The sequence below is a fragment of the Kitasatospora sp. NPDC058115 genome, from assembly GCF_042884635.1.
Classification (GTDB): domain Bacteria; phylum Actinomycetota; class Actinomycetes; order Streptomycetales; family Streptomycetaceae; genus Kitasatospora.
Map to the genome: position 1 here is coordinate 1 of NZ_JBHVTL010000008.1, position 55,792 is coordinate 55,792.

A 55,792-nucleotide genomic window follows, 5' to 3' on the forward strand; every position below is an offset into this window, starting at 1 on the left:
GCGCTCACCCGTGCCGGACCGGTCCGGCACGGGTGAGCGCAGGTGGGCACGGGTGCGGGAAGGCGTGCGGAGGCTACTCCGGCAGGCGGTTGAGCCAGGTGATCGGCGTGACCGCGATCGCCGTCTCCGGCGAGCCGTCCCACTCCACCGGAAGCCCGGCCGCCGCCAGCGCCGCGGCGACCTCCCGCCCGACCTCGGCCGTCCGCCGCACGGCCGCTTCCGTCGGCTCGTCCGCCACCTGGAACCCGCCGTACCGCAGCATCAACGCACCGCCCTCGGCGGCCCGTTCGGTGTCCTGCTGGTGGAAGAACACGAAACCGCGCGAGTCCGGGGCGGCCTCGCCCCCGATCTCGGCGTAGCCGCAGTTCGCGCAGCAGGTGAAGTCCATCGCGGCGACGATGCCCAGCTCCTCCAGGGCGTCGAAGGCGGCCTCCAGCCGGTCGACGTCGGTCGTCTCCGGCCAGGCGGCCTGCTCCTGCAGACGCTCCCGCCACAGCGGAGCGACGATCCGCTCCGCCTCCTCCAGCGTCAGTCCCTGGTCGTCGAGGTCCTCGACCAGGGACTCCGCTATCTCGTCCGGCTCCTGGAAGCCGCACCGGATCAGCTCACGGGCCCGCTCCTCGGCGTCCCGCAGTACCTCGGCGGCAAGGGTGCTGTGCACGGTGTCCTGGTCCATGTCCGCATCCAAGCACCCACCACTGACAGTCCGGCCCGCAACCGCAACCGCAGCCGCAGCCGCAGCCGACCGTGCGTCCGCCCGGCGCCCGCCCCGCAGGGTCCCGCCCCGACGGCGGCGGGTCACGCCGGGGCGAGCCGGAACTCCAGGTTGCCGAACCGCACCTGGTCGCCCGGCCGGACCCGCACCCCGCCGACGATCCGGTAGCCGTTCACATGGGTGCCGTTGGTCGACCCGAGGTCGTACAGCACCCAGCCGTCGCCCTCCCGGCGCAGCTCGGCGTGCTGCCGGGAGACGGACGCGTCGTTCAGCCGCAGTCCCGACCCGGGGATCCGGCCTATCGTCAACTGTCCGGCCCCGGCCTGCGGGAGGCTCAGGCCGGGCAGCCGCTCGGCCCGCCAGGCCGCGCCCAGCCGCACCCCGAACGACGAGACCCGGCCGACCGCGCGCAGCACGAAGCGCCCCACCGGGTTCCCGGCCGGAAGGTCCGCCATCACCGCGTTCAGTTCGGCGCGGCTGCCCGCGTGGAGCACGAGGTCCAGCCGCCCGAGAAAGGTGTCGTGCGACAGCCGGCCGTTCCCCGCGCCCTCCCGCAGCACCCCGAGCGCCTGTTCCCGCTCGGCCTCGGACGGCCGGACCACCCGGGTCCGGTTCTCACGCGACATCATGGACCGATTCTCGGCCGCTCCCCGCCGGGCTGTCCAGGTTCCGCGGGCCGCCGTCGCAGCGCGAAGCCGGCGCCCACCGCCGGCCGCCCGGCGTCCGCCCGTGCCGCCCCCGGTGTGCCGAACGCCGTGGAGTCGAACCGGAACCGCTCCAGCTGCTCGGTCCGCTCCACGGCCGGCCGCCACGGTCCGGCTCCGCCGGGCGGCGGCACCGCGAGGTGGACGACCGCCGAGGCGGGCCCGTCCGGGTCGTGGCCGTGACCGGCGAAGCGGACCGGCAGCAGCCGCACCGACGCCCGCACCCGGCCGGCCGGGTGCCTCGCCCACGTACCGGTGCGGCCGGGCGGGCTCCGTGCGGCGGGCTGCTCCGCGAACCAGCCCGCCCAGGGGCCACCGCCGCGTGCCGCCCAGCGCTCGATCAGGGCGCGCCCGCCCGCCCCGCCCGGACCGATCCGGGGTGCCGCGCCCCCGGATGTCCGGCACCGCGCGTTGCACGAGGACCGCCGTCGGCCGCTGCGCTCCGCCGAACCGGCCGGACCGGGCGCTCAGGGGGGGCGCAGGTGCCGGTCCTGGAGGGCCAACGAGGCACGGGCCGCCCGCAACAGCCCCGTCCGCGTCCACCCGCCGTTCCAGCGGCCCCGGCCCGTCCGCTCCTGGCCTGTCCGCTCCCGCCTCGAACTCGGCCGCCGACACCTCGTCCAGTGTCAGGACGATCCTCGGCGCCGGCCGGGCCCTCCTCGGACGGCCCGCACCTGTGCGGGACCTCGCCGTCCAGGGCCGCGCACAGCCGCGTGCCGGACCGTTTCACATCCAGCCGCAGCGGGCGGCAACGGGATGGGTCATAGCCGTCCACGGCCGTCCCCGTCAGCGGCCCCGCCGTATCCCTCGGCCGGTCCGGGTGCCCGGCCATCCGCCGCAGTCCGGCCCGTGCGGCCGGCTCGCAGCGCACGATCGTCGCGCGGTCGAAGGTCCGGTCGTCGGCCACCGCCTCCGCGACCCGGGCGAACGCACGGCCGAGCAGGGCCGCGCAGGCGTGCAGCGCGGACCGGGCCAACGGGGCCTCCGGGCCTCCGAGGGGAGTCCGGTTCCGGGGACGGCCGGTTCCCGGGAGGTCAGGCCTTCCGCGCGGCGGCCAGGATCTTGGCCGTGGTGTGCAGGAACCGCGAGGTCACCGAGCCCCGGTAGGACTTCCCGAAGAGCGCACCGCTGGTGACCCACTTGCCGTCCTTGAGGTGCACCACGACGTACGCGGTACCGGGGTCGGCGCCGATCACCTCGTAGTCGCCCTTCGGCGAGGTGTACGGGACCGGGAAGTCGGCGGGCAGCGGCTCGGAGAGGAAGTTCACCGTGAGCCGCACGTCCGGGGTGACCTCGACGCCAGCGAAGGGCTCGGCGTCCAGCACCGCCTGGACCTCGTCCGCGGTGCGCAGCAGCACCGGCACCGGGTAGCCCAGCTGCTCATCCAGATGGCGCTCGATCCGCCCGGTCAGCGCCGCCCGGCCCGCCGCGTCGGTGGCCGCGGCGGTGAAGAAGACGTTGCCGCTCTGGATGTAGGAGCCGACGCGCTCCAGACCGAGCTCGCCGAACAGCGCCCGCAGGCGCTCCATCTTCACCGTCCGGCCGCCGACGTTCACGGCCCGCAGGAAGGCGATGTAGGTGATGCTGGTGGTCATCGAACCAGTGTGGCACCGGGCACCGACACCGGACAGCGGTCGTCGGTGCCCGGTGCCACACTGGCACCATGACCTCCTGGCAGGATTTCGAGCACGAGGCACCGGACCTGGCCCCCGCCGTGCGGGCCCGCTTCGAGGCCAACAGGCACCACGTCCTGGCGACGCTCCGCAAGGACGGCTCGCCCCGGGTGAGCGGCATCGAGGTGGAGTTCCTCGGGGCCGACCTGATGCTCGGGTCGATGGACGGCGCGGTCAAGGCGCAGGACCTCCGCCGCGACCCCCGCTTCGCGCTGCACAGCAACCCGAGCGACGAGACGCTGGCCGACGGCGACGCCAAGGTGTCCGGCCGGGCCGTCGAGCTCACCGACGCGGCGGACCGCGCCGCCTACGAGGCCGAGCTGCCCGAGCCGCCGCCCGGCCCGTACCAGGCCTTCCGGCTGGAGCTGGAACAGGTCGTGCTGACCACCGTCGAGGGCGACACGGTGCGGATCAGCTCCTGGCACCCGGGCGAGCCGGTGCGGCACTTCGAACGCCGCTGACGCGGACGCCGCCGGGGCCGGCCCCTCCACGGGTCCGGGACCCCGGCGGTCCGGGGCCTACGGCAGGACGGACTTGAGCGCCTCGGGGGTGCGGGCGACCACCGCGTGCCCGTCGTCCGCGGTGATGATCGGGCGCTGGAGCAGGATCGGGTGCTCGGCCATCGCCGCGAGCCAGCGCGCCCGGTCGCCCGCCTCCCGGCCCCACTGCTTCATGCCGAGGTCCTTGGCCACCTGCTCGTCGGTCCGGGCGATGTCCCACGGCTCCAGGCCAAGCCGCTCCAGCACCTGCTCCAGCTCGGCGACGCTCGGCGGGTCCTCCAGGTAACGCCGCACGGTGTACGTGACGCCCGCGCCCTCCAGCTCCTTCAGCGCGGTACGGCACTTCCCGCAACGCGGGTTGATCCAGATCTCCATCCCACCACCCTACCGACCGGCCCCGTCCGGCCCCGGCGTGCTCGCCGCGCGCCGCTGCCGCCCGGCCGTCCCGCCCCACCCCGCCCGTTCCGCCGCCCGTTCCGCCGCCCCGGGAACTCCCTTCCGTCCACCAACAGTTGTCTGTGCGGGAGTCGGATCCACGGAGGGGAAGCCGGATGGACGGCGCGTCGATCATCGAGCAGCTCATGACCACCGAGGGGCGGTTCGACCCCTACCCGCTGTACGCGCGGGCGCACGAGCTCGGCCCGGCCGCCCCGGCCGGCCCCGGGGTGGTCCTGGTGGTCGGCCACGCCGCCGTCAACCAGGTGCTGCGCAACCCCGCCTTCGCGCTGGAGGACCCCCGCGCCCTCGCCGCCGACCAGCCGGAACTGCTCGCCCACCCCTCCGTCGGACTGTTCGGGCGCTCGATCCTCCAGCGCAACGCGCCCGACCACGGCCGGGTCCGCTCGCTCATCGCCTCGGCCTTCAACGCCCGCCGGGTGGCGGCCCTGCGGCCGGCGATCGAGGCCACGGTGGTCCGGCTGCTCGGCGAACTGGCGGACCGGGGCGCCGACGGCTCGCCGGTGGACTTCATGGACGCCTTCGCCTTCCGCCTCCCGGTCGAGGTGATCTGCGAGCTGCTCGGGGTTCCCGCCGCCGACCGTGACCGCTTCCGCGGCCTCGCCTCGGACCTCACCATCGCCCTGGAACTCATCCAGGACCTCGGCGAGCTGGCCGCAGCCGACCTCGCTGCCGTGGAACTCGCCGCCTACTTCGAGGAGTTGACCGCCGAAAGGCTGGCCCGTCCGACCGGTGACCTGGTCAGCGACCTGGCCCGGATCGCCGCCGAGTCCCCGGACCGGATCTCCGGCGAGGAACTGCTGAGCAACCTCGTCCTGCTCCTGGTGGCCGGTTTCGAGACCACCACCAACCTGCTCGGCAACGGCCTCGCCCTGCTCTTCCGCCACCCGGAGGCCGCCGAGGGCCTGCGCACCGGCGCGCTCGACCCCTCGCTCTTCACCGACGAGGTGCTGCGCTACGACTCGCCGGTCCAGGTGACCTCCCGGATCGCCGCCGCACCCGACCTCGCGGTGGCCGGCCTGCCGACCCCGCCCGGCACCGCGGTCTTCGCCCTGCTGGGCGCCGCCAACCACGACCCGGCCCGCTACCTCCGCCCGGACCGTTTCGATCCCACCCGCACCGACAGCCAGCCGCTCAGCTTCGGCGGCGGCGCGCACTTCTGCCTCGGCAGCCAACTCGCGCGCCTGGAGGCCGGCATCGCCGTCCCCGCGCTCCTCGACCGCTTCCCGCGGCTGGCCCCCGGAGGCCTCCCCACCCGCCGCGACCGCCTCGTCCTGCGCGGCTACGAGACCCTGCCCGTCACGATCCGCTGACCGCCGACGCCCCGATCCGACCGCCCTGATCCGACCGCCCCGATCCGCCGACCGTCACGGACCGCCGACCGTCACGGGCCCGTCCCACGCCATCAGGTTGGCGAACAGCACGGCCTGCTCCCGGGCGTCGTCCAGGGCGTGGTGGGTGTGGGGGAGGCCGGGGAGCAGCTCCGCCGGCATCGAGCGCTTGCCGATCCCGGCGAACGGCACGCCCGCGCGCGCCGCGTACAGCGTCTTCATGTCCAGGCAGCCCGAGTGGCCGAAGGGGCTGGAGCCGGTGAACCGGACCAGGTACCAGTGGAGGAACTGCCAGTCGTAGACGGCGGGGTAGCCCACCATCACCGGCCGGTACCGCCGCCCGTCCGGCCCGGTGCGCACCTGGTCGAGCCAGCGGGTGAACCGGTCCATGGCGAGCGCCGGATCGGTGCCGCCGGCGAGCAGCGCCGCGCGGTCCAGCCCCGAGACGGCCAGCGCCTCGGGCACCCACGCGTCGGAGACGGGCCGCAACTCACAGTAGAAGCCCGGCGCCCGGCCGTCCCGGGGCGACGGCCGGAAGCCGTCCGCGTCGTGCCACCCGGCGACCACCGCGCCGAAGCTCAGCATCGAGTAGGGGCCGGGGATCGGACCGTCCGCCTCGACGTCCACCGACACGTACACCGTCGGCGTGATCTTGCGCGCCGCCCCGCTCCTCGTCGCCATGCGCCAAGTCTGGTGCCCCGGACGCCGCCCCGGCCACCGGGTTTCGCCGGGAGGGACCGCGCCCGGTCGAACCGGACGGTGGCACCCTCAGCCCCGCCGCCGGGTCCCGCTCGGAGGGCCGGACCCGATCCGGGCGCGGACGAGGCCGACCGGGCCCCGGAACCAGCCCAGCTTCTCCACCCACCAGGTCAGGCCGGCCGCCCGGTACGGGGCGACGACCAGCGCGTCGTCCTCCCGCCGGACCCCGGACGTCCGGCCCTCCATCACGACGTCGAACGGCCCGTTCCGGACGCCCTGGTGGGCGCGGACGTAGGAGACCACGGCCTCCAGGTCGGCGGGAGGCATCATCTGGGTGTGCCCCACCCCCGCCCGGGTGGGGAAGACGCCGTCCCAGCGCGCGGCCCGCCGCATGGGACGCCGCGAGGGCCAGGTGCCCGCGATCCACACCGGGATGCGAGGACGTTGCGGGCTCACCGGCTGGAAGGCGAGGTCCGTGACCGTGAACCAGCGGCCGTGGAAGGTGAACGGCCGCCCCGCCCACAGCCCGTCGAGGACGTGGAGGGCCTCGTCCAGCTTCTCCGCACGCACCCGCGGGTCCGGATCGTGGCCCAGCGCCCGGAACTCCGCGGCGGAGGACCCCAGACCGGCGCCGAAGACCAGCCGTCCACCGCTGAGGAGGTCCAACGCGACGGTCGCGCGGGCGACTTCGGCGGGGCGCTTGAGGGCGAGCACGCTCACCATGACGCCGAGCCGCAGGCGCTCCGTGTCGGCGGCGATCGCGGCGAGCGTGGTCCACGAGTCGGTGACGTGCTCGTCCGGGTGTTCCGCGACCTGGCCGTCCCAGAGGAAGAAGCCGTCCCAGCCGGACCGTTCGGCCAGCACCGCCAGTTCGCGCAGCAGGCGCGGATCCGCGTACTCGCGCCTGTTGGGCAGTCCGACGGCGTAGCGCAGCGGCTGCGGTGGCGTGGCGTCCATCGGTCCTCGCCCTCCCGGTCCTTCCGGTCCTCCCGGCCTTCTCGATCGCTTCCCGGTCGCCTTCCTGATCGGACACGACGGCCGCCGACGCGACCGGTTCCCGCCTCGATGATGTCGGCCGCGCGACGGCCGGGGCAACCGGAGCGGCCTCGCTCCGGTCGATCGCAGCAGGTCAACGGCCCTTCCGCAGGCCGGGGGCCGAGCGCGGTGCTAGCGTCTACTGGGAGCCGGAATCGCCGGCGGCGGTTCCGGTGCCCTCCCCGCGGCGTCCCCTCCGGCGGGACGGCACGCCACCCGGCCCCCGGCCGCCGCGGGTCGTGACGGGGCGCAGAACGCCTCCGATGCCGGCGGGGCCCGGCCCGCGCCGCCCGCACCTCCCCCCCACCTCCCCGACCCATCCCCTTCGGACGGCACGGCACCGGAGGGTTCGAAGGGAGCAGCATGTCCGAGAACAGCGCGGCCCCGGCGCCCGGCGACGAAGTCCTGGTGATCGGCGGCGGGTTCACCGGCCTGGCCGCTGCCCACGAGCTCGCCCGGGCCGGGGTGGCCTGCCGGGTGCTGGAGCGTGAGCCGTACGTCGGCGGCCTGGCAGGGTCGTTCGAGGCCGGGGGAGCCCGGCTCGAACGCTTCTACCACCACTGGTTCTCCTCCGATCTGGAGGTCCGGGGGCTGTGCGCGGAACTCGGCTGCTCCCACCTCCTCCAGCCGCACCGGACCCGGACCGGCGTCTACTACGCGAACTCGGTGTACCGGTTGTCGAGCCCGTGGGACGTGCTGCGCTTCGCGCCCCTCCCGCTGCCCGACCGGGTCCGGCTGGGCTGGTCCGCGGTGCGTGCCCACCGGGTGAAGCACTGGCGGGACCTGGAGGGCCTCACGGCCCGCGAATGGCTGCTGGACCTGAGCGGACCGCGGGTCTACGAGACGGTCTGGCGACCGCTGCTGGAAGGCAAGTTCGGCCAGTACGCGACCGAGGTGGGCGCCACCTGGATGTGGACCAAGCTCCACCTGCGCGGCGGCAGCCGGTCCCACAGCGGCCGCGAGGTCCTCTACTACCTGCGGGGTGGCTGCGCCGCCCTGCTGGACGCCTGGGTCGCGCGCCTCTCCGAGCTGGGCGTGCGGATCTGCACGAGCACCCCGGTGCGGCAGGTCCTGACCGACGACCGCGGGGTGTGCGGGGTCCGCACCGGGAGCGGCGTCCTGCCCGCACGGCGGGTCCTGGCCACCACGGCACCGGATCTGCTCGCCGGCCTCCTCGCCCCCGCCGCCACCGGACCGCCGCCCCATCCGGACGTGCCCGCCGTCCGCCGGCGCCTGTCCGCCATCCCCTACCTCGCCAACCTGTGCCTGGTGCTGCAGAACGACCGGTCCCTCTCGGACACCTACTGGCTCAACGTCACCGACCCGTCGTTCCCCTACGTCGGCGTGATCGAGCACACCAACCTGGAGGCCTGTGACGCCTACGCCGGGAGTCACCTGGTCTACCTGTCCGCCTACCTTCCGACCAGCGCCGAGCTGTACCGGATGGACGACGACGCGGTGTTCCGCGCGAGCCTTCCGCATCTGAGCCGGATGTTCCCGCAGTTCCACCGCGACTGGGTCCGGCACTACTACGTCTGGCGGGCCGACCACGCCCAGCCGGTCGTCACCCCGCACTACTCCGAGCGCATCCCGGCGATGGAGACCGACGTGCCGGGGCTCTACCTGGCCGGCATGGCCCAGGTCTACCCCCAGGACCGGGGCACCAACTACGCCGTGCGGCAGGGGCGGCACGTCGGCCGCCTGATCGCCGACCGGATGCGCACCGCCCCGCGCACCGCCCCGCGCACCGCCCCCGGTCCACGACCTCCCGGCGCCGGGCCCGGCGCCGGTCCGCAGTCCGGCCCCGAGGAGGGGACGCCATGAACTCCCTGATCAGCGCCGAGGATTGCGAGCGGATGCCGGTCGCGCGGGTGCACGAGCTCTACCGCCGTCATGTCAGCCGGGGCCAGGTGACGCTGCTCTCCGCCTTCGGGTTCGGCCGCGACGTCGTGGACAGCGCCTCGGGCTGCTGGATCACCCTGCGCGACGGGCGGCGGGTGCTGGACTTCACCGGCGGGATCGGCGTGCTGAACCACGGCCACAACCACCCCCGCATCCTGGCCGCCCGCCGACGCTTCCAGGAACTCCGGCGGATGGAGGTGCACAAGAACTACCTCTCGCCGTACGTCGCCGCACTCGGGCACAACCTCGCCCAGCTGCTGCCCGCCGACCTGGACGTCAGCTACTTCCCCAACTCGGGCGCGGAGGCCGTCGAGGGCGCCCTCAAGATGGCGTACAAGTACCACCGAGGCCATCGCGGCACCGTTCTGCACACCGACATTGCCTTCCACGGCAAGCTGCTCGGCGCCGGAAGCCTGACCGCCTCGCCGGAGGTGCACTTCACCTTCCCGCGGATCCCCGGCACGGACGCCTTCGCCTTCGACGACCTCCCCTCGCTCGAACTGGCCCTGGAGCGGCACACCACGCCCGAGGGCGGGAGCGACGTCTACGCGCTGGTCCTGGAACCCTTCAGCGCTTCCAGTCTCCGCGCGTGCTCGGAGGAGTTCCTGCGCGAGGCGCGCCGGCTGTGCACCGAGCGCGACATCGTCCTGATCTTCGACGAGGTCTACACCTCCTGGGGCAGGACCGGTTCGCTCTTCCACTTCATGCGCCACCCCGGCCTGGTCCCGGACGTCGTGACCACCTCCAAGTCCTTCGGCGGCGGCAAGGCGTCCATCTCCGGCTACGTGGCCAGGGAGCCCGTCTTCCGCAGGGCCTACGACGCGCTCCCCGACGCCACCCTGCACAGCACCACCTACTACGGGTTCGGGGAGGAGACGGTCACCGCGCTGGAGGCCGTGGCGATCGCGGTCGAGGACGACTACCCGGCCAGGGCGCGCCGCCTCGGCGAGCGGCTGCGCCGCGGCCTCACCGCCCTCGCCGCCGGCCACCCGCGCCTGATCGCCGAGGTGCGCGGCGCCGGCGCCCTCCAGGGCGTCGTGCTGCGCCACGGTCCGGCCGCCCTGGACCACGCGCTGCGCCTGCTGCCGTCCTCCTTCGCGCGCGACCCGCAGGCCGGGGCCAAGCTGGCCACCGCGGCCGTGGTCGCCGCCCTCTACCGCGACCACGGCGTGCTCACCTACTACGGCTCCAACCACGACCTCCCCCTGATCGCCGCACCTCCCCTGGTGGCCGAGGACTCCGACCTCGACCTCTTCCTGGCGGCCCTGGACGCGGTGCTGGCCAGGGGGATGCCCCGTCTGCTGGCGGGCCTGGCCAGGGAGAAGGTCACCGCATGAGCTCCCCGGCCCGCATGAGCTCCCCGGCGCCCCGCCCCGCACCGCCCGCCGAAGGCTTCCGCACCGCGCGGGAGCACCGCCGCCTGCGGGCCTGGGAGCGGCGGGTGCGCTCCGCCGGGCTCCCGCCGCTCTGGGCGGACCGCTGCACGGCGCTGTCCGAGCCGTCCCGCCAGGCCGCGGCGGTCCGGCACACCGCCGCCACCCTGGCCGCCCTCCCGGGGCCGTACCGCTCGGTGTTCGCCCTGCTGATGCGGGTGCTGCCGGTCGCCGTCCTCCTCGTGGACCCGACGGGCCCGCTGCGGGGCACGCCGGACCGGGCCCGCCGGCAACGGGTCGCCGACCGGCTGTCCGCGGTGCCCGGCTGCGCCGAACTGCTCAGGGTGAGCCTCGTGTTGGCCCTGCACGGCGCACTGGACGGGCCCTCCACCACGCCGCGGCAGGAGCTCCGGTGAGCGGGACCGTCCGCACCGTCCGCTGCGACGCCCTGGTGATCGGCTCGGGGGCCGGAGGCAGCGCGGCGGCCCTGGAGCTCGCCGGCGCGGGCCGGGAGGTCCGCGTCCTGGAGGAGGGCCCGCTCGTGCCGCAGGCGCGGATCACCCGGGCGTCCCCGGCGGAGAACCTGCGGCTGCTGTACCGCCAGGGCGGTCTGGTGCCCATCCACGGCGCACCCACCATCCCCTTCGGGGAGGGGTGTTGCGTCGGGGGAACCACCGTGGTCAACGGAGGGCTGTTCTGGCGTCCTCCCGAACACCTGCTGGAGTGCTGGGCGTCCGCCGGCGTCGACGGCTTCCGGGCCCGTCACCTCGCCCCCCACCTGGCCGAGGCGGAGCGGCGCCTCGGGGTCGCCGACCAGCCGCCGGGGCGGGGGAACCGCGACTCGGTGCTGCTCGCCCAGGCGGCCGACCGGCTCGGCTGGCGCTGGGCACCGGCCCGCCGGGCGGTCCGGGGCTGCCGGCACGCAAACCGGTGCGTCACCGGCTGCCCCACCGGGGCCAAACAGAGCATGCTGGTGAGCTACCTGCCCGCCGCCGAACGGCTCGCGGCGGTCGTCGAGCCCGACACCCGGGTCGTCCGGCTCGAACACGACGGCACCCGGGTCACGGCCGTGCACGCCCTGCGCGACGGCCGACGGCTGCGCTACCTGCCGCGGACGGTGTTCCTGGCCGCGGGTCCGATCGGCAGCGCGCTGCTGCTGCGGCGCAGCGCCATCGGCGGGCGCGGCCCGGGCCGGGCCATCGCGTTCCACGTCAACTTCCGCACGGTGGCGCGGTTCGCCGAGTCCGTCCGGGCCACCGAGGGCACCATCTTCACCGCGCAGCTGCAGGAGTTCGCCGACCGGGGCGTGCGGGTGATGCCCGCGAACCTCACGGCGGGGTCGCTCGCGGCGGCGCTGGCCGCCCACCCCGCCGGGACCGTCGACCGGGTGCTGGCCCAGCTGGACCGGATCGCGGTCTACACGACCCAGGTGAGCGTCCGGGGCACCGCGCGGCTGCTGGCCGTCCCGGGCCTCGGGGCGGTCCTGCGGCACCGCCTGACCGGGAGCGACCGGGACCTCCTGCGCTGCGCCTTCCGGCACACCGCCGAACTCCTCCTGGAGGCCGGTGCGGTCGAACTGCTGCCGCCCGCACCCGCCGGGCTGACCACCGCCGCGCAGACGGCCGACTTCGCGCGGCACGGCCGGCCCGAGAGCTGGGACCTGATCTCCGTCCATGCCATGGCGTCCTGCCCGATGGGCCCACCCGCCCTGGGCGGAGTGTGCGACGCCCAGGGCCGCCCGCACGGCTTCACGAACCTGCGGCTGTGCGACGCGAGCGTGCTGCCGGGCGCCACCGGTGTCAGCCCGCAGGAGACCATCATGGGCTTCTCCCACCTGATGACGGCCCGCTACCTGGAGCGGCCCGCCGGCCGCCTGCCCGAGCCCGCCTGAGCGGCCTCGCCCGGACGGCACGACCGACGCCGGCCGCCGCTTCCGCGGGCCGGCGCCGTGCCGGCCCGCGGAAGCGGGAGGAGTCCGGCCCGCGTGCCCGCGGGCCGGCGCTGCCTCCTACAGGTCGTAGTAGAGCTCGAACTCGTGCGGGTGGGGGCGCAGGGCGATCGGGGCGATCTCCTGGGTGCGCTTGAAGTCGATCCAGGTCTCGATGAGGTCCGGGGTGAAGACGTTGCCGGCGAGCAGGTACTCGTGGTCGGCTTCGAGGGCCTCCAGGACGGCCGGGAGGGAGGACGGGACCTGGGGGACGTTGGCGTGGTCCTCGGGGGCCAGTTCGTAGAGGTCCTTGTCGACCGGCTCCAGCGGTTCGATCTTGTTCTTGATGCCGTCCAGGCCCGCCATCAGCATGGCGGCGAAGGCCAGGTACGGGTTGGAGGAGGGGTCGGGGGCGCGGAACTCGATGCGCTTGGCCTTGGCGTTGGACCCGGTGATGGGGATGCGGATCGCGGCGGAGCGGTTGCGCTGGGAGTAGACCAGGTTGACCGGGGCCTCGAAGCCGGGGACCAGGCGGTGGTAGGAGTTCACCGAGGGGTTGGTGAAGGCGAGCAGCGACGGGGCGTGCTTGAGCAGGCCGCCGATGTAGTAGCGGGCCGTGTCGGAGAGGCCCGCGTAGCCCTGCTCGTCGTAGAAGAGCGGCGAGCCCTCGGTCCACAGCGACTGGTGGACGTGCATGCCCGAGCCGTTGTCGCCGAAGATCGGCTTCGGCATGAAGGTGGCCGTCTTGCCGTTCCGCCAGGCGACGTTCTTGATGATGTACTTGAACAGCATCAGGTCGTCGGCGGCGTGCAGCAGCGTGTTGAACCGGTAGTTGATCTCCGCCTGGCCGGCCGTGCCGACCTCGTGGTGCTGGCGCTCGACCTCCAGGCCGGCCCGGGCCAGCTCCAGGGACATCTCGGCGCGCAGGTCGGCGAAGTGGTCGACCGGCGGGACGGGGAAGTAGCCGCCCTTGTACTTGACCTTGTAGCCGCGGACGTCGCCCTCGGTGGAGCCGCTGTTCCAGGCGCCGGCCTCGGAGTCGATGTGGTAGTACGAGGCGTTGGCGCTGGTGTCGAACCGGACCGAGTCGAAGACGTAGAACTCGGCCTCGGGGCCGAAGAACGCGGTGTCCGCGATGCCGGAGGAGGCGAGGTAGGCCTCGGCCTTCTTGGCGACGTTGCGCGGGTCGCGGCTGTAGGCCTCGCCGGTCACCGGGTCCTGGATGAAGAAGTTGATATTGAGGTGCTTCTCCTGGCGGAACGGGTCGAGCCGGGCGGTGGCGAGGTCCGGGACGAGGGCCATGTCGGACTCGTGGATGGCCTGGAAGCCGCGGATCGACGAGCCGTCGAACATCAGGATCTCGGACGGGTCGAACGTCGCCGCGGGTACGGAGAAGTGCTGCAAGACGCCCGGCAGGTCGCAGAAGCGGACGTCGACGAACTTCACGTCGTTGTCCTGGATGAACTGCTTCACTTCGGCGGCGTTGTTGAACATCCATCCTCCTCGGTGTTGCGAATGGGGCTCACCCTAGGAACGGGCCGTTTCCGTCCGGTGACCCACTCGTTTCCTGAATGTTAACCGCCACTGCCGGGCGGGTGGCAAAGCCGTACGGGGCTGGACAAAACGCCCTGCCGGGCCAGGCGGGGTCCCCGGAATGGTCTAGACCACCAGGGGGAGGGGCGGAAAGCCGGCGAGGGCCGATTCACTCTTCGGTGGCGGGCCCGGCGGGGGAGGCGGTGGCCGTCCCCGGCGTTCGCCCGGTTAGTGTGGATTCGTGGACACCAGAGAAGCGTTGGGATCGTGGATCGACGGCCCGAAGGCGGCCGCCGAGAAGATGGGTGCCGACTTCGGGTACCGCGGTGAGCGCCTCGGACTGCCCAAGGAGGGCCCCGGTTCGATCGCCGGCCCCGGCCGCCGGATGGGCGCGCTGTTCGTCGACGGCTGGCTGGTCGCCCTGGTCGCCTACGGGCTGATCGGCAAGGGCTCGGCGTCCTCGGCGAACATGTGGACCACCCCGCTGTTCTTCGCCGTCACCGTGCTGCTGCTCGCCACCACCGGGACGACCGTCGGCAAGCGGCTGTTCGGGCTGCGGGTCGTCCGCCTGGACGGCAGCCGGGCGACCATCCCGCAGGTGATGCTGCGCACCCTGCTGCTCTGCCTGCTGGTGCCGGCGCTGGTCTGGGACCGGGACACCCGGGGGCTGCACGACAAGGCGGTCGGCACGGTCGAGGTCCGGATCTGAGGGGCGCACGCCGAGCCGGAGAACGTCGAACGGCCCCGCCGCGGAGCTTCCGCGGCGGGGCCGTTCTCGTGCTGTCGACGGGGAGGGTCAGCGGACCTGGCCGCCCTTGGGCATCCGGGCGCCCTTGGGCATCGGGCCCTTGGGGATGGGCGCCTTGGAGAGCAGGTCGCCCAGCGCGCGCAGGCGGTCGTTGGTCTCGGTGACCTGGGCGGGCGTGATGGCGCGCGGCAGTCGCATCAGGTGGATCTGCAGCTTCTTGAGCGGGACCTCGCCCTCGCCGTTGCCCACCACGATGTCGTGCACCGGCACGTCGCCGACGACCCGGGCCATCTTCTTCTTCTCCGACGCGAGCAGCTGGCGGACCCGGTTCGGGTTGCCCTCACCGATCAGCGCGATGCCGGCCCGGCCCACGGCGCGGTAGACCGCGTCCTGGCTGCGGGTGACGGCCACCGGGGTGGAGTTCGCGCTCCAGCCGCGCCGGATGTTGTTCAGCACCGCCGCGACGGCGCCCGGCTGCCCCTCCATCTGCCCGAACGCGGCGCGCTCGGCCCGGCGCCCGAAGACGATCGCCATGGCCAGGAAGGCCACGATGAAGCCCAGGATGCCCAGGTAGACGGGGTGCTCGATCGCGAAGCCGATGGCGAGGAACACGCCGAAGGTCAGCAGGCCGACGCCGGCGATGATCAGGCCGATCTTGGTGTCGACCTTCTTGGTCATGGTGTACGCCAGGCGGATCTGCTTCAGCCGCCCGGGGTTCTCGGATGTTTCCCTCGCCATAACGCTCATGGTACGTGGCGTGGGTACGGGATATCCAAGCCCGGGTGCCCGTTCGCCCCGAACCGTGACCCGTGTGCCCCTACGGAAGGGGCTGCCGGCGCCCCGGCCGGCCCGCCGGCCTGCCCGTCGACGGCCCGGCCGCGGGGCCGTTCGCGGGGCCGTTCGCCGCCCCCGACGCCAGCGCGTCGTGCCGGCGGTCGGCCGCGTGCCGGCGGTCCTCGCACACCGCCGCCCAGGCGTTGTGCCGGGCCCGTCGCTGTCCGCCGGACAGCAGGACGCTCTCGGCGAACCGCAGCGCGACCCCCACCGACCGGATCCGCATCTCCATGCCGAACAGCTCCCCTCGCGGCCGCGGCCGTGGCTGAGAAGAATCGAACAATCGCGACGAGTCCATCATCACCACCCCGTGTTACCAGCCCGTGACCTGGCAGTCAAAGCGGAGTGAACGCGGAAGGGCGGAGCCGAGGCTCCGCCCTTCCGATGGCTCGAATGCGCCGGACGCGTTCAACGCGCCCGGACGCGCTCAGGTGCGCGCACCCGCGTCCGCCCGGCCCGTGCTCAGACCGAGGCCTGCGCGCGGCGCTCCAGCGCCTGCCGGTACAGCCGCCCGGCGCGGTACGACGAGCGGACCAGCGGACCGGACATCACGCCGGCGAAGCCGAGCTCCTCGGCCTCCTCCTGCAGCTCGACGAACTCCTGCGGCTTGACCCACCGCTCCACCGGGTGGTGGCGCAGCGAGGGGCGCAGGTACTGGGTGATGGTGATCAGCTCGCAGCCGGCGCCGACCAGGTCGGCCAGCGCCTGGCTGACCTCCTCGCGGGTCTCGCCCATGCCCAGGATCAGGTTGGACTTGGTGACCAGCCCGGCGGCGCGCGCCTGGGTGATGACGTCCAGCGAGCGCTCGTAGCGGAAGGCGGGGCGGATCCGCTTGAAGATCCGCGGCACCGTCTCGACGTTGTGCGCCAGCACCTCGGGGCGGGACGAGAAGACCTCGGCCAGCTGCTCCGGCACCGCGTTGAAGTCCGGGATCAGCAGCTCGACGCCGGTGCGGCCGCCCTCGCGGCCGGCGGTCATCGCGTGCACCTGGCGCACGGTCTCGGCGTACAGCCAGGCGCCGCCGTCCGGCAGGTCGTCACGGGCGACACCGGTGATGGTGGCGTAGTTCAGGTCCATGGTGACGATGGACTCGGCGACGCGGCGCGGCTCGTCCCGGTCGAACTCGGCGGGCTTGCCGGTGTCGATCTGGCAGAAGTCGCAGCGGCGGGTGCACTGGTCACCGCCGATGAGGAAGGTCGCCTCGCGGTCCTCCCAGCACTCGAAGATGTTGGGGCAGCCGGCCTCCTGGCAGACCGTGTGCAGCCCCTCCTTCTTCACCAGCGACTGGAGGGCGTTGTACTCCGGGCCCATCTTCGCGCGGGTCTTGATCCACTCGGGCTTCCGCTCGATGGGGGTCTCGCTGTTGCGGACCTCCAGGCGGAGAAGCTTCCTGCCGTCGGGTGCGACAGCGGACACGTGCGACTCCTAGAACTAGACGGGGTACCCCCAGGGTACGCCTGTGCTTGTACGGCCTTCGCCGGGGCTGCGGCCCCGCAATCGCAGGGCAACAGGGCTACCGGCGGGTAGATTCCCGGGATCCGTCCGGGGGGGGCGGGCCTCAGCGGCCGGGGGCCGGCTCCGGGAGCTCGGCGAACACCTCGGCCAGGTGCTTCTCGACCAGCGGCAGCGCCTCGGAGACGGGGAAGCCCCGGCCCAGCTCGCCGGCCAGCGAGGCGACCCCGGCGTCCCGGATGCCGCAGGGCACGATCCTGTCGAACCAGGTCATGTCCGGGTCGCAGTTCAGCGCGAAGCCGTGCATGGTCACCCCGCGCGCGACCCGGACGCCGATCGCGGCCAGCTTGCGGTCGTCGCCGCGCTGCCCGGCGTTGGACGGCGCGTACTCGGGCCCGGCCAGCCGCGGGTCGATGCCCAGCGGCAGGCCCATCCGCAGGGTGAGCCTGCCGATGTCGACCACCTGCTCCGGGTCGACCACCGCGTCCGGGATGGCACGGCCCAGCACCCAGACCCCGCTGCGGCCCTCGACCCGGGTGGTCTCCACGCCGAACGCCCCGGCGGCCCGGATCAGCGCCTCCTCCAGCCGCCGCACGTACGCGATCACGTCGATCGGGTCCGGCAGCTTGACGATCGGGTAGCCGACCAGCTGGCCGGGGCCGTGCCAGGTGATCTCGCCGCCCCGGTTGACCTCGACCACGGGGGTGCCGTCCAGGGGCAGGTCGGCGGGGTTGGTGCGCTTGCCCATGGTGTACACGGGCTGGTGCTCCAGCAGCAGCACCGTGTCCGGGATCTCGTCCGCGACCCGCAGGGCGTGCAGCCGCTGCTGCTCCTCCCAGGCCTCCTGGTACGGGACGGCGCCCTCACCGATGCCCATGCGTATGAACCGCACGTTCTCGCTCACCGCTGCTCCTTGCCAGGCGTTCGAGACCAACCTCGCCACTGTACGCCCGAGGCGTCACGGACCGGACAGCAGCTGGAGCCGCAGCGCCAGCTGGAGCTCCAGGGAGCGCTCCGGGCCGTTCCAGTCCCGGCCGAGCAGCACCTCGACCCGGTCCAGCCGCTGCACCACGGTGTTCACGTGGACGTGGAGCTCGTCCTTGGCCCGGGTCAGGCTGCCGCCGCAGTCGAAGTACGCGCGCAGGGTGCGGACCAGCTCGGTGCCGCGCCGGGCGTCGTACTCCAGCAGCGGGCCCAGCGTCCCGCGGACGAAGCCCGCCACGTCGTGGCCGTCGCCGAGCAGCACCCCCAGGAAGCCCAGCGCCCGTGCCGAGGCGCCCTCGCCGGACCGGCCGAGCACCCGCAGCGCCCGGACGCAGCGCAGCCCCTCGGCGTACGCGGCGGCCAGCGCGACCGGTCCGGCGGCGGGACGGCCGGCGCCCACCGTGACCGGGAACCCGGCCAGCCGGGCCAGCCGCTCGGCGGCCCGTCCGGCCGCCCGCTGGGCGCCGTCCCCGGCGTCGTCCGCGCCCCCGTCCTCCGCGCCGTCCCCGTCCGGGACCAGCAGCACCACCGCCTCACCGTGCTCCGCACTGATGCCCCGCGAGCCGAACAGGTACCGCCCGGCTGCGCCCGCCAGCCGGGCGCGGGCGCCGGCGTCCCGGGCGTCGCCCGGTTCCGCGACCAGCACCAGGTGCGGGCGGCCGAGGTCCACGCCCAGCCGGCGGCCGCGCGCGGTCAGCCCGGCCGGGTCCCGGTCGGGGGCGGTGAGCAGGTCGGCCAGCAGCTCGCCGCGCACCCGGTTCTCGGTCTCGGCGACCGAGCGCCGCAGCAGCAGGAGCAGCGCGGTCACCACACCGGCCCGCTCGAACAGCCGGCGGTCGGCGTCGTCGAGGTCCGGGCGGCCGCGCAGCACCAGGGTGCCCAGCTGCTCCTGCCCGGCCAGCACCGCGCAGACCCAGGCCCCGCCGTGGCGCACCGCACGCCCCTCGGCCCGGGACGCGGCCGCCGCCTCGGCCAGCCCGGTGCCCGGCGCGCCGGCCCGTCCGGCGAGCGGTTCGCCCTCGGCGTCCAGAACGGCTATCCCGCCGCCGAGCAGGGCGGCCACCGCCGCGGCGACGTCCGGCACCTCGGCCCCGCGCAGCACCAGGTCGGTGAGCCGGTCGTGGCCCTGTTCGGCGCGCTGGACGGCGGCGGAGTGGGCGCGGATCAGCTCGTTGGCGCTGTTCAGCTCGGTGAGCGCGGCCCGGGTGTCGGCGAGCGACCTGGCGGTGTCCAGCGCGATCGCGGCATGCGCGGCCAGGGAGCAGAGCAGCGCGACCTCGTCGGGGGAGAAGGCGCGCGGCGAGCGGTCGGCGGCGAACAGCACGCCGATCACCCGGCCGCCGAGCAGCAGCGGTACGCCGATGATCGCCACCAGGCCCTCGTCGAGCACGCCCGCGTCGATGGTGCCGGTGTGGTGGAAGCGCTCGTCGGCGCGGTAGTCGGGGGTGGCGTACGGGCGGGCGGTCTGCGCGACCAGGCCGCCGAGGCCGTCGCCGAGGCTGAGCCGCAGGGTCTGGAAGAGCACCGAGACCGAGCCGTCGGTGACCCGCATGTAGGTGTCGCCGGCGCCCTCGTCCGGGAGGGTCAGATAGGCGGTGTCGGTGCCGAGCAGCATCCGGGCCCGGCGGACGATCGCCTGCAGCACGGCGTCGAGGTCCCGGGAGGCGGCGAGGTCGCCGGCGGTGTCGAACAGCGCCGTCAGTTCGGCCTCCCGGCGCCGGTGCTGGCGCATCGTGCGGTGGACCCGCAGCGCCTGCCAGGTGGCGTCGTCGATCTCGCTCAGCACCGCGGCCGGCGCGCCCTGCCGGCGGGCGTCGGCGAGCACGTCGGCGAAGTCCTCGGTGGCGGCACCGGAGGCGAGCAGGTCCAGCAGGCGGCGGAGCGCGGGCGCCGAGCTGGTGTGGAGGTCGTTCATGGTGCGGCCGCCCATCGACAGTGGGTGTACGTGCTCCGGGGAGGGAAGCGAGATCGTAGCTGCTCGGCCCGGTCGGTCGTCGGCGGCCGGCGCGCACGCGGTGGTGCGCCCGGCCGCCGGACGCCCCGTCAGGCGGTGGCCGCCTTCCCGGCCGCCGGTGCCGCGGCGTCCGCGCCCCGCTCCGCGTCCGCGCCCTGCTCCGCCGTCCGCTCCGGTGCCTCCTCCACCTCCGCCAGGTCGTGCCCGCGGGTCTCCCGCGCGCACAGCACCGCCAGCACCGTGACGGCCGCCGCGACCGCCACGTACACCGAGATCGGGGTGGAGCCGCCGTAGTCCTTCAGCAGCGCGGTGGCGATCAGCGGGGCGGGGGCGCCGGCCGCCACCGAGGCGAACTGGGCGCCGATCGAGGCGCCGGAGTAGCGCAACCGGGTGGCGAACAGCTCGGAGAAGAAGGCGGCCTGGGGTGCGTACATCGCGCTGTGGAAGACCAGTCCGACGGTCACCGCGAGCACCAGTGACCCGAACGACGCGGTGTCGACCATCCCGAAGAAGACGAACGCCCACACCCCGACGCCGACCGCGCCCACCAGGTAGACCGGCTTGCGCCCGACCCGGTCGGAGAGCGCGCCGAAGAGCGGGATCAGCGCGAACTGGACGGCCGAGGCGATCAGGACGGCGTTCAGCGCGGTCTGCTTGGGCAGGTGCACGTGCGAGACGGCGTAGGCCAGGACGAAGGTGGTCATCACGTAGTAGGAGATGTTCTCCGCCATCCGGGCGCCCATCGCGACCAGCACCTCCCGCCAGTGGTGGCGCAGCACCCCCACCAGCGGCGGCTGTTCGGCCTTCCCGCGCCGCTCCGCCCGGGCCAGCGCCTCCTGGAACAGCGGCGACTCGTCCACCGCCAGCCGGATCCACATCCCGACCCCGACCAGCACCGCGGACAGCAGGAACGGCACCCGCCACCCCCAGGCGAGGAACGCCGCGTCCGACTGCAGACCGGTCATCAGCGACAGCACCCCGGCCGCCAGCAGATTGCCGGCCGGCGCTCCGCCCTGCGGCCAGGACGCCCAGAAGCCGCGCCGCCGCGCGTCCCCGTGCTCCGACACCAGCAGCACGGCGCCGCCCCACTCCCCGCCGAGCGCGAACCCCTGCACCAGCCGCAGCGTGGTCAGCAGCACCGGGGCGGCCACCCCGATCGAGTCGTACGTCGGCAGGCAGCCGATCAGCGTGGTCGACCCGCCCATCAGCAGCAGGCTCACCACGAGCAGCCGTTTGCGCCCCACCCGGTCCCCGAAGTGACCGAACACCAGGGCGCCGAGCGGGCGCGCCGCGAAGCCGATCGCATAGGTGAGGAAGGACAGCAGCGTCCCGGTGAGCGGATCGCTGTTCGGGAAGAACAGCTTCCCGAACACCAGCGCCGCGGCCGTTCCGTAGAGGAAGTAGTCGTACCACTCGACGGTGGTACCGATCAGACTCGCTGCCACGACGCGGGGCAGCGAGCTCCTGCTCGCGCGGTCCGATGGGTCCGGGGCGGTGGCCGTCATGGCTCATCACTTCCAGGCTCGGGAGAGGGTGTCGGCACACGGTAGGAAGCGCGAGGGATCGGCACTATGTGACCGGACACCACATCCGCATGCCTGGTCATGGGGGAGGGGGCCACTTCGCCGAGGGGTCGCCCGGGGGCCGTCGAACCGGAGCGGGGGGCCGGTGGGGGCGGTGGGGCCGGCGGGTCGGCGTGGTGTCCGCGGCCGGGAGGGGCGGCGATCCGGGGGGCCGGACCCCTGTGTGGCGACCCCCCACAGCACCCCGCTGAACTGTGGTGTTGCCCGCCATCGCGCCGTCGGCGCGGCCGTCGGCCGGCGGACGCCCCCGAAGCCAAACCCATCCTGAGGTGTCTTCCCCACAATGGGCGCGGATGCTTCACCCGTTCGGAGGATTGCTCGGTCAGAACCACCCATAGCGCCCGAATGCTCGCTACATTCACGCCGATTCCCGACAGGGGGCGTCGCCACAGGCAGCCGAACCGCTGGTGGAGCCGGTGCGGCGTCCGAGAGGTGTTGACTGACTATGCCCCAAAGGCCTGCAACCGACAGCCCGGCGTACGGACCGCTCGACCCGCTCGACCAGCACCGAGGTCCGGTCGGCCGGGCCCTTCCGGACGCCCCCGACGCCCCGACCGCCGCCGCCGACCTGCGGCTGCCCGAGCAGGCCACACCCGCCGACCGGCCCGCGGCCGCCGACCGGCACGTGCCGCCCGAGCGCCACGCACCCGAGCGGCACGCGCCGCCCGAGCGCCACCAGCCGTCCGGTGCCACCCAGAACCTCCAGCTCGCCGCGCTGATCGAGGAGGCCGGCTTCTCGCACGCCGGCCTGGCCCGCCGGGTCGACCAGCTCGGCCTGGAGCACGGCCTCGACCTGCGCTACGACAAGACCTCCGTCACCCGCTGGCTCCGCGGCCAGCAGCCCCGCGGCGCCACCCCGGCGCTGATCGCCGAGGTGTTCACCCGGCGGCTCGGCCGCCGGCTCACCGCGCAGGACCTCGGCCTGGACGCCTGCGCCCCGGTCTACGCCGGCCTGGAGTTCGCCGAGACGCCGCAGGAGGCGGTGGACATCGTGGCGAGCATGTGGCGCAAGGACAACGGGCCGCAGTCCGAGCTGCGCCGGATCGCCTTCACCCCGGCCGGTCTGGTGGTGCCCAGCCGCGACTGGCTGATCGGCCGCACCGACGAGCGGGTCGCCAGGGACGGCTCCACCCTGGTGCGCCCCGACCCCGCGGCCGGCGCGCCGCTGCCCGCCGGACCGCCCGGCGCGCCCGCCGGCACCGGACCGCGCGGCCCGGCCGCGGCCGCCGCCCCGGGCGCCCGGACCGGCTCCGGCACGGGCGCCGCCGCGCAGGCCGGCGCCGCCGCGCTCGGCGCCCGGGTGCCCACCCAGAGCCGCCGCCCGCCGATCGCCGTCGAGCCGCCCTACCACGACGCCGGGCGCGAGCAGCGCCCCGCGCTGCGGGTCGGCCGCGGCGACATCGCCGCCATCCGCGCCGTCGGCGACCTGTTCCGCGCGCTGGACCACGCCTACGGCGGCGGCCACGCCCGCCAGGCGCTGGTCCGCTACCTGGAGAGCGAGGCCGAGCCGATGCTGCGCGGCCGCTACGGCGAGCAGATCGGCCGCGCCCTGTTCGGCGCCGTCGCCGACCTCACCCGGCTGGCCGGCTGGACGTCCTTCGACATCGCCGCGCACGGCCTGGCCCAGCGCTACTTCGTCCAGGCGCTGCGGCTCTCCCAGGCCGCCGGGGACCGCGCGCTCGGCGGCTACGTCCTGGTGACGATGAGCCAGCAGGCCGTGCACCTCGGGCACGGCCGGGAGGCGGTCCAGCTGGCCCGGGTCGCCCAGCAGGGCGTGGGCACGGCGGTGCCGCCGACCGTGCAGGCGCTGCTGCACGCCGCCGAGGCGCGCGGGCACGGCCTGCTCGGCGACGTCCGCTCCTGCACCACCGCGCTGGTGCGGGCCGAACGGGCGCTGGCGGCCGCCCGGACCGGCGACGACCTGCCGTCCTGGGCGCGGTTCTTCGACGAGGCGCAGCTCTCCGACGAGTTCGCGCACTGCTACCGGGACCTCCAGCAGTGGCGGACGGCCGCCCAGCACGCCGAGAAGTCGCTGCGGCTGCGCTCGCCCGCGTACGCCCGCAGCCGGATCTTCTGCCGGCTGGTGCTGGCCACCGCCCGGCTCGGCATGGGCGACCTCGACGAGGCCTGCGGCATGGCGACCGACGCGCTGCGGGCGGCGGGGGAGATGCGGTCGGCCCGGTCGCTGGAGTACGTGCGCGACTTCCACCGCCGGCTGACGCCGTACCGGGGCAGCCCGGTGGCGCGCGCGTTCGAGGAGACGGCCCGCCAGGCGGGGGTGATCTGACCGGCCCGAGGACTACCAGCTCTCGGCGTTCACCCGCGGCCGGCCGCCCCCGACGGCGGCCGGCGGCCGGACGTCCCCGCGCAGCCGCTGCGCGGTCAGCGGGAACAGCAGCACCGAGAGCATGCCCGCGCCGACCAGGGCGGCGGCGGTCGAGGACGCCAGGTGGCCGGCGTCCACCTCGATCGTGGTGATCACCACGACCAGCGGCAGCGCGGTCGCCCCGTACAGGCCGAGCGCGGCCCGGTCGCGCCGCCCCAGCCCGGCGGGGGCGAGCAGGGCGGCGGGCAGCCCGCGCAGGGCGGGCAGCAGGAGCAGGAAGACCGGGACGAGCAGCAGCGTGCCCGGATCGCCGAGCAGCGCGTCCAGGTCGAAGTTCATCCCGCTGACCACGAAGAACACCGGGACGAGGAAGCCGAAGCCGATGCCCTCCAGCTTGGCCTCGACGACCTCCTCGGTGGGCCGGGGGATGTCGGCGAGCAGCAGCCGGGAGACGATGCCGGCGGTGAACGCACCGAGCAGCATGTCCAGCTCCAGCCGGAGCGCGGCGGCGACCATGGTGGCGAGCACCAGCATCACGGTGCGCACGGCGAACTGGCCGGAGGTGCGCAGGGTGCGCCGGATCAGCCCGGTCATCCAGGCGGGGCGGGGGCGCCGGGCACCGGCCACCGCGACGGCGGTGATCACCGCGAAGGCCGCCAGGATGACGGCGGAGCGCGCCGGGGTGTTGCCGCTGAGCAGCACGGCGACGGCGATGATCGGGCCGAACTCGCCGACCGCGCCGGTGGCCATGACCAGCGCGCCGAACCCGGTGGGCAGTTCGCCGGAGTCGCGCAGCACCGGCAGGATGGTGCCGAGCGCGGTGGTGGTGAGCGCGAGCCCGGTGAAGGCGCCGTCCAGCGGGTCCGGGCCGACCAGCGCGCCGAGGCCGAGCGCGGCGGCCACGGTGACCAGCCAGGCGAGGCCGGCCCGGCGCAGCGGGCCGCCGCGCAGCCGGGCGAAGTCGATCTCGTAGCCGGCCAGGAACATCAGCATGGCCAGGCCGAACCGGGAGAGCGCGTCGACCAGGGCGTCGACGTGCACCCAGCCCAGGACGTCGGGGCCGATCAGGACGCCGAGCAGGATCTCGAACACCACCGTGGGCACGGCGATCCACCGCAGCAGCAGGTCGGCCAGCAGCGGGGCGGCCACTGCGGCGGCGGGGACGAGGACCAGCGCGAGCGGCTGGGCGCCGGGTGCGGTGCTCACGCGGCGGCCGGCGGTGGAACGGGAATCATCCGATCAGCGGTCATATCGGCATATTGGCACGCGGTCCGTCGCCGATCCGGCGGCCGGACCGCGTGCCCCGTCGTGGCGGGCCGTCAGGCCGCGGCCGCCTCCGGTGCGGCGGCCGGCAGCCCGAGGTCGCGCGCCACGGCCTCGGCCGCGCGCCGTCCGGAGACCAGCGCCCCCTGCACGCTGCTGGTGTCCCGGTGGTCGCCGCAGACGTACAGCCCGGCCAGCAGCCGCACCGGCCGCCGGGTGTTGTGCGGCGGCGGCATGGCCGGCACCGCGTCCGGCAGGTGGCGCACGCTGAGGAACTGCCAGCCGTCGGCCGGGGTGCCGTACAGCTCCGCCAGCCGTCCGCGCACGGCCGGCTCCAGCGCGGCCGGCCCGCCGGAGTCGAAGGTGCGGCGGCCGAGCACGGTGGTGGCGATCAGCGCCCGCCCGGGTGGGGCGTACGAGGGGTGCAGCTCGCTGAGCACCAGCGAGTGGGAGACCAGCGACGGCCGCCCGCCCGGCCGGTCGCCGTCCAGCAGCAGGGCGGCCTCGCCGAGCGGGGCCCGGTCGGCCGCGTGGTAGAAGGTCGTGACGGGGTGGAAGTCCGGCAACCGGAGTCCGGGCAGCAGCTCCGCGGCGGAGCGGGGGTCGGTCGCGACGACCACGGCCTGTGCGCCGATCCGCCCGTGGCCGGCGGTCTCCACGCCGTCCGCCGCGATCGCGGTGACCCGCACCCCGGTGCGGACGGTGCCGGGGGGCAGGGCGGCGGCCAGCTGGGCCGGCACGGCCGCGATCCCCCCGGCGGGCAGACAGAGCCGGCCGCGCGCGTAGCAGCGCAGCACCAGGTCGGCGACCCGGCTGCTGGTGCCCAGGGCGGGGTCGCTGAGCAGGGCGCCGAGCAGCGGGCGCAGCAGGCCGTCGACGGTGCGCGGGGCGAGCCCGCGTTCGCCGAGCGCCCGGGCGGCGGTGGTCTCCGGCCGGGCCGTCAGCCGGGCGGGCGGGGTGGCGGCGAGCCGGTTGAGCCAGCCGCCGAGGCGCGCCTTGTCCAGCGGGCTGCCCAGCGGCGCCCGGGCGGCGGCCTGCCGGGCGGTGGTCAGCTGCGGGTCCCCGACCCGGTACCGGCGCCCGCCGTGGTGCACCAGGACGCCCGGGGTGAGCGGGCGCAGGTCGAGGCGGTCGAGGTCGAGCACGCGGCGCGGTTCGGGGAAGGCGGTGTTCAGCAGATGGCTGCCGTGGTCGAGGCGGAAGCCGTCCAGTTCGTGGGAGGCGGCGCGGCCGCCGATGCGGTCCGCGGCCTCCAGGACCTGGACGGCGAGGCCGCGGCCGGTGAGCACGCGGGCGGCGGCGAGGCCCGCGAGGCCGGCTCCCACCACGACGACGTCCGGATCGGACTGTCGGCGGGTGCGGCGGATGAAGTCGTACGTGGGCACGGGGGGCTCCCTCCCTGGTCCCGGATGTTTCGGGCCGGCGCAGGCAGCGGGGTGCTGGGACACGGTCCGACCGGTGTGATGCCCAGTCAGTGCGGCGGTCAGACAGGCCCGCCGGGCCGGATCGGGGCCGGGAAGGGGAGGGATCGCATCCAGTGGGGGTGCCGTCACGGACTGTGCGCCGATCCGGCCGCGATGCCGTCCGGCGGGCGCGCACGGTCACCGGGGGCGTGCGACGCGCCTGCCCCGTGCTCCCGTGCGCCCCCCGCCGGAGCCCCTCGCGGCAGTCGCCCGGCCTCCGCCCGGCATATGCCCCTGGCCAGGGTGAACGTCGTAGCGCGGCTAGTAGCGCGGCTCGTGGCGCGGCTACGCGGCGGGTCCGGGCACGCCCGCGCGCGCCCGGCCCCGCCGACCCCTCCTCAGAGCGCCGCCCGCACCGCCGAGTCGACGTCCGGGTGCTCGAACCGGAAGCCCGCGTCCAGCAGCCGGCGCGGCACCACCCGGTGGCTGCCGACCACCTCGATCGCCAGCTCGCCGAGGACCGCGTCCAGCACGGCCCGCGGCACCGGGAACGGCGTCGGCCGGCGCAGCGCCCGCCCGAGCGCCGCCGTCAGCTCGGCGTTGGTCACCGGCTCCGGCGCGGTCAGGTTGACCGGACCGCTGACGTCCTCCCGGTCGATCAGGAAGCGCAGCGCGGCGACCTCGTCGGCGAGCGAGATGAAGCTCCAGTACTGCCGGCCGTCGCCGAGCCGCCCGCCGAGCCCGAGCCGGAACAGCGGGAAGAGCCGGCCGCCCGCGCCGCCGGCCGCGGAGAGCACCAGCCCGGTGCGCGGGTGGACCACCCGGATCCCGGCCCGTTCGGCCGGTCCTGCGGCGGCCTCCCACGCGGTGCAGACCTCGGCCAGGAAGTCGTCCCCGGCGGGCGAGGACTCGTCGATCACCCGGTCCCCGGTCTGGCCGTAGTAGCCGACGGCCGAGGCGCTGACGAAGACCTTCGGCGGCTCGTCCAGCCCGGCCAGCGCGGCGGCCAGGGTCTCGGTGCCGAGCACCCGGCTCTCCCGGATCTCCCGCTTGTAGGACTCGCTCCAGCGGCGGTCGCCGACGCCGGCGCCCGCGAGGTGCACCACCGCGTCGACGCCGGCCAGCCCGGCCCGGTCGACCTGGCCCAGCAGCGGGTTCCAGCCGATGGCGGTGGTGCCGTCCGGCCGCGGTCCGGTCTTCGAGCGGTGCCGGACCAGCCGCACCACCTGGTGCCCGTCCGCCAGCAGCGAGCCGACGAGTGCCGAGCCGATCAGTCCCGTGGATCCTGTGACCGCGATTCTCATGCGCCCATCCTCGCAGCCGGGTCCCGGTACGGGCGGGAACGCCCGCACCGGGACCCGGGGCGGGGCGGTAATTCCGTGTACGTCCGCGCCGTGGGTGGTTAGCATGCCGCGCATGCGTGAAACGGACCATCTGATCATCCGACCCGCCCGAGCCGAGGACGAGAAGGAGCTCGCCGTCCTCAACCTGGCCACCTGGACCCCGCTGGCCGACGTCGGCCCGCGGCCCGCCGAGGACGCGGGGGTGTTCGACGAGCGCCACACCCCGGACCAGTTCCACCTCGCCCTGCTCGACGGCCGGATCGTCGGTTACGTCCGGGTCGTCCCGCCGACCCCGCTGCCCAGCAACCAGCACGTGCGCCAGATCCAGGGCCTGGCCGTCGACGCCTCCGCCCGCGGCCGGGGCCTCGGCGTCGCGCTGGTCGAGGAGGCCTGCCGGGTGGCCCGCGCCCAGGGCGCCCGGAAGATCAGCCTGCGGGTGCTCGGCCACAACGCCCCGGCCCGCGCGCTCTACACGCGCTGCGGCTTCGTGGTGGAGGGCTCGCTCGCCGAGGAGTTCCTGATCGACGGTTCGTACGTCGACGACATCTGGATGGCCCGGCTGCTGACCGGCTGAACCCCCGGACGGGGCCTCCCGACCCCCGGCTGCGGGCTGACGTGACGTCAGGTCCGGTACACGGGTGGTGCAGAGTCGTGACAGACCCGGTCTGTCTGGAGCGTCACCCGGACGGGTACGGTCTTGCCGTGAGCAACTCGACGCCTCCCGGGTGGTACCCGGTTCCGGGTGCGGACGGCACGGCCGGTCATGAGCGTTGGTGGGACGGCACGGCCTGGACCAGTGACGTGCGCCCCGTCCAGGCGGGCGGCGGCCCGATTGCCGACGCCCCGACACAGGTCTCCTGGCAGAGCCCCGGCGGCCAGCCCGCCGCGTCCGCGCCGCCCTCCTACGGCTACGGCGCGCCGCAACAGGGGCAGCCGGGCTACGGCTACCCGGCGCAGAACCAGCCGGGCTACGGCTACCCGCCGGCCGCTTACCCGCCGCCCTCCCGGCCGAACCGGATCAAGACCGGCACCGCCGTCGGCATCGGGGTCGGGGTCCTGGCCGTGGTCGGCGTGGTCGCCGCCATCGCGCTCAACAGCGGCGGCGACGGCCCGTCCGCCGACCCGAAGCCGGTCACCACGGTCACCGTCACCGACACCCCGAGCCCGACCGCCACGACTCCGGCCCCGACCACCACCAAACCGGTCTCGCCGCCGCCCACCACACCGCCGCGCCCGTCCCTGGTGCCCAAGGACACCGTGGCGGACCCGCAGCACGCCATCACGGTGCCGGTCTTCGACGGCTGGGAGGCGACCACCGAGGGCTCGCACTCGACGGTCTTCCTCGGCACCGGCCAGTACACCTGCCCCGGCGGCGGCAACTGCATCCGCGGCCAGTTCTCGGTCGAGAAGGACACCATCTCCGGCAGCACCGCCCGCGCGGCGGCCGAGGCGGCGATGCCGGCCTACGCGGCGGCGATCTTCACCAACATCACCTCGCACACCGACGCCGGCTCGTCCAGCACCACGGTGGCCGGCATCTCCGGCTACGCGGTGCGCTGGCACATCGTGACGGCGGACGGCAGCAAGGGCTACATCCTGATGGCGGCCGTCCCGGCCAAGGGCGGCGGCTACGTGGCCTTCGAGGGCGGGGTGGACGACGCCGCCGGAGCGCCCGACCCCACCGCCCTGGACCAGATCCTCAAGGGCATCAAGCAGGACACCGGCGCGGCGGGCGGCTCCACCACCTGAGCGGCCCGGCGCGCCGGGCGCCGTCAGTCCCCGTAGCGCTCCCAGAGCTTGGGGAACCGTTTCGCCATGACGTCCGGGTCGTCGAAGTCGAAGCCGGCTCCGGACGGCCGCGCGGGCTGCCGCCCGCCCACCTCGGGCAGCGGCAGCCCGGTCAGCTGCTCGTACGCCTCGTCGGCGGCGTAGCCGAGGTCCTCGGCCTCGCCGTCCTCCTCCTCGTCGAAGTCCGGCAGCAGGTCGGCCAGGTCGTCCGGGTCGTGCAGGCCGCCCTCGAAGACCTCCCGGCCCTGGCCGATCAGCCAGCACCGGAAGTAGTCGAAGGAGTCCTCGGAGGCCCCGCCCAGCAGCAGGTACGCCGCGCCCCACAGGTCGTGGCGGTAGGCGCGCTGGAAGCGGGCCTCGAAGAGCCGGGCGAAGTCGATCACATCGTCCGGGGTCAGCTCGCCCAGCCGCTCCACCAGGCGGTCCGCCTGCTCGTCGGGGTCGCCCTCGGCGGCCTCCCGGGTCTCGTCGATGATCAGCCAGAAGTCGGTCTCGTCCATCACCGCTCCAGCATCCCTGTTCGGCCGCATGCGCGCATGCGAAGAACGGGTGAATCACCCGGAACCACACGAAAAACCCGCAGCGGCGCGAAGACCCGGGCCGGGCGGCCGGCGACCGGTCCCGGACGCGCGGAACCCCGCGCCGTCCGGGGACGGTGCGGGGTTCCGGTGCTGCGGAGCGGACTCCCGGGGCCTTACAGGCCGAGCTCGACCTCGAACTCGCCGGCCTCCAGGATCTCCTTGACCGCCACCAGGTAGCGGGCGGCGTCGGCGCCGTCCACCAGGCGGTGGTCGTAGGAGAGCGACAGGTAGGTCATGTCGCGGATGCCGATGGCGGTGCCGCCGTCGGACTCGATGACCACCGGGCGCTTGACCGTGGCGCCGATGCCCAGGATCGCGGCCTGGTTCGGCGGCACGATGACGGTGTCGAACAGCGCGCCGCGCGAACCGGTGTTGCTGATGGTGAAGGTGGCGCCGGACAGCTCGTCCGGGGTGATCTTGCTGTCGCGCACCTTGCCGGCCAGCTCGGCGGTCTTCTTGGAGATGCCGGCGATGTTGAGGTCGCCCGCACCCTTGATGACCGGGGTCATCAGACCCTTCTCCGAGTCCACCGCGATACCGATGTTCTCGGTGTCGAAGTAGGTGATGGTGCCCTCGGCGTCGTTGATCCGGGCGTTGATGACCGCGTGGGCCTTCAGCGCCTGGGCGGCGGCCTTGACGAAGAACGGCATCGGGGAGAGCTTGACGCCCTCGCGGGCGAGGAAGCCGTCCTTGGCCTTGGCGCGCAGCGACATGATCCGGGTGACGTCCACCTCGACCACGCTGGTGAGCTGCGCCTGCTCGTGCAGGGCCTTCATCATGTTGTCGCCGATGACCTTGCGCATGCGGGTCATCTTGACCGTCTGGCCGCGCAGGGCGGACGGCGCGGCGGCGGCCTTCGGCGCGGCGGCCGGAGCGGCGGCGACCGGTGCCGGGGCCTGGGCGGCGGCCTTGGCGGCCTCGGCGGCGGCCAGGACATCCTGCTTGCGGATGCGGCCGCCGACGCCGGTGCCGGCGACGGAGGACAGCTCGACGTTGTGCTCGGAGGCGAGCTTGCGCACCAGCGGGGTGACGTAGGCGTCACCGGCGTCGGCCACCGGAGCGGCCGGGGCCGGGGCAGCCGGGGCGACCGGGGCCGGAGCGGCCACCGGGGCCGGGGCGGCCGGCGCGGCCGGAGCCGGAGCGGCGACCGGGGCGGCCGGAGCGGCGGCGACGGCGCCGGCGGCACCGATCAGCGCGAGCTGGGCGCCGACCTCGGCCGTCTCGTCCTCGCCGACCAGGATCTTCACCAGCGTGCCGGCGACCGGCGACGGGATCTCGGTGTCGACCTTGTCGGTGGAGACCTCCAGCAGCGGCTCGTCGACCTCGACGGTGTCGCCCTCGGCCTTCAGCCAGCGGGTGACGGTGCCCTCGGTGACCGACTCGCCCAGCGCGGGCAGCAGGACCGGGGTGGCGTCGCCGGCCGGGGCGGCCGGAGCGGCGGCGGGGGCCGCCGGGGCCTCGGCGACCGGGGCCGGGGCGGCGGCCGGGGCCTCCGCGACCGGGGCCGGAGCGGCCGGCGCGACCGGAGCGGCCTCGGCGGCCGGGGCCGGCGCGGCGACCGGGGCGCCCGAGCCGTCGTCGATGATCGCCAGCTCGGCGCCGACCTCGACGGTCTCGTCCTCGCCGACCTTGATCGAGGCCAGAATGCCGGAGGCCGGGGCCGGGATCTCGGTGTCGACCTTGTCGGTGGAGACTTCGAGCAGCGGCTCGTCGACCTCCACGCGCTCACCCTCGGCCTTCAGCCAACGGGTGACGGTGCCCTCGGAAACGCTCTCGCCCAGCGCGGGCAGTGTTACTGAGACCGCCATGGTTTCAGCGACTCCTATCAAGTCTTGCGAACTGGAATGGGGGGTGGGGGGCGCGATCAGTCGTGCGCGTGCAGCGGCTTGCCGGCCAGCGCCAGGTGCGCCTCGCCGAGGGCCTCGGACTGGGTCGGGTGGGCGTGGATGAGCTGCGCGACCTCGGCCGGCAGGGCTTCCCAGTTGTAGATCAGCTGGGCCTCGCCGACCTGCTCGCCCATGCGGGCGCCGACCATGTGGACACCGACCACGGCGCCGTCCTTGACCTGGACGAGCTTGATCTCGCCGGCGGTCTTCAGGATCTTGCTCTTGCCGTTGCCGGCCAGGTTGTACTTGAGGGTGACGACCTTCTCCTTGCCGTACAGCTCGACGGCCTTGGCCTCGGAGATGCCGACGGAGGCCACCTCGGGGTTGGAGTAGGTCACGCGCGGGACGCCGTCGTAGTCGATCGGCACCGGCTTCAGGCCGGCCAGGCGCTCGGCGACCAGGATGCCCTCGGCGAAGCCGACGTGCGCCAGCTGCAGGGTCGGGGCGAGGTCGCCGACGGCCGAGATGGTCGGCACGTTGGTGCGCATGTACTCGTCGACGAGGACGTAGCCGCGGTCCATCGCGACGCCGTTCTCCTCGTAGCCGAGGCCGGCCGAGACCGGGCCGCGGCCGATGGCGACGAGCAGCAGGTCGGCGTCGATCTGCTTGCCGTTCTCGGTGGAGACGCGCACACCGGCCTCGGTGTACTCGACGCCCGAGAAGCGGGCCTTCAGCTCGAACTTGATGCCGCGCTTGCGGAAGGCGCGCTCCAGCAGCTTGGAGGAGTTCTCGTCCTCCAGCGGGACCAGGTGCGGCAGGGCCTCGACGATGGTGACGTCGACGCCGAACGACTTCCAGACCGAGGCGAACTCGACGCCGATCACGCCGCCGCCGAGGATGACAGCCGACTTCGGGATGCGGTCGAGCTTGAGGGCGTGGTCCGAGGAGATGACGCGGTTGCCGTCGATCTCCAGGCCCGGGATCGAGCGCGGCACGGAACCGGTGGCCAGCACGATGTGGCGGCCCTCGATGCGCTGGCCGTTGACGTCCACCGAGGTCTGCGAGGAGAGCTTGCCCTCGCCCTGGACGAAGGTGACCTTGCGGGACGCCACCAGGCCCTGCAGACCCTTGTACAGGCCGGCGATGACGTCGTCCTTGTACTTGTGGACGCCGTTGATGTCGATGCCCTGGAAGGTGGCCAGCACGCCGAACTCGGCGGCCTCCTTCGTCTCGTCGGCGATCTCGGCCGCGTGCAGCAGGGCCTTGGTCGGGATGCAGCCGCGGTGCAGGCAGGTGCCGCCAAGCTCACCCTTCTCGACCAGGGCGACGCTCAGGCCCAGCTGGGCGCCGCGGAGCGCCGCGGCGTAACCGCCGCTTCCGCCTCCGAGAATGACTACGTCGAAAACGGTGCTGGCGTCGTTCGCCACGTCACGTCCTCCATGCAATGGGGTGTGGATCGCCGGGCCGGTCGCGGTCCGGTGGGTCGGAAGCCTTTGTGGGGCGCCCAGTCGTGCCGGAAATACATCTTCGCACTTGTTCGCGGCAGCTGATGTCCGGGTCCGCTCCAGGGGTGTCCCGAGGGGTGGTCGCAGGGGTGGGAACACCCTGGACGGAGGGGCATCGTCGCAGCTCAGGGCAGGGTTGACCGGGGTCGGGCCGACCGGTCGGTGGGCCGGTGGAGCCCCTGGTTCCGCACTGCGGAACAAAGTTTCGCCCGCAGCGAACAGGGGTGCGGCGACCTCCCGGCGCCCCCTACCGGCAGGTAACCGGCCCCGGGAAGCCGGACGGGGCCCGGCGCGCCGTGCGCCGGACCCCGCCCGTCGGTCGTACCCGGCCGTCAGGCCTTGCCGCCCGCCGCCTTCTGCTCGGCGAAGCGGACCAGGGTGCGCACCGCGGAGGCGGTGCCGCCCTTGGGGGTGTAGCCGAACGGCGCGCCCTCGTGGAACGCCGGGCCGGCGATGTCCAGGTGGGCCCAGTCGATGCCCTCGGCCACGAACTCCTTCAGGAACAGGCCGGCCACCAGGCCGCCGCCCATCCGCTCGCCCATGTTGGCCAGGTCGGCGACGGTCGACTCGGTCATGCCCTTGCGCAGCTCGGCCGGCAGCGGCATCGGCCAGGACTGCTCGCCCACCTCGCCGGCGGCCGTGTGCAGGCTCTCGCGCAGCTCGTCGGCGTTGGCCATCACACCGAAGGTGCGGTTGCCCAGCGCCATCATCATCGCGCCGGTCAGGGTGGCGACGTCGACGATCACGTCCGGGTTCTCCTCGCCGGCGCGCACGATGGCGTCGGCCAGCACCAGGCGGCCCTCGGCGTCGGTGTTCAGCACCTCGACGGTCTTGCCGCCGTACATCCGCAGCACGTCACCCGGGCGGGTGGCCGAGCCGGACGGCATGTTCTCCGCCAGCGCCAGCCAGGCGGTGACGTTGACCTGGAGGCCGAGGCGCTTGGCGGAGACGACGGCGGCGAACACCGCGGCCGCGCCGGCCATGTCGCACTTCATGGTCTCGTTGTGGCCGGCCGGCTTCAGCGAGATGCCGCCCGAGTCGTAGGTGATGCCCTTGCCGACGAACGCCAGGCTGGCCTTCGCCTTCGGGTGGGTGTACGCCACCTTGACCAGGCGCGGCGGGTTGACCGAGCCGTTGCCGACGCCGAGCAGGCCGCCGAAGCCGCCCTTGAGCAGCGCCTTCTCGTCCAGCACCTCGACCTTGAGGCCGTGCTCCTTGCCGGCCGCCTGGGCGAGCGCGGCGAAGGACTTCGGGTTCAGGTCGTTGGGGGCGGTGTTGACCAGGTCGCGGGCGCGGTTCATCTCCTCGCCGACGACCAGGGCGCGCTCGACCGCGGCCTTGGCCTCCTTGCTGCCCTTGCGGGTCGACAGCAGCACCAGCTCGCCGACCGGCTCCTTGCCGCCGTTGCCGTTGTTCTTGTAGGTGCCGAACGCGTACGAACCGAGCAGGGCGCCCAGCGCGACCGCCTCGATCTCGTCGGCCGACTCGGCCGGCAGGGCCAGCGCGGCCTTCTTGGCACCGGCCAGGGTGCGGGCGGCGACACCGGCGGCGCGGCGCAGGGCCTCCAGCTCGTACCCGCCCTCGGCGGCGTCACCGAGACCGACCGCGAGCACGAGCGCGGCCTTCAGGCCGGCGGGGGAGGGGACCTTGACGGTCTCGCCCTCGGCGCCGGTGGCGCCCAGCGTGCTGAGAACCTCGGCCAGCTTGCCCTCGAACGCCTCGGCCACGGCCTCGGCGCCGGGGGCCAGCACGATGCCCTTGGGGCCCTTCGCCACGCCGATCACCAGGGCGTCCGCACGCAGCGAGGCGGCGGCGGAGGTGCTCACAGACAATGCAGTCACGTAAAACGTCCTGTTCTTTCGCGGTCCACGACCGGTCGCGGCGCTGGTGCCGCACCGGCGCAGCCCGGACCGCCGGCCAGGCCGACCGGCCGGCGTCCGCCGGACCCGGGACCCCTGGCTGCGCGCGCCCACCGCCGCGGCGGTCGCGCACACCAGAGGCCCCGGCGCCCCAACGCGCGCCGGACGGGCAGGACCTGCGACGGTGCAGGGCTGCGGTGCTCCCCGCATGGTAGTCCGCATGGTGGGATCACGCGCCGCCCGGTGTACCGCCTTTCGGCGCACGGGCTTTGGCGTCCCCCTCAGCGCAGCAGCGCGAGGACCAGCAGCGTGCCGGTCGCGGCGGTCTCCGCCATCGCCCCGAGCACGTCCCCGGTGATCCCGCCGAACCGCCGCACACAGCGCCGCAGCAGCAGCCGCGATCCGCCGGCCCCCAGCGCAACGGCCAGCGGAAGAAAAAGAGTTGACACCTCGTCGGTCAAGCCGGCGAGGGCGACCAGGGCGGCCGCGCCGACCGTCGAGGCGAGGGCCGCACCCGGCGTCACCGTGCTCGCCACCATCGCGCCCAACCCGCCCGGCCGGGCCGCCGGCACCGACCGCAGGCACCCCCAGGCGAGCGCGCACCGCGCCGCGACCGCCGCCGCGAGCACCGCGAGCGCGCCGCGCAGCGGGGAGACGGCGAACTGCCCGGTCAGCGCGGCCACCTGCGCCAGCAGCACGAGGACGAGGGTGAGCACCCCGAACGGGCCGATGTCCGACTGCTTCATGATCCGCAGCGCGTCCTCGGCCGGCTTCCCGCTGCCCAGGCCGTCCGCGACGTCCGCGAGCCCGTCCAGGTGCAGCCCCCGGGTGAGCACCGCGAGCACCCCGACCGCCGCCACCGCGCCGAGCGCCCCGCCGGCACGCCAGGCGACCAGCGCCCCCGCCGCCGCCGCGACCGCCCCCAGCACCACCCCGACCACCGGTGCGAGCACCATCGCCCGCCCCCCGGCCTCCCGGTCCCAGCGCCGCACCCGCACCGGCAGCACCGACAGGGTCCCGAACGCGAACCGCAGCCCGTCCCGCACACCAACCACCCACCGACCACTCGGAAACGGCGAAGGGGCCCGGACCCGTCGTCACCGACGCGGCCCGGGCCCCCGGACTCCCCCTACAGCTTCCCCAGCAGCTCCGCCGCCGTCGGCAGCCGGGCCGGCTCCTTGGGCGCGGCCGGGACGAACACCTCCGGCACCTCCTCGGCCAGGGTGTCCGCCGCCGCCTGGAGCAGCGGCAGCGCCATCAGCGCGCCGACCCCCTCGCCCATGGTGATGCCCTGCTCCTGCAGCGGCGACAGGGTCAGCCGGTCGTACGCCTTCGCCTGCGCGGGCTCACCGCTGGTCTGCCCGGCCCGCCACCACTCCGGTGCCCGGAACGCGATCCGCTGCGCGACCAGCGCGCAGGCCGCCGAGACCACCCCGTCCAGCACCACCGGCAGCTTCCGCACCGCGGCCTGCAGCAGGAACCCGGTGATCGCCGCGAAGTCCGCGCCACCGGTGGCCCCGAGCAGCGCCAGCTGGTCGCCCAGCACCGGCCGGGCCCGGCGCAGCGAGTCCCGCACCGTCGCACACTTGACCATCCACACCCGGTCGTCGATGCCCGACCCGCGCCCGGTGACCGCCGCCGCGTCCGTCCCGCAGAGCGCGCCGACCAGCACCGCCGCCACCGTGGTCGAGCCGACCCCGAGGTCGCCCAGCACCACCAGGTCGGTCCCGGCGTCGGCCTCCTCGTCGGCCACCGCCATGCCGGCCCGGAACGCCCGGGCGGTCTCCTCGGGGCTCAGCGCGTTCTCGACGTCGATCCGCCCGGAGCCGCGCCGCACCCGGTGCGCCGTCACCTCGCCGGGGAACTCCGCGGCATCGGCGTCGACCGCGACGTCCACCACCCGCACCCCGGCGCCGAAGCGGCGGGCGAGCAGCGCGACCGGCGCGGTGCCGTCGAGCACCGAGCGCACCCGTGCCGCCGTGCCGCCCTGCGCGGGCAGCCGGGACACCCCGAGGCGGGCCACCCCGTGGTCGGCGGCGAACAGCACCACCTTGGGCGCCGACAGCGGCCGCACCGGGGAACGCCCCTGCACGGACGACAGCCAGGCGCCCAGCTCCTCCAGCCTGCCGAGGCCGTTGCGAGGCCGGTCCAGCTCCTGCCACCGCTCCTCGGCGGCGCGCCGGGCGCTCTCGTCGGGGCGCTCGACGAGGGAGGAGAACGTATCGAGATCCACGGTCGTGTCCATCGTCCGGAAGGCTACACGCCGCGGGTGTTCACCGGAGGGGCGCCGGTGCGGAAAGGCGGGAAGGGCCGGGCCGCCGGTGCAGGAGGCGGTCCGGGCCGGCGGCCGGGGGGATCGTTCAGCCGGCGGCGGGCTTGACGGTGAGGACCTGCCCCGCCACGACCAGCAGCACCCGCTCGGAGGCGTCGGCGACCGCCATGTTGAGCCGGCCCAGGGTGTCGCGGAACCGGCGGCCGGCCGCCGTCGCCGGGACGACGCCCATGCCCACCTCGTTGCTGACCGCGACCGCCGGGCGCCGGGTGCCGGCCCAGGCCGTCGCCAGCGCCGCGCAGCGCCGCTGCACCGCGGCCTCGCCGCCGTCCGCCCAGACCGCGTCGTCCCAGGCGCCGCACTCGTCCATGACCGCGGTCAGCCACAGCGCCAGGCAGTCGACCAGCACCGGCGCCGGGTCGGCGGTGTCGGCCAGCACCGCCTCCAGGTCGCAGGTCTCGGCGGTGCGCCAGCTCGCCGGGCGCCGCCCGCGGTGCAGCGCGACCCGCTGCGCCCACTCGGCGTCGCCGTCCCGGGTGCCGCCGGTGGCGACGTACAGCACGTCCCGGTGGTGGGCGAGCAGCTGCTCGGCCCTGGTCGACTTGCCGGACCGGGCACCGCCGAGGAGCAGGGTGCGGGGGAGCGGGGCGTCAGCTGTCATGCGTCCCATCCTCGCGCACCGCGCATACCGAAGATCCGGCCGGGCAACCTGAGGGCTTAGGGTGCGCTCACAGCGCATCGCTGATCGTCGGCGGGAGGAGCCGGGCATGGTCTGGACGTGGCGGTACGAGAAGGCGGACGGCACCGAGGTGGCCCCGGACGGCGGCCAGGCGGAGGAGTTCGCCGGCCAGGGGGACGCGGAGACCTGGATCGGGGAGAACTGGAAGCAGCTGGCCGAGGACGGTGTGGACCGTGCGGTGCTGCTGGACGACGGCCGCGAGGTCTACACGATGAGCCTGCACGAGGACTGAGCCGCCGGGCGGTGGCCCCGGCGCCGCACCGGCTCCGGGGCTACTTCATCCCGACGACGTGCAGCAGCGCGGCGACCTGCCGGTACGGGTCGGTGCGCCCGGCCCGCTCCTCGGCCTCCAGCAGCTGGGCGAGCTGCCGGCCGTCGACCGGCGGCGCGTCGTCGGGGGCGTGGTCGGTGAAGACCCGCACGCCGTACCAGCGCCGCAGCGGCACGGACACCTCGGAGAGGGTGACGGCGAGGTCGCCGATCCGGTCGGCGCGGGCCGCCAGCCCGAGCCGGTTGTAGTACCGGTCGCTCTCGAAGGCCTCCAGGGCCGCCCGCCAGTCGCCGGCCGCGGCGGGGCGCAGGGCGAGCGCGTCGCGGTTGCGGACCACCAGCGAGAGCAGCCCGCCGGGGGCGAGCAGCCGGGCCAGCGAGGCGATCATCGGATCGGGGTCCGGCAGGTACATCAGCACGCCGTGGCAGAGCACGACGTCGAAGCTGCGCGCGCCGAACCAGCGCCCGCACTGGTGACCGTCGCCGATCAGCAGCTGGACCCGCTCCCGCACCGTCCCGGGCTCCTCGGCGAGCACCTCCTGGGCGGTGCCGAGCGCGGCCGGGTCGGAGTCGATGCCGGTGACGTAGTGCCCGGCCCGGGCCAGCCGCAGTGCCTGGGTGCCCTGGCCGCAGCCGATGTCGAGGACGCGCTGCCCGGTGCGGCCGGTGAGCTGCTCGGCGAGCTGCCGGGCGACCATCTCCTGCCGGACGAGGTTGCGCAGCGAGCCGGGCCGCCCGGGGGAGGGGCCGGCGCCGCCGGCGAAGGAGCCGCTGCGCGAGGGCAGCCGCCGCTCGTAGCCGGTCAGCTCGTACCCGCCGCGCTCCTGGGCGCCCCGGTCGTGCCCGCCGCCGCCCTGGCCGGGGAGCGCGTAGAGGCCGGGCCCGTCCCAGACGGGAGGGGCCCAGCCGGAGTCCACCGGTTCGGCGGTCAGGGCTTCTCCCCGCGCCGCACCTGCGGCTTGGGCAGTCGCAGCCGGCGCATCTGCAGGATGCGCATCAGGCCGTAGGCGACCGCGCCGCGGGTGTTCTGCCCGGCGAAGCGCTCGGCGAGCTGCTTGCGCAGGCCGAAGCCGAGCCGGACGAAGTCCAGGATCACCAGGACGAAGAAGGTGAGGAACAGCAGCGTGGAGAGCAGCTGGAGGGCCGGCACCTTGACGATGCTGAGCACCAGGATGAGGACGGCGGCCGGGAGGAAGAACTCGGCCAGCGACCAGCGGGCGTCCACGTAGTCGCGGGCGAACTTGCGCACCGGGCCCTTGTCGCGGGCCGGCAGGTGGCGCTCGTCGCCCTCCAGCAGCGCGGTGCGCTGCTTCTCGCGCTCGGAACGCATCCGTTCGCGGGCCTGGCGGGTGGCCTCCTTGCGGTCCTTGGGCACGCTCACCCGGGTCCGCCGGTTGGCCTCGGCCTCACTGCGCTTGGGCGTGGGGCGGCCCTTCTTCGCCTGCGGGTCGCGGGTCTGGGTCGTCTCGTCCTGCTTCTCCAGCACGGCGGCGGAGGCAGCGGCATCATCTGAACGGCGTCGGAACACACCACCAGCGTACGGGGTGCGGGGCGCCGTTCTCCGGTCCCCCGGGAACCAAACGCATATCGATCGCGTCCCGGGCCGCCGGCTTCGGGGTTCCCCGGGGTTCCCCGTAGGGGATCACTCGGCTGACCGGCGGGTGGAACGAGAACGGGATCCACCCCGCGGATGAGGCTTTGCGGGACCGACCTGTAGCAGGCTTGTTGCAGGCAGGTGCACTGCGGCGACGCGCTCGCTGCACATACACTCGTCGTGTCTGGTAACGAGACAGAGACCGCAGGCCGGAGAAGGGGGCACCCAGGCCCATGAGCGACGGAATCATGAAGCGTATGGGGCTGATCTTCCGCTCCAAGGCGAACAAGGCCCTGGACCGGGCGGAAGACCCGCGTGAGACGCTGGATTATTCGTACCAGAAGCAGCTGGAGCTGCTGCAGAAGGTGCGGCGCGGCGTCGCGGACGTGGCCACCTCGCGCAAGCGTCTGGAGCTCCAGCTGACCCAGCTGCAGCAGCAGTCGGCGAAGTACGAGGACCAGGGCCGCAAGGCGCTCTCGCTCGGCCGGGAGGACCTCGCCCGCGAGGCCCTGACCCGCAAGTCGAACATGCAGTCCCAGATCAACGACCTGCAGGTGCAGTACCAGCAGCTCCAGGCCGAGGAGGAGAAGCTCACGCTCGCCTCCCAGCGGCTGCAGGCCAAGGTCGACGCCTTCCGCACCAAGAAGGAGACCATCAAGGCCACCTACACCGCGGCCCAGGCGCAGACCCGGATCGCCGAGTCCTTCTCCGGCATCTCGGAGGAGATGGGCGACGTCGGTCTCGCGATCCAGCGGGCCGAGGACAAGACCGCGCAGATGCAGGCCCGGGCCGGCGCGATCGACGAGCTGCTGGCCTCCGGCGCGCTGGACGACGCCAGCGGCCTCGGCCGCAAGGACGACATCGAGGCCGAGCTGGAGCGGGTGGCCGGCGGTTCGGACGTCGAGCTGGAGCTCGCCCGCATGAAGGCCGAGCTGACCGGCGGCTCCCCGGCCTCCGGCCCGCAGGCGATCGAGCAGGGCCGTCCGCAGGACGCCGCACCGCAGCAGCAGCAGGACACCCCGAGGATCAACTACAACAAGTGATCCCGGCTCCGTTCCGGAGCACCACCGCGCGAGATCCCCAGGAACAGGGAGACGGACGGCATGATCATGAGGGTCATGGGTGAGGGGCAGTTCGAGGTGGGCGAGACCCATCTGAACCGGCTCAACGAGCTGGACGACGAACTCCTCACCGCACTGGAGTCGGGGGACGAGGAACACTTCCGCCGGGCGCTCGGCGAGCTGCTCGGCGCCGTGAAGGAGTTCGGCACCCCGCTGGCGGACGACTCGCTGGAGCCGTCCGACCTGATCCTGCCGGACGCCGAGGCCACCATCGACCAGGTCCGCGAACTGCTGCGGTCCGAGGGTGACGGCCTCATCCCGGGAGTTCCCGAGTAGCCGCCGTCTCGGCCAGACACGAGGGCGGGCCCCCTCCCACCGGGGAGGGGGCCCGCCCTTGGTCGTCCGTGCCGCCCGCGCGGCGGGCCGCTACGGCAGGGCCAGCATCCGGTCCAGCGCCGCCTTGGCGTACTTCTCGGTCTCCGGGTCGACGGTGATCACGTTCGGCACCCGGCCCTCGACCAGCGACTCCAGGGCCCAGACCAGGTGCGGCAGGTCGATCCGGTTCATGGTCGAGCAGAAGCAGACCGCCCGGTCCAGGAAGACGATCTCCTTGTCCGGGTGCGCCTTGGCGAGCCGGCGGACCAGGTTCAGTTCGGTGCCGATGGCCCACGTGGAGCCGGGCTCGGCGGCGTCCAGCGCCTTGATGATGTACTCGGTCGAGCCCACCATGTCGGCGGCCGCGACGACCTCGTGCCGGCACTCCGGGTGCACCAGGACGGTGACGCCGGGGATCCGCTCGCGCACGTCGTTCACCGAGTCCAGGGTGAACCGGCCGTGCACCGAGCAGTGGCCGCGCCACAGGATCATCTTCGCGTCCCGCAGCTGCTCGGCGGTCAGGCCGCCGTTCGGCTTGTGCGGGTTGTAGACGACGCAGTCGTCCAGCGAGAGGCCCATGTCGCGCACGGCGGTGTTGCGGCCGAGGTGCTGGTCGGGCAGGAACAGCACCTTGCTGCCCTGCTCGAAGGCCCACTCCAGCGCCCGCCGGGCGTTGGAGGAGGTGCAGATGGTGCCGCCGTGCCGGCCGGTGAAGGCCTTGATGTCGGCGGAGGAGTTCATGTACGAGACCGGGACGGTGACATCGGCTATGCCGGCGTCGGTCAGCACGTCCCAGCACTCGGCGACCTGCTCGGCGGTGGCCATGTCGGCCATCGAACAGCCGGCCGCGAGGTCCGGAAGGACGACCTTCTGGGCGTCGCCGGTGAGGATGTCGGCCGACTCGGCCATGAAATGCACACCGCAGAAGACGATGTACTCGGCCTCCGGGCGGGCGGCCGCGTCGCGGGCAAGCTTGAAGGAGTCGCCGGTGACGTCGGCGAACTCGATCACCTCGTCGCGCTGGTAGTGGTGGCCCAGGATGAAGACGCGGTCGCCGAGCGCGGCCTTGGCCGCCCGGGCGCGCTCGACGAGGTCCGGGTCGGAGGCCGGGGGGAGGTCGCCGGGGCACTCGACGCCGCGCTCGCTGTTCGGGTCGGCCTCACGGCCGAGCAGCAGCAGAGCGAGCGGCGTCGGGGTGGGGTCGACGCCGTAGGTCTCGGTGATGGTGGTGGTCACGGGCGGGTGCCCTTCTGTGCGGCCGATCAAGCGGTGAAGCCTTTTCGTCTATCTGACGCAATCTATGATAACCGGTTAGCGTCAGAGTGACGATGGCCATCCTGTCGATGTGACGAGAACCGCTCGCCGGTTCGGAGCCTTCCCGGCCTCCTGCGGCGTGGCCGAAACGGGATCCCGGCCGGTCCGGGTTTCGCTGGTCCCATGAAGGCAATCGCGATCCACCGCTACGGCGGCCCCGAGGTGGTCGAGTACACCGACCTGCCCGATCCGAAGGTCGGCCCGGACTCGGTCCTGGTGCAGGTTAGGGCGGCCGGGGTGAACCCGGTCGACTGGAAGGTGCGGGAGGGGCGGCTCGACGGCCTGCTCGACGCGCACTTCCCGCTGGTGATGGGCTGGGACGCCGCGGGGGTGGTGCGCGCGGTGGGCGGCGGCGTCACCGAGTTCGCCCCGGGCGACGAGGTCTACGGCTACGTGCGCAAGGACGCGGTGGAGCACGGCACCTACGCGGAGCTGGTCGCCGCGCCGGTCCGCACCCTGGCCCGCAAGCCGGCCGCGCTGGACTGGGCGCAGGCCGGCGGGCTGCCGCTGGCCGGGCTCACCGCCCTCCAGTCGCTGCGGGCGGTGGGCGCGGGCGCCGGGGACACCGTGCTGGTGCACGCCGCCGCCGGCGGGGTCGGCCACCTCGCCGTCCAGCTGGCCAGGGCCTTCGGCGCCCGGGTGATCGGCACCGCCGGCGAGCGCAACCACGACTACCTGCGCTCGCTGGGCGCCGAGCCGGTCCGTCACGGCGAGGGCCTGGCCGACCGGGTCCGGGCGCTCGCCCCCCGGGGGGTGGACGCCGCGCTGGACCTGGTCGGCGGCGACGCCGTCGCGCTCTCGGCCGGACTGGTCGCCGACCCGGCGCGGATCGCCTCGGTCGCCGACTTCGGGGTCAGGGCGCTCGGCGGCCGGTACGTCTGGGTCCGGCCGGACGCCGCCGGGCTGGCCGAGCTGGCCGCGCTCGCCGACGACGGCCGGCTGACGGTGACCGTCGCCTCCACCTTCCCGCTCGCCCAGGCCGCCTCGGCGCAGGCGCTGGTGGCGGAGGGGCGCACCCGGGGCAAGATCGTCCTCCTCACCGGCTGAGCCCCGGCCCCCGTCCCGGCCCCGTCCCGTCATCCGTCAGAGGTGGACTCACTCCTGACATCCGCCAGAATGGGTGCCGAACCGTTTCGGCGGGCCGCCGCGGTCCCGCCCCGCCACCGACCCCGACCCCGACGCCGCACGACCCGTGGAGCCCCGCACCGATGACCAGCAGCCGAGCGCACGAGACGGTCGGGGCCTCCCTGGACGAGACCGACCGCCTCCTCCTCGCCCGGCTGGCCGGGGACGGCCGCGCCTCCTACGCGGAGATCGGCGTCCAGGTGAACCTCTCCGCCACCGCCGTGCGCCGCCGGATCGACCGGCTGCGCGCGCGGGGGGTGGTCCGCGGCTTCACCGTGGTGCTCGACCCCTCGGTGCTCGGCTGGCAGACCGAGGCCTTCGTCGAGGTCTACTGCCGTGAGCGGACCGCCCCCGAGGAGATCCTCGCGAGCCTGCGGCAGTTCCCCGAGGTGATCGCCGCCTGGACGGTCACCGGCGACCCGGACGCGCTGGTCCACCTGCGGGCCGCCGACATGCGGCACCTGGAGGCGGTCATCGAACGCATCCGCCGCGAGCCCGGCGTCCAGCGCAGCCGCTCCTCCGTCGTCCTCTCCCAGCTCATCGGCTGACCCCGCCGGGGGCCCGCGCAGGAATCCTGCGCGCGGCCCGCCGAAGACGCCGGAAAGCTGCCCGACCGGCCGCGTTCCGACGCGCGGGCGGGGCCCGTCGCTGCCTACGCTGATCATGTCCGGCCGTGCGGTGCCAACCCCCCGCCCCGCCGGACCCTCCCCGACACCCCACAGCCGAGAGGGACACCCGTGTCCGCAGCCCCCGACCGCATGCACCGGCCCGACAGCGACCTGGTCGACCTGGTTTTCGACTACATGCGCGAGCGGCTGCAGTACGACCCCGTCCCGCTCGACCACCCCGGCGACGGCGAGCACCTGCGTGCCCAGCTGTCCGGCCTGCTCAACCAGGACGGCAACAGCCCGGCCGACGTGCTCAAGCTCTACGACCACGAGCTGTCGCGCGCGGTGATCTCCGCCGACAGCCCGCGCTACCTGTCCTTCATCCCGTGCGCCCCCACCAAGGCCGCGCTGCTGTTCGACATGGTCGTCTCCTGCGCCTCGCTCCAGGGCATCTCCTGGCTGGAGGCGGCCGGCGCGATCGCCGCCGAGAACCAGGTGCTGCGGCTGATAGCGGACCGCGCGGGCCTGCCGGACTCGGCCGGCGGCGTCTTCGTCTCCGGCGGCTCGGCCGGCAACCTCTCCGCGCTGGTGGTCGCCCGCGACACCGCCCGCCGCCGGCTGGGCGTCGGGCCGGAGGCCCGGCTGCGGATCGCGGTCGCCGACCAGGTGCACTCCTCGGTCAAGAACACCTTCAACATCATCGGCGTCGAGGCGTTCAAGGTGCCGACCGTGGACCGCCGCTTCACCGGCGAGGCGCTGCGCGCCGCGCTGGCCGCCGACCCGAACCCGGAGACCGTCATCGCCGTCGTCGGCACCGCCGGCACCACCAACGAGGGCATCGTCGACGACCTCCAGGGCCTGGCCGAGGTCGCCCGCGAGCGCGACCTCTGGTTCCACGTCGACGGCGCCTACGGCGGCGCGGGCCTGTTCGCCCCCTCCGTCCGGGAGCGCTACAACGGCATCGAGCACGCCGACTCCTTCGTCGTCGACCCGCACAAGTGGCTCTTCGCGCCGTTCGACTGCGCCGCGCTGATCTACCGCAACCCCCAGCTCGCCCGCGCCGTGCACACCCAGGACGCCTCCTACCTGGACGTCCTGCACACCGAGGGCGACGAGTGGAACCCCACCGACTACGCCTACCACCTGACCCGGCGCGCCCGCGGCCTGCCGCTCTGGTTCTCGCTCGCGGTGAACGGCGTCCAGGCCTACACCGACGCCATCGAGGCCGGCCTCACGCTCGCCCGGGAGACCGCGCAGCTGATCCGCGACACCGACCACCTGGAGCTGCTGTTCGACCCGCAGCTCTCCGCGGTCTGCTTCAAGCGCACGGGCTGGACCAACGACGACTACTACCGCTGGTCGCAGCAGCTGCTCGCGGACCAGATCGGCTTCGTCACCCCGACCGGCTGGGACGGCGAGACCGTCGCCCGCTTCGCCTTCCTGCACCCGGGCACCACCATGGAGATGGTCCGCGAGATCCTCGACACCATGGTGTGATCCACCCGCGACGACCGGCCCCCGCCCGGCCCCGGCCCGGCGGGGGTCCGTCGTCGGGAGGGGCCCGCGCGGGGGCTCGCGCGGGCTACAGCAGCCCGCCGTTCGGCACGTACGGCGCCGGCGGGCGCATCCCGCGCAGGCCCAGGTAGCCGCGGGTCTCCACGGTCAGCCCCACTTCGAGCCCGACGTCCAGCGCCCACTCCTGCTCCGCGGTCAGCGCCTCCACCCGCGCCTCCACCCCCTCCGGCACCCGGGCCAGCGCCTCGCGCAGCAGCCGGGTGGCGATCCGCTTGGAGGTGGCCGCCAGCAGCTTCACCTCGCCGCCGTCCCGGTAGCAGTAGCCGCTGCCCGCCAGCGAGTCCGCGATCAGCAGCTCCTCGCAGTGGGCGGTCAGCAGCTCGTGGTCCGGCCCGTGCGCGGAGCCGCGCAGCCGCCGGTCCACCGAGTCCAGCAGGTGCAGGTGCGTCGCGTTGCCCCGGTGCACCGGGATGTCCCCCGGATCGACCAGCCCGGACCGGTCCACCCGCCCGGTCAGCTGCATCGCCGGGTACAGGGTGAAGCCGGCCAGCCGGTAGCGGCGCACGGCCGCCGGGGACGGCGAGGCGCACAGCATCCCGCGCAGGCAGCCGCGCCCGTACGCGAGCGCCCGCTCCAGCAGCAGCCGGCCCACCCCCTTGCCCTGCATCTGCGGCACCACCACCAGCAGCGCCAGCACCCAGACGCCCTCGCGGCGCAGCGCCAGCACCGCGCCGACCGGCTCGCCGTCGAGCTCGGCGATCCAGCAGCCCTGCGGATCGGTGCGCGCCAGGTGTCTGGTCCGGGCCAGCTGGTAGACGGAGGGCCGGGGCGGGCCGGTCACGGCCGGGGCGTCGGGGAGCGAGGCGAACGCGGCACGGGCGAGCGACTGGACGGCCTCCGCGTCGGCGGCGGTGTCCTGGACCGGGCGCAGGATCATGCCCACCATCCTGGCCGTCCGGGCGCCGCCGCGTGGCCGGTTCGCCCCGATCGGTCCGCTCGGGCGGTGACCGGTGTCCGCCGGTGTGCGAGCATGGGGAGCGTAGAGGGAGCGGGTGCACGCCCGGCCCACGGAATCACGCCGTCACGAGGCCTCCGAAATCATCCAGCCGTCCGGGAAATGAAACCGGGCGGCCGTCGGTTGGCACTGGCGGCAGACCGTCGTCAAGACCGGGAGTAAGCAGATGACCGTCAAGGACGAGACCACCGTAGAGGGTGGCATCCTCCTCACCGATGCCGCCGCGGGCAAGGTCAAGGCCCTGCTGGAGCAGGAAGGCCGGGACGACCTCGCGCTGCGGGTCGCCGTCCAGCCGGGCGGCTGCTCCGGCCTGCGTTACCAGCTGTTCTTCGACGAGCGCTCGCTCGACGGCGACGTGGTCAAGGACTTCGACGGCGTCAAGGTCGTCACCGACCGGATGAGCGCCCCGTACCTGGGCGGCGCCACCGTCGACTTCGTCGACACCATCGAGAAGCAGGGCTTCACGATCGACAACCCGAACGCCACCGGCTCCTGCGCCTGCGGCGACTCGTTCAACTAGGCGTCGACGCGAAGGCGGCCCCGGATCACCGGGGCCGCCTTCGCCGTGTCCGGGCGCGGGTCACGCCGTCACGGGGCGCCCGGGACGTCCGGGGCCGCCGGGTCCGGGCCGATCTTCGGATCGGCCTCCAGCGGCACCTCCTGGCCGGTCGCCGCGTCGGTCACCGTCCGGCCCCGCAGCGGCTCCTTCAGATCGGCCGCCACCGTCTGCCGCTGGGCGAGTGCGACGCAGTCCTGCCCGGCCGGGACCGGCGCGGCCGTGGTCACCCGGATGTCCACCCGGCCCGGCTTGGACTCGTCCGCCTTGAGCGCGTACCGCTGGCAGACCCCGCCGTAGAACCAGACCGTCAGCCGGGTGCCGTCCACCCGGTAGGTGACCGCCGGATGCACCGGCGAGCCGTTCCCGGGCCCGTTCGGCGCCGGCTCGCCCACCGCGATGCCGTTGCCGCCCGCGCCCGGGGGAGTGGGGGCCGGGGTCGGCGTCAGCGCCGGGCCGGTGGCGGCCGGCCGCGGATCCGGGGCGGTGGCCGACGGGTCGGCCGGCGGCGTGGTCACCGGAGCCGGGGCGGACGGGTCGGCCGGGGCGGACGGGACGGACGTCGGCGCCGGGGCCGAGGTCGAGGTCGTGGCCGCCGGGTCCGGTGCGGCGGACGCGCTCGCCGGCGCCCGCTCCGGGCCGGAGGGCGCGGCGTCCGAATCCGCCGCGGCCCCGCCGCCGCACCCGGCCAGCACGGTCACCACCGCCAGCGCCAGGCCCGCCAGTGCCGTCGCCCGCGCCCGGCCGGAACGCCGGGGCATGGTCTCCAGGTCCATCTGCACATCCTCCCGAGGGTTCGGCGGCGCGCCGTTCCGGCCGCACCGCGCGGATGTGACGTGCCCCGGACGCTTCCGGTTCCCTCCGGCCCCGGAACCGGTCCCCCGGGGTCAGGGACCGTACTCGGGCATCCCCGCGACCAGCCGCTGGGCCCCGGAGGGGACGCGGAAGCCGGACCCGGCCGGCGCGCTGTCCGGCCGGCCGGTCGCCAGCAGCGGCCAGAACCGGCGCAGCCGGCGCGAGGAATCCACCAGCGCCTCCAGCGACTCGCCGTCCGCGTCGCCGCGCAGGGTGGGCGGAACCCGCAGCGGGTGGTGACTGGGCATCATCGGCCATCAACTCCGATCCACCGTCGCCGCGGCAACGCCGCCGCGGACCTGGGCGGGGGCCGGCAGGGCCCCTTCCTGCGACCCTAGGCCGGGCGGGCCGGAGCCCACCAGGGCTACCACTGGGTAGTACACGTTCGGGGACGACGGGTGACAGCGGACGGGCACCGGCACGGCTGCGGTCTTGCTGGTGTCCCGCCCGCGCCGGGTACCGTGGGTGGGTTCCACCCCCGTAGTCCCATGGCCCCGCCGCCATCCTGAGGAGACCCCGTGCGTATCGCCGTCGCCGGCTCGATCGCGACCGACCACCTGATGACCTTCCCCGGCCGGTTCGCCGACCAGCTGGTCGCCGAGCAGCTGCACACCGTGTCGCTGTCCTTCCTGGTCGACACCCTCGACATCCGCCGCGGCGGCGTCGCGCCCAACATCGCCTTCGGCATGGGCGTCCTGGGCCTGCGCCCGGTCCTGGTCGGCGCGGCCGGCGCGGACTTCGCCGAGTACCGCAGCTGGCTGGAGCGCAACAACGTGGACTGCCGCTCCGTCCACATCTCCGAGACCCGGCACACCGCGCGCTTCATGTGCACCACCGACGAGGACCACAACCAGATCGCCTCGTTCTACACCGGCGCCATGGCCGAGGCCCGCAACATCGAGCTCAAGCCGATCGCCGACCGCGTCGGCGGCCTCGACCTGGTGCTGATCGGCGCCGACGACCCGCAGGCGATGGTCCGCCACACCCAGGAGTGCCGCACCCGCGGCTACGCCTTCGCCGCCGACCCGTCCCAGCAGCTGGCCCGCCTCGACGGCCACGACATCCGCGAGATCGTCGACGGCGCCGCCTACCTCTTCACCAACGAGTACGAGGCCGCGCTGATCGAGTCCAAGACCGGCTGGGACTCCGACGAGATCCTCTCCCGGGTCGGCACCCGGATCACCACCCTGGGGAGCAAGGGCGTCCGGATCGACCGCAAGGGCGAGACCCCGGTGGTGGTCGGCTGCGCCCCGGAGAACGCCAAGGTGGACCCGACCGGCGTCGGCGACGCCTTCCGCGCCGGCTTCCTGGCCGGCCTCTCCTGGGACCTGGAGCTGGAGCGCGCCGCCCAGCTCGGCTGCATGCTCGCCACCCTGGTGATCGAGACCGTCGGCACCCAGGAGTACGAGCTGCGCCCGCACGACTTCCTGCAGCGCTTCACCGCCGCCTACGGCGAGGCGGCCGGTGCCGAGCTGCGCGCGCACCTGGTCAGCTGAGCCGCCGCACCAGGTAGGCCGAGCCCCGGTCGCCGCCGTACCCGGCGGCCGGGGCCTCCCCGAGGTACTCCTGCCCGCGCATCCCGCACCAGGCCGGGACGTCCAGCCGGGCCGCCTCGTCGTCGGCCAGCACCGCGATCGTGCCGCCCACCGGCACCTCGCCGATCCGCTTCGCCAGCTCGATCACCGGCAGCGGGCACTTCTTGCCCAGCGCGTCGATGGTGAGCGCCCCGCCGGAGACCTCGCCGCCGGACGCCTCCCCGGCGGCCGGCGGCAGGGCGAGGTCCAGCCCCAGCGGCGCGCGGACCGCCGCCACCACCTCCGGCAGGACGGTGAGGAACCGTTCGACGTCCGCCTCGGCGGTGCCGAACGGCAGCGAGACCCGGACGTTGCCCTCGGTGAGCACGCCCATCGCCGCCAGCACATGGCTCGGGGTCAGCGTGGAGGAGGTGCACGAGGAGCCGGAGGAGACGGCGAACCCGGCCCGGTCCAGCTCGCCCAGCAGCACCTCGCCGTCCACGTACAGGCAGGAGAAGGTGACGAGATGCGGCAGCCGCCGCACCGGGTCGCCGACCACCTCGACCTCGGGCACCAGCCGCGGCACCCGCGCCCGGATCCGCTCGACCAGCTCGTGCAGCCGGGCGTTCTCCCGATCCGCCTCGGCCCGCACCGCCCGCAGCGAGGCCGCCGCCGCGACGATCGCCGGGACGTTGACGAAGCCCGGCACCCGGCCGCCCTCGCGCTCGTCGGCGGGCAGCGGCGAGGCGTACCGCACGCCCTTGCGCACCGCGAGCACCCCGACCCCGGCCGGCCCGCCCCACTTGTGTGCACTGGCGGCGAGCAGCGACCAGCCGGCCGGCAGGTCCGTCCGCCCGGCGCTCTGCGCGGCGTCGACCAGCAGCGGCACCTCCCCGCAGAGCGCGGCCGCCTCGGCGACCGGCTGCACCGTGCCCACCTCGTGGTTGGCGGACTGCAGCACGGCGAGCGCGGTGTCCGGCCGCAGCGCCGAGGCGAACACCGCCGGGTCGACCCGGCCGAGCCGGTCCACCGGCACGGCGGTCACCTCGCCGCCGGCGGCCTCGTGCCGCTCCGCGGTGTGCAGCACGCTGGAGTGCTCGACGGCGGAGTGCACCAGGTGCCGGCCGCGCCGCCGGTTGCCGTGCAGCGCGCCCAGCACGCCGAGCTGGACGGCCTGGGTGCCGCCGGCGGTGAAGGAGATCTCGTCGGCTCGGCAGCCGAGCACCTCGGCCACGGTCTCCCGGGCGGCGTCGAGCAGCATCCGGGCCTGCCGCCCGGAGCGGTAGAGCCGGGCGGGGTCGGCCCACCCCTCGTCGAGGGCGGCGGTCAGCGCCTGCCGGGCGACGGGGTGGAGCGGTGCGGTGGAGGCCACATCGAAGTACACGGTCACATTTAACGACACTCCCGGGTGCGTTCCGGGCTCCGGCGAAGCCTCACCGGCCGTCAGTCGATCACCCCGAATGTCCGGATCGTCCGCGTCCGACAGGGCGTCACACTCGTTGTCCGAGGTCATCCCCCGATCGGGCGTACGGACCCCGAATGCCTAGGATGACCTGCGGCGCAGCCCCTGCCGGGCCTGATCGGGTGCTCGGGCGGCGCGTTACCGGGACCTGCCCGTCAGCAGCGCATAAGGCTGGAGTAGGGTTTGGCCCGCATAAGCATTCAAACCGTGCCCGTGGACGGGTCGCCGAGGAGGGGAAACCTCCCCGGGGCGACGCGAAGGCGGGCGAGACTTCGGGAAGGCGCTACGTGAGTCCCAACGGCTCCGACCGCTCGCCGCGGCGCACGATGCGGCGGAAGCTGCCTCAGGCGCTGGCACTGGGCCTCGTCATCGCGACCGCCACCGGCTGCTCGGCCAACGACCTCCCCAGGCTTGGCCTCCCGAGCCCCGTCACCAAGGAAGGGCCGATGGTCCTCCACATGTGGCAGGGCTCCTGGATCGCGGCGCTGGTGGTCGGCGTACTGATGTGGGGTCTGATCATCTGGAGCGTGATCTTCCACCGGCGCAGCCGCACCGGCGTGCAGGTCCCCCCGCAGACCCGGTACAACGTGCCCATCGAGGCGCTCTACACCGCGGTCCCGATCATCATCGTGTCGGTCCTCTTCTACTTCGTCGCCCGCGACGAGTCGAAGCTGACCGCCGTCTCCGAGAAGCCGCAGCACACCGTCAACGTGGTGGGCTTCCAGTGGAGCTGGGCGTTCAACTACGAGAACACCGAGAACCCGGACCCGACCAGCCAGGTGGCCGCGTACGAGGTGGGTACCCCCGGCGAGCCGCCGACGCTGTACCTGCCGGTGGACGAGACGGTGCAGTTCCGCCTCACCTCTCGTGACGTGATCCACGACTTCTGGCCGATCAACTTCATGATGAAGATGGACGTCGTGCCGGGTGTGGTCAACAAGTTCGAGGTCACCCCGACCGTCAAGGGTGAGTACATGGGCAAGTGCGCCGAGCTCTGCGGCGTCGACCACTCGCGCATGCTGTTCAACGTGAAGGTCGTCGACCGTGCCGAGTACGACCAGCACCTGAAGGACCTGCGGGCCAAGGGTCAGACCGGCGCGGTGCCCTCCGGCATCACGACCATGGGAAGTGAAGAGAAGTGACCATCCTCAACGAGCCCGCCGCGGCCGGCGGGGGCGCCGGGGCCGTCACGGTCGGGGCGCAGCGGACCCGGAAGCCGGGTTCCACCATCATCAAGTGGCTCACCACCACTGACCACAAGACGATCGGCACGCTGTACCTGGCGACGTCGTTCGCGTTCTTCCTGATCGGCGGCGTCCTGGCGCTGGTCATGCGCGCCGAGCTGGCTCGTCCCGGGACCCAGATCCTGTCGAACGAGCAGTTCAACCAGGCGTTCACGATGCACGGCACGGTCATGCTGCTGATGTTCGCGACGCCGCTCTTCGCCGGTTTCGCGAACTGGATCATGCCGCTGCAGATCGGCGCGCCGGACGTCGCGTTCCCGCGTCTGAACATGTTCGCCTACTGGCTCTACCTGTTCGGCTCGCTGATCGCGGTCGCCGGCTTCCTCACCCCGCAGGGCGCTGCCGACTTCGGCTGGTTCGCCTACGCGCCGCTGTCGGACGCGGTCCGCTCGCCGGGCATCGGCGCCGACATGTGGATCATGGGTCTGGCCTTCTCCGGTTTCGGCACCATCCTGGGTGCGGTCAACTTCATCACCACGATCATCTGCATGCGGGCCCCCGGCCTGACGATGTTCCGGATGTCGATCTTCACCTGGAACGTCCTGCTGACCGCGGTGCTGATCCTGCTGGCCTTCCCGGTCCTGGCCGCCGCGCTGTTCGCCCTGGAGGCGGACCGCAAGTTCGGGGCGCACGTCTTCGACCCGGCCAACGGCGGTGCGCTGCTCTGGCAGCACCTGTTCTGGTTCTTCGGCCACCCCGAGGTCTACATCATCGCGCTGCCGTTCTTCGGCATCGTGTCGGAGATCATCCCGGTCTTCAGCCGCAAGCCGATGTTCGGCTACTCCGGCCTGATCGCGGCCACCATCGCGATCGCCGGCCTGTCCGTGACGGTGTGGGCCCACCACATGTACGTCACCGGCCAGGTACTGCTGCCGTTCTTCTCCTTCATGACCTTCCTGATCGCGGTCCCGACCGGTGTGAAGTTCTTCAACTGGGTCGGCACCATGTGGAAGGGCTCGCTCAGCTTCGAGACCCCGATGCTGTGGACCGTCGGCTTCCTGGTCACCTTCCTCTTCGGTGGTCTGACCGGTGTCCTGCTGGCCTCCCCGCCGATCGACTTCCACGTCTCGGACTCGTACTTCGTCGTCGCCCACTTCCACTACGTGGTCTTCGGCACCGTCGTCTTCGCGATGTTCGCCGGCTTCCACTTCTGGTGGCCGAAGATGACCGGCAAGATGCTGGACGAGCGCCTCGGCAAGATCACCTTCTGGACGCTGTTCTTCGGCTTCCACACCACCTTCCTGGTGCAGCACTGGCTCGGCGCGGAGGGCATGCCCCGCCGCTACGCCGACTACCTGGCCGCCGACGGCTTCACCACCCTGAACACCGTCTCGACCATCGGCTCGTTCCTGCTCGGCCTGTCGATCCTGCCGTTCCTCTACAACGTCTGGAAGACCGCCAAGTACGGCGAGAAGATCGAGGTCGACGACCCGTGGGGCTACGGCCGTTCGCTGGAGTGGGCGACCTCCTGCCCGCCGCCGCGGCACAACTTCCTCACCCTGCCCCGGATCCGCTCCGAATCCCCGGCCTTCGACCTCCACTACCCGGAGATCGCCGCGCTGGACTACCTGGAGAACCACGGTGAGCCGGCCAAGCACCTCGCCGGTGTGACCCCCGCGAAGTACGACGCCCCGCAGCTGGGCAAGGGCAAGAAGGAGGGTGACGTCTGATGAAGGAACAGGGCAAGATCTTCCTGGGCCTTTCGGTCTTCGTGCTGGCCATGGCGATCACCTACGGCCTGTGGACCAACAGCTCCGACCACGGCATCGAGGCCGCGGGCACCACCGCGCTCTTCCTCGCCTTCGGCCTGTGCGCCTTCATCGGCTACTACCTCGCCTTCACCGCCCGCCGGGTGGACAGCGGCGCGGGTGACAACCCCGAGGCCGAGGTCGCGGACGACTCCGGCGAGCTGGGCTTCTTCGCCCCGCACAGCTGGCAGCCGCTCTCGCTGGCCATCGGCGGCGCGCTCGCCTTCCTCGGCGTGATCTTCGGCTGGTGGCTGATGTTCTGGTCGCTGCCGATCATCCTGATCGGTCTGTTCGGTTGGGTCTTCGAGTTCTACCGGGGCGAGAACCAGAACCAGTAGGCACTGGCTCCCCTGGCACAGGGCCGGGCATCCCGCACGGGATGCCCGGCCCTGTTGCGTCCCCGGAGTGACGGCCTCACCCCCGCGGCCCAACGGCGCCCCGTTCGGTTGTCGCTCCGGCGGACGCGGTTCCTACGATCTGACCAATCGTGCGAAACCCCCGGGAGGCGGTCATGGCCGACAGACGCGGAATCGCGGGTCTCGGCGGCATCACGCTGGCCCTCGTCGTACTGGTCCCGTTGGCCGGCTGCACCTCCGGCGGCGAGGGCACGGCCGAGACGGTGCGCAGGGTCGACGCCGCGGAGCTGGTGCACCTGTCCGCCACCGAGCGGGCCGACCCCTCCCAGCCCCTCACGGTGACCGCGGTGCCGGGCAGCCGGCTGACCGACGTCACCGTGGTCGGCCCGGACGGCCGGGTGGTCGCCGGGAAGCTCTCGGACGACCAGAGCAGCTGGCAGACCACCGGCCGGCTCAAGGCCGCCACCGCCTACACGGTGCGGATCGCCGCCGACGACGGCCGCGGCGGCCGGGGCGAGACCACGGCCGGCTTCTCCACCCTGGCCGCCCAGCACCTGCTGACCGCCAAGCTCGGCCCGGACTCCTCGGGCAGCGGCGTCTACGGCGTGGGCCAGCCGCTCACCGTCCAGCTCTCCGAGGCCGTCAAGGACCCGCAGGCCCGCCAGGAGGTGGAGCGCGCGCTGACGGTGGTCTCGCAGCCCGCCGTCACCGGCGGCTGGTACTGGGTGGACGACAAGAACGTGCACTTCCGCCCCGAGGACTACTGGCCCACCGGCACCACCGTCAGCCTGGCCTTCGACGCCACCGGCAGCCTGATCTCCGACGGCCTGTACGGCGGCGACCGGGCCGCCCTGGCGCTGCGGATCGGCGAG

At 74.0% G+C, this 55,792-nt stretch carries 51 protein-coding genes and 1 pseudogene (1 of these 52 cut by a window edge); 22 read left to right on the plus strand and 30 right to left on the minus strand.

The window, feature by feature from the left end; all coding sequences use genetic code 11:
* Window positions 1-73 precede the first annotated feature (73 nt).
* From ACFVVL_RS10495 to ACFVVL_RS10505, 3 genes are all read right to left on the minus strand, one after another.
* A complete protein-coding gene (locus ACFVVL_RS10495; RefSeq protein WP_380298219.1) occupies window positions 74-676 on the minus strand; it encodes a DUF6891 domain-containing protein in 603 nt (200 codons plus the stop codon).
* A 122-nt stretch (window positions 677-798) separates the two neighbouring features.
* Entirely contained in the window at window positions 799-1,344 is a 546-nt protein-coding gene (locus ACFVVL_RS10500; protein ID WP_387673196.1) for an FHA domain-containing protein, read from the minus strand.
* Window positions 1,345-2,453: 1,109 nt separating this feature from the next.
* Window positions 2,454-3,014 carry a DUF1697 domain-containing protein gene (locus ACFVVL_RS10505; protein WP_387673199.1) on the minus strand — a complete coding sequence of 187 codons (561 nt, stop codon included), beginning with the start codon at window positions 3,012-3,014 and terminating at the stop codon, window positions 2,454-2,456.
* A gap of 68 nt (window positions 3,015-3,082) precedes the next feature.
* Between ACFVVL_RS10505 and ACFVVL_RS10510 the strand changes: the two genes are divergently transcribed.
* Complete coding sequence (locus ACFVVL_RS10510) at window positions 3,083-3,553, plus strand: pyridoxamine 5'-phosphate oxidase family protein (RefSeq protein WP_380298225.1); 471 nt, start codon at window positions 3,083-3,085, stop codon at window positions 3,551-3,553.
* 57 nt (window positions 3,554-3,610) lie between these two features.
* On the opposite strand, the gene ACFVVL_RS10515 is transcribed toward ACFVVL_RS10510, so the two are convergent.
* Window positions 3,611-3,967: an arsenate reductase family protein gene (locus ACFVVL_RS10515; protein WP_380298227.1), complete on the minus strand. Its 357-nt coding sequence runs from the start codon at window positions 3,965-3,967 to the stop codon at window positions 3,611-3,613.
* A 176-nt stretch (window positions 3,968-4,143) separates the two neighbouring features.
* On the opposite strand from ACFVVL_RS10515, the gene ACFVVL_RS10520 reads away from it, so the two are divergent.
* Complete coding sequence (locus ACFVVL_RS10520; RefSeq protein WP_380298229.1) at window positions 4,144-5,361, plus strand: cytochrome P450; 1,218 nt, start codon at window positions 4,144-4,146, stop codon at window positions 5,359-5,361.
* A gap of 54 nt (window positions 5,362-5,415) precedes the next feature.
* Here the strand turns inward: ACFVVL_RS10520 and ACFVVL_RS10525 are convergent, their stop codons facing one another.
* Together ACFVVL_RS10525 and ACFVVL_RS10530 are read right to left on the minus strand one after the other, a co-directional pair.
* On the minus strand, window positions 5,416-6,060 hold the full coding sequence (locus ACFVVL_RS10525) for an exonuclease (RefSeq protein WP_387673204.1): 645 nt from the start codon (window positions 6,058-6,060) through the stop codon (window positions 5,416-5,418).
* A gap of 87 nt (window positions 6,061-6,147) precedes the next feature.
* Complete coding sequence (locus tag ACFVVL_RS10530) at window positions 6,148-7,035, minus strand: LLM class flavin-dependent oxidoreductase (protein ID WP_387673207.1); 888 nt, start codon at window positions 7,033-7,035, stop codon at window positions 6,148-6,150.
* 441 nt (window positions 7,036-7,476) lie between these two features.
* Between ACFVVL_RS10530 and ACFVVL_RS10535 the strand changes: the two genes are divergently transcribed.
* Genes ACFVVL_RS10535 through ACFVVL_RS10550 form a run of 4 tightly spaced genes read left to right on the plus strand, consistent with a single transcriptional unit; the run spans window position 7,477 to window position 12,279 of the window.
* A complete protein-coding gene (locus tag ACFVVL_RS10535) occupies window positions 7,477-8,937 on the plus strand; it encodes an NAD(P)/FAD-dependent oxidoreductase (RefSeq protein WP_387673209.1) in 1,461 nt (486 codons plus the stop codon).
* Entirely contained in the window at window positions 8,934-10,352 is a 1,419-nt protein-coding gene (locus ACFVVL_RS10540) for an aspartate aminotransferase family protein (RefSeq protein ID WP_387673212.1), read from the plus strand. The genes ACFVVL_RS10535 and ACFVVL_RS10540 overlap by 4 nt, the downstream gene beginning before the upstream one ends.
* Window positions 10,349-10,804, plus strand: coding sequence for a hypothetical protein (locus ACFVVL_RS10545; protein ID WP_380296768.1), 456 nt, complete (start codon window positions 10,349-10,351; stop codon window positions 10,802-10,804). Before ACFVVL_RS10540 ends, ACFVVL_RS10545 begins: the two co-directional genes overlap by 4 nt.
* Window positions 10,801-12,279 carry a GMC family oxidoreductase N-terminal domain-containing protein gene (locus ACFVVL_RS10550; RefSeq protein ID WP_387673216.1) on the plus strand — a complete coding sequence of 493 codons (1,479 nt, stop codon included), beginning with the start codon at window positions 10,801-10,803 and terminating at the stop codon, window positions 12,277-12,279. Before ACFVVL_RS10545 ends, ACFVVL_RS10550 begins: the two co-directional genes overlap by 4 nt.
* A 117-nt stretch (window positions 12,280-12,396) precedes the next feature.
* On the opposite strand, the gene glnA is transcribed toward ACFVVL_RS10550, so the two are convergent.
* The gene (gene glnA / locus ACFVVL_RS10555; protein WP_380296772.1) at window positions 12,397-13,809 is read right to left on the minus strand and encodes a type I glutamate--ammonia ligase; all 1,413 of its coding nucleotides are present in this window, start codon (window positions 13,807-13,809) and stop codon (window positions 12,397-12,399) included.
* 280 nt (window positions 13,810-14,089) lie between these two features.
* Here glnA and ACFVVL_RS10560 point away from each other — a divergent pair, with 280 nt between their 5' ends.
* Entirely contained in the window at window positions 14,090-14,557 is a 468-nt protein-coding gene (locus ACFVVL_RS10560) for an RDD family protein (protein ID WP_380296773.1), read from the plus strand.
* 87 nt (window positions 14,558-14,644) lie between these two features.
* Here ACFVVL_RS10560 and ACFVVL_RS10565 read toward each other — a convergent pair whose 3' ends face one another.
* From ACFVVL_RS10565 to ACFVVL_RS10590, 6 genes are all read right to left on the minus strand, one after another.
* Complete coding sequence (locus ACFVVL_RS10565) at window positions 14,645-15,334, minus strand: DUF4191 domain-containing protein (protein ID WP_380296774.1); 690 nt, start codon at window positions 15,332-15,334, stop codon at window positions 14,645-14,647.
* 79 nt (window positions 15,335-15,413) lie between these two features.
* Entirely contained in the window at window positions 15,414-15,662 is a 249-nt protein-coding gene (locus ACFVVL_RS10570) for a hypothetical protein (protein ID WP_380296776.1), read from the minus strand.
* A gap of 230 nt (window positions 15,663-15,892) precedes the next feature.
* Window positions 15,893-16,846, minus strand: coding sequence for a lipoyl synthase (gene lipA / locus ACFVVL_RS10575; RefSeq protein WP_350566845.1), 954 nt, complete (start codon window positions 16,844-16,846; stop codon window positions 15,893-15,895).
* Window positions 16,847-16,988: 142 nt separating this feature from the next.
* Window positions 16,989-17,759 carry a lipoyl(octanoyl) transferase LipB gene (gene lipB, locus ACFVVL_RS10580; RefSeq protein ID WP_380296778.1) on the minus strand — a complete coding sequence of 257 codons (771 nt, stop codon included), beginning with the start codon at window positions 17,757-17,759 and terminating at the stop codon, window positions 16,989-16,991.
* Between the two features lie 81 nt (window positions 17,760-17,840).
* Window positions 17,841-19,781, minus strand: coding sequence for a helix-turn-helix domain-containing protein (locus ACFVVL_RS10585; protein ID WP_387673545.1), 1,941 nt, complete (start codon window positions 19,779-19,781; stop codon window positions 17,841-17,843).
* A 128-nt stretch (window positions 19,782-19,909) separates the two neighbouring features.
* Window positions 19,910-21,325, minus strand: coding sequence for an MFS transporter (locus ACFVVL_RS10590; RefSeq protein ID WP_387673222.1), 1,416 nt, complete (start codon window positions 21,323-21,325; stop codon window positions 19,910-19,912).
* A 523-nt stretch (window positions 21,326-21,848) separates the two neighbouring features.
* Here ACFVVL_RS10590 and ACFVVL_RS10595 point away from each other — a divergent pair.
* Window positions 21,849-23,690, plus strand: coding sequence for a regulator (locus tag ACFVVL_RS10595; RefSeq protein ID WP_387673225.1), 1,842 nt, complete (start codon window positions 21,849-21,851; stop codon window positions 23,688-23,690).
* A gap of 12 nt (window positions 23,691-23,702) precedes the next feature.
* On the opposite strand, the gene ACFVVL_RS10600 is transcribed toward ACFVVL_RS10595, so the two are convergent.
* The 3 genes from ACFVVL_RS10600 to ACFVVL_RS10610 all read right to left on the minus strand — a co-directional run bounded on the left by ACFVVL_RS10600 (window position 23,703) and on the right by ACFVVL_RS10610 (window position 27,699).
* Window positions 23,703-24,935 (minus strand): cation:proton antiporter, encoded by a 1,233-nt coding sequence (locus ACFVVL_RS10600; RefSeq protein ID WP_387673228.1) that lies wholly within the window; start codon window positions 24,933-24,935, stop codon window positions 23,703-23,705.
* 113 nt (window positions 24,936-25,048) lie between these two features.
* A complete protein-coding gene (locus tag ACFVVL_RS10605; protein ID WP_387673231.1) occupies window positions 25,049-26,377 on the minus strand; it encodes an NAD(P)/FAD-dependent oxidoreductase in 1,329 nt (442 codons plus the stop codon).
* Between the two features lie 416 nt (window positions 26,378-26,793).
* A complete protein-coding gene (locus ACFVVL_RS10610; protein ID WP_380295837.1) occupies window positions 26,794-27,699 on the minus strand; it encodes a TIGR01777 family oxidoreductase in 906 nt (301 codons plus the stop codon).
* 112 nt (window positions 27,700-27,811) lie between these two features.
* On the opposite strand from ACFVVL_RS10610, the gene ACFVVL_RS10615 reads away from it, so the two are divergent.
* Window positions 27,812-28,312, plus strand: coding sequence for a GNAT family N-acetyltransferase (locus ACFVVL_RS10615; protein WP_387673234.1), 501 nt, complete (start codon window positions 27,812-27,814; stop codon window positions 28,310-28,312).
* Window positions 28,313-28,440: 128 nt separating this feature from the next.
* On the plus strand, window positions 28,441-29,487 hold the full coding sequence (locus ACFVVL_RS10620; protein ID WP_387673237.1) for a DUF2510 domain-containing protein: 1,047 nt from the start codon (window positions 28,441-28,443) through the stop codon (window positions 29,485-29,487).
* 23 nt (window positions 29,488-29,510) lie between these two features.
* On the opposite strand, the gene ACFVVL_RS10625 is transcribed toward ACFVVL_RS10620, so the two are convergent.
* From ACFVVL_RS10625 to cobU, 7 genes and pseudogenes are all read right to left on the minus strand, one after another.
* On the minus strand, window positions 29,511-30,026 hold the full coding sequence (locus ACFVVL_RS10625) for a DUF4240 domain-containing protein (RefSeq protein ID WP_380295831.1): 516 nt from the start codon (window positions 30,024-30,026) through the stop codon (window positions 29,511-29,513).
* A gap of 194 nt (window positions 30,027-30,220) precedes the next feature.
* Window positions 30,221-31,915: a 2-oxoglutarate dehydrogenase, E2 component, dihydrolipoamide succinyltransferase gene (sucB, locus tag ACFVVL_RS10630; RefSeq protein WP_380295829.1), complete on the minus strand. Its 1,695-nt coding sequence runs from the start codon at window positions 31,913-31,915 to the stop codon at window positions 30,221-30,223.
* A gap of 56 nt (window positions 31,916-31,971) precedes the next feature.
* Window positions 31,972-33,378: a dihydrolipoyl dehydrogenase gene (lpdA, locus tag ACFVVL_RS10635; RefSeq protein WP_380295827.1), complete on the minus strand. Its 1,407-nt coding sequence runs from the start codon at window positions 33,376-33,378 to the stop codon at window positions 31,972-31,974.
* Window positions 33,379-33,770: 392 nt separating this feature from the next.
* Entirely contained in the window at window positions 33,771-35,279 is a 1,509-nt protein-coding gene (locus ACFVVL_RS10640) for a leucyl aminopeptidase (RefSeq protein ID WP_380295825.1), read from the minus strand.
* A 299-nt stretch (window positions 35,280-35,578) separates the two neighbouring features.
* On the minus strand, window positions 35,579-36,343 hold the full coding sequence (locus ACFVVL_RS10645) for an adenosylcobinamide-GDP ribazoletransferase (protein WP_387673243.1): 765 nt from the start codon (window positions 36,341-36,343) through the stop codon (window positions 35,579-35,581).
* 83 nt (window positions 36,344-36,426) lie between these two features.
* Window positions 36,427-37,542: a nicotinate-nucleotide--dimethylbenzimidazole phosphoribosyltransferase gene (locus ACFVVL_RS10650; RefSeq protein ID WP_380295822.1), complete on the minus strand. Its 1,116-nt coding sequence runs from the start codon at window positions 37,540-37,542 to the stop codon at window positions 36,427-36,429.
* 115 nt (window positions 37,543-37,657) lie between these two features.
* Window positions 37,658-38,224: pseudogene (gene cobU / locus ACFVVL_RS10655) on the minus strand (bifunctional adenosylcobinamide kinase/adenosylcobinamide-phosphate guanylyltransferase); the annotation flags it as partial.
* A gap of 112 nt (window positions 38,225-38,336) precedes the next feature.
* Between cobU and ACFVVL_RS10660 the strand changes: the two are divergent.
* Window positions 38,337-38,540 (plus strand): hypothetical protein, encoded by a 204-nt coding sequence (locus ACFVVL_RS10660; RefSeq protein ID WP_380295820.1) that lies wholly within the window; start codon window positions 38,337-38,339, stop codon window positions 38,538-38,540.
* 40 nt (window positions 38,541-38,580) lie between these two features.
* On the opposite strand, the gene ACFVVL_RS10665 is transcribed toward ACFVVL_RS10660, so the two are convergent.
* Together ACFVVL_RS10665 and ACFVVL_RS10670 are read right to left on the minus strand one after the other, a co-directional pair.
* A complete protein-coding gene (locus ACFVVL_RS10665; RefSeq protein ID WP_380295839.1) occupies window positions 38,581-39,276 on the minus strand; it encodes a class I SAM-dependent methyltransferase in 696 nt (231 codons plus the stop codon).
* 230 nt (window positions 39,277-39,506) lie between these two features.
* Complete coding sequence (locus ACFVVL_RS10670) at window positions 39,507-40,106, minus strand: DUF3043 domain-containing protein (protein ID WP_380295818.1); 600 nt, start codon at window positions 40,104-40,106, stop codon at window positions 39,507-39,509.
* Window positions 40,107-40,405: 299 nt separating this feature from the next.
* Here ACFVVL_RS10670 and ACFVVL_RS10675 point away from each other — a divergent pair, with 299 nt between their 5' ends.
* Complete coding sequence (locus ACFVVL_RS10675) at window positions 40,406-41,215, plus strand: PspA/IM30 family protein (protein ID WP_387673247.1); 810 nt, start codon at window positions 40,406-40,408, stop codon at window positions 41,213-41,215.
* Window positions 41,216-41,275: 60 nt separating this feature from the next.
* A complete protein-coding gene (locus ACFVVL_RS10680) occupies window positions 41,276-41,569 on the plus strand; it encodes a hypothetical protein (RefSeq protein ID WP_380295814.1) in 294 nt (97 codons plus the stop codon).
* A gap of 90 nt (window positions 41,570-41,659) precedes the next feature.
* Here the strand turns inward: ACFVVL_RS10680 and nadA are convergent, their stop codons facing one another.
* Window positions 41,660-42,844, minus strand: coding sequence for a quinolinate synthase NadA (gene nadA / locus ACFVVL_RS10685; protein ID WP_380295812.1), 1,185 nt, complete (start codon window positions 42,842-42,844; stop codon window positions 41,660-41,662).
* Between the two features lie 201 nt (window positions 42,845-43,045).
* On the opposite strand from nadA, the gene ACFVVL_RS10690 reads away from it, so the two are divergent.
* From ACFVVL_RS10690 to ACFVVL_RS10700, 3 genes are all read left to right on the plus strand, one after another.
* Window positions 43,046-43,969, plus strand: a complete 924-nt coding sequence (locus tag ACFVVL_RS10690) for an NADP-dependent oxidoreductase (RefSeq protein WP_380295810.1) — start codon at window positions 43,046-43,048, stop codon at window positions 43,967-43,969.
* 161 nt (window positions 43,970-44,130) lie between these two features.
* The gene (locus ACFVVL_RS10695; RefSeq protein WP_380295808.1) at window positions 44,131-44,595 is read left to right on the plus strand and encodes an Lrp/AsnC family transcriptional regulator; all 465 of its coding nucleotides are present in this window, start codon (window positions 44,131-44,133) and stop codon (window positions 44,593-44,595) included.
* 189 nt (window positions 44,596-44,784) lie between these two features.
* Window positions 44,785-46,152: a pyridoxal phosphate-dependent decarboxylase family protein gene (locus tag ACFVVL_RS10700; protein WP_387673251.1), complete on the plus strand. Its 1,368-nt coding sequence runs from the start codon at window positions 44,785-44,787 to the stop codon at window positions 46,150-46,152.
* Window positions 46,153-46,237: 85 nt separating this feature from the next.
* Here the strand turns inward: ACFVVL_RS10700 and ACFVVL_RS10705 are convergent, their stop codons facing one another.
* Entirely contained in the window at window positions 46,238-47,107 is an 870-nt protein-coding gene (locus ACFVVL_RS10705; protein WP_380298621.1) for a GNAT family N-acetyltransferase, read from the minus strand.
* A gap of 244 nt (window positions 47,108-47,351) precedes the next feature.
* Between ACFVVL_RS10705 and ACFVVL_RS10710 the strand changes: the two genes are divergently transcribed.
* A complete protein-coding gene (locus tag ACFVVL_RS10710) occupies window positions 47,352-47,705 on the plus strand; it encodes a HesB/IscA family protein (protein WP_387673253.1) in 354 nt (117 codons plus the stop codon).
* Between the two features lie 68 nt (window positions 47,706-47,773).
* On the opposite strand, the gene ACFVVL_RS10715 is transcribed toward ACFVVL_RS10710, so the two are convergent.
* Entirely contained in the window at window positions 47,774-48,517 is a 744-nt protein-coding gene (locus ACFVVL_RS10715) for a hypothetical protein (RefSeq protein ID WP_387673255.1), read from the minus strand.
* Between the two features lie 111 nt (window positions 48,518-48,628).
* On the minus strand, window positions 48,629-48,847 hold the full coding sequence (locus ACFVVL_RS10720) for a hypothetical protein (protein ID WP_387673258.1): 219 nt from the start codon (window positions 48,845-48,847) through the stop codon (window positions 48,629-48,631).
* Between the two features lie 267 nt (window positions 48,848-49,114).
* Between ACFVVL_RS10720 and ACFVVL_RS10725 the strand changes: the two genes are divergently transcribed.
* Window positions 49,115-50,092 carry a carbohydrate kinase family protein gene (locus tag ACFVVL_RS10725; protein ID WP_380294398.1) on the plus strand — a complete coding sequence of 326 codons (978 nt, stop codon included), beginning with the start codon at window positions 49,115-49,117 and terminating at the stop codon, window positions 50,090-50,092.
* Here ACFVVL_RS10725 and ACFVVL_RS10730 read toward each other — a convergent pair.
* Window positions 50,085-51,494 carry a cysteine desulfurase/sulfurtransferase TusA family protein gene (locus tag ACFVVL_RS10730; protein WP_387673261.1) on the minus strand — a complete coding sequence of 470 codons (1,410 nt, stop codon included), beginning with the start codon at window positions 51,492-51,494 and terminating at the stop codon, window positions 50,085-50,087. The two genes, ACFVVL_RS10725 and ACFVVL_RS10730, sit on opposite strands and share 8 nt — an antisense overlap.
* 365 nt (window positions 51,495-51,859) lie before the next feature.
* On the opposite strand from ACFVVL_RS10730, the gene coxB reads away from it, so the two are divergent.
* From coxB to ACFVVL_RS10750, 4 genes are all read left to right on the plus strand, one after another.
* Entirely contained in the window at window positions 51,860-52,714 is an 855-nt protein-coding gene (coxB, locus tag ACFVVL_RS10735; RefSeq protein ID WP_380294396.1) for a cytochrome c oxidase subunit II, read from the plus strand.
* Complete coding sequence (ctaD, locus tag ACFVVL_RS10740) at window positions 52,711-54,486, plus strand: cytochrome c oxidase subunit I (protein ID WP_380294395.1); 1,776 nt, start codon at window positions 52,711-52,713, stop codon at window positions 54,484-54,486. The genes coxB and ctaD overlap by 4 nt, the downstream gene beginning before the upstream one ends.
* Window positions 54,486-54,902, plus strand: a complete 417-nt coding sequence (locus tag ACFVVL_RS10745; RefSeq protein WP_350549522.1) for a cytochrome c oxidase subunit 4 — start codon at window positions 54,486-54,488, stop codon at window positions 54,900-54,902. Before ctaD ends, ACFVVL_RS10745 begins: the two co-directional genes overlap by 1 nt.
* Before the next feature lie 173 nt (window positions 54,903-55,075).
* Window positions 55,076-55,792 carry the 5' portion of an Ig-like domain-containing protein gene (locus tag ACFVVL_RS10750; protein ID WP_380294394.1) on the plus strand. The gene runs 543 nt beyond the window's last position, so the window shows 717 of its 1,260 coding nt (coding positions 1-717); its start codon is at window positions 55,076-55,078; the stop codon falls past the right edge of the window.

What these genes read in the sequence shown, in the direction of transcription:
- ACFVVL_RS10665 (WP_380295839.1), bottom strand. Translation starts at nt 39,276, where the DNA reads ATGGTCGCCCGGCAGCTCGCCGAGCAGCTCACCGGCCGCACCGGGCAG.
- glnA (WP_380296772.1), bottom strand. Translation starts at nt 13,809, where the DNA reads ATGTTCAACAACGCCGCCGAAGTGAAGCAGTTCATCCAGGACAACGAC.
- ACFVVL_RS10595 (WP_387673225.1), top strand. Translation starts at nt 21,849, where the DNA reads ATGCCCCAAAGGCCTGCAACCGACAGCCCGGCGTACGGACCGCTCGAC.
- ACFVVL_RS10705 (WP_380298621.1), bottom strand. Translation starts at nt 47,107, where the DNA reads ATGATCCTGCGCCCGGTCCAGGACACCGCCGCCGACGCGGAGGCCGTC.
- sucB (WP_380295829.1), bottom strand. Translation starts at nt 31,915, where the DNA reads ATGGCGGTCTCAGTAACACTGCCCGCGCTGGGCGAGAGCGTTTCCGAG.
- ACFVVL_RS10535 (WP_387673209.1), top strand. Translation starts at nt 7,477, where the DNA reads ATGTCCGAGAACAGCGCGGCCCCGGCGCCCGGCGACGAAGTCCTGGTG.
- ACFVVL_RS10610 (WP_380295837.1), bottom strand. Translation starts at nt 27,699, where the DNA reads ATGAGAATCGCGGTCACAGGATCCACGGGACTGATCGGCTCGGCACTC.
- ACFVVL_RS10520 (WP_380298229.1), top strand. Translation starts at nt 4,144, where the DNA reads ATGGACGGCGCGTCGATCATCGAGCAGCTCATGACCACCGAGGGGCGG.
- ACFVVL_RS10680 (WP_380295814.1), top strand. Translation starts at nt 41,276, where the DNA reads ATGATCATGAGGGTCATGGGTGAGGGGCAGTTCGAGGTGGGCGAGACC.
- ACFVVL_RS10530 (WP_387673207.1), bottom strand. Translation starts at nt 7,035, where the DNA reads ATGGACGCCACGCCACCGCAGCCGCTGCGCTACGCCGTCGGACTGCCC.
- ACFVVL_RS10585 (WP_387673545.1), bottom strand. Translation starts at nt 19,781, where the DNA reads ATGAACGACCTCCACACCAGCTCGGCGCCCGCGCTCCGCCGCCTGCTG.
- ACFVVL_RS10615 (WP_387673234.1), top strand. Translation starts at nt 27,812, where the DNA reads ATGCGTGAAACGGACCATCTGATCATCCGACCCGCCCGAGCCGAGGAC.
- ACFVVL_RS10505 (WP_387673199.1), bottom strand. Translation starts at nt 3,014, where the DNA reads ATGACCACCAGCATCACCTACATCGCCTTCCTGCGGGCCGTGAACGTC.
- ACFVVL_RS10540 (WP_387673212.1), top strand. Translation starts at nt 8,934, where the DNA reads ATGAACTCCCTGATCAGCGCCGAGGATTGCGAGCGGATGCCGGTCGCG.
- ACFVVL_RS10545 (WP_380296768.1), top strand. Translation starts at nt 10,349, where the DNA reads ATGAGCTCCCCGGCCCGCATGAGCTCCCCGGCGCCCCGCCCCGCACCG.
- ACFVVL_RS10745 (WP_350549522.1), top strand. Translation starts at nt 54,486, where the DNA reads ATGAAGGAACAGGGCAAGATCTTCCTGGGCCTTTCGGTCTTCGTGCTG.
- ACFVVL_RS10675 (WP_387673247.1), top strand. Translation starts at nt 40,406, where the DNA reads ATGAGCGACGGAATCATGAAGCGTATGGGGCTGATCTTCCGCTCCAAG.
- ACFVVL_RS10710 (WP_387673253.1), top strand. Translation starts at nt 47,352, where the DNA reads ATGACCGTCAAGGACGAGACCACCGTAGAGGGTGGCATCCTCCTCACC.
- ACFVVL_RS10625 (WP_380295831.1), bottom strand. Translation starts at nt 30,026, where the DNA reads ATGGACGAGACCGACTTCTGGCTGATCATCGACGAGACCCGGGAGGCC.
- ACFVVL_RS10690 (WP_380295810.1), top strand. Translation starts at nt 43,046, where the DNA reads ATGAAGGCAATCGCGATCCACCGCTACGGCGGCCCCGAGGTGGTCGAG.
- ACFVVL_RS10500 (WP_387673196.1), bottom strand. Translation starts at nt 1,344, where the DNA reads ATGATGTCGCGTGAGAACCGGACCCGGGTGGTCCGGCCGTCCGAGGCC.
- ACFVVL_RS10695 (WP_380295808.1), top strand. Translation starts at nt 44,131, where the DNA reads ATGACCAGCAGCCGAGCGCACGAGACGGTCGGGGCCTCCCTGGACGAG.
- ACFVVL_RS10660 (WP_380295820.1), top strand. Translation starts at nt 38,337, where the DNA reads ATGGTCTGGACGTGGCGGTACGAGAAGGCGGACGGCACCGAGGTGGCC.
- ACFVVL_RS10650 (WP_380295822.1), bottom strand. Translation starts at nt 37,542, where the DNA reads ATGGACACGACCGTGGATCTCGATACGTTCTCCTCCCTCGTCGAGCGC.
- ACFVVL_RS10720 (WP_387673258.1), bottom strand. Translation starts at nt 48,847, where the DNA reads ATGATGCCCAGTCACCACCCGCTGCGGGTTCCGCCCACCCTGCGCGGC.
- ACFVVL_RS10715 (WP_387673255.1), bottom strand. Translation starts at nt 48,517, where the DNA reads ATGGACCTGGAGACCATGCCCCGGCGTTCCGGCCGGGCGCGGGCGACG.
- ACFVVL_RS10525 (WP_387673204.1), bottom strand. Translation starts at nt 6,060, where the DNA reads ATGGCGACGAGGAGCGGGGCGGCGCGCAAGATCACGCCGACGGTGTAC.
- ACFVVL_RS10515 (WP_380298227.1), bottom strand. Translation starts at nt 3,967, where the DNA reads ATGGAGATCTGGATCAACCCGCGTTGCGGGAAGTGCCGTACCGCGCTG.
- ACFVVL_RS10510 (WP_380298225.1), top strand. Translation starts at nt 3,083, where the DNA reads ATGACCTCCTGGCAGGATTTCGAGCACGAGGCACCGGACCTGGCCCCC.
- ACFVVL_RS10570 (WP_380296776.1), bottom strand. Translation starts at nt 15,662, where the DNA reads ATGGAGATGCGGATCCGGTCGGTGGGGGTCGCGCTGCGGTTCGCCGAG.
- ACFVVL_RS10565 (WP_380296774.1), bottom strand. Translation starts at nt 15,334, where the DNA reads ATGGCGAGGGAAACATCCGAGAACCCCGGGCGGCTGAAGCAGATCCGC.
- lipB (WP_380296778.1), bottom strand. Translation starts at nt 17,759, where the DNA reads ATGGGCATCGGTGAGGGCGCCGTCCCGTACCAGGAGGCCTGGGAGGAG.
- ACFVVL_RS10495 (WP_380298219.1), bottom strand. Translation starts at nt 676, where the DNA reads ATGGACCAGGACACCGTGCACAGCACCCTTGCCGCCGAGGTACTGCGG.
- ACFVVL_RS10590 (WP_387673222.1), bottom strand. Translation starts at nt 21,325, where the DNA reads ATGACGGCCACCGCCCCGGACCCATCGGACCGCGCGAGCAGGAGCTCG.